We start from the raw sequence: 57041 nt of genomic DNA, 5'->3' as shown, positions 1-57041 counted from the left end.
CGCCGATCAGGCGGCGGACATCGTGGATCGCGTCGTTTTCTTCCGCCGTGGCGGCGTCGGGCAGGCTGCGCGAGACCGAGCGGCTGACGTCGATGGCGGGATAGCGGCCGCGTTCGGCAATCTCTCGGTTCAAAACGATATGACCGTCCAGCACCCCGCGCAGGATGTCAGCCACCGGTTCGTCCATATCGGAGCCCGCCACCAGAACGCTGAACACGGCCGTGATGTCGCCCTGTGTGTGCGTGCCCGGACCCGCGCGTTCGCACAGGCCAGTGATCAGAGGCGTCACCGACGGGGGGTAGCCACGCAGGGCAGGGGCCTCGCCCTGTGAGACCGAAATTTCGCGGTGGGCTTCGGCGAAACGGGTGATCGAATCGGCCAGAAACAGCACATTCATCCCCTCATCCCGCAGGGTTTCGGCCACGCTCATCGCGGCCCAGGCGCAGCGGCGGCGCACCAGGGCAGATTGGTCCGATGTGGCGGCGATCACCACCGCGCGGTCCATCCCTTCGGCCCCAAGTGTTTTTTCAACAAATTCATTCACTTCGCGCCCCCGTTCGCCGATGAGCGCAACCACCACAGCGTCGGCTTGCATCGACTTGGCCAGCTGTGCGAGCAGGCTGGATTTGCCCACGCCAGAGCCTGCAAAAAGCCCGATCCGTTGCCCCTGCACGATGGGAAGAACAGTGTTGAGCACCGACATCCCTGTCGACATGCGCGCACCCAAAGGTTTGCGTTCGACGGCAGGCGGTGGCGAGGCCATCAGGTCGCGCTTGCCCTCTCCGCGTAACAGGGGGCGACCATCCAGCGGGCGGCCAAAGGGGTCGACCACGCGGCCGATCCAGGACGCGCTGGGCGCGAACTCGGGCATCTGTTGCAGGATCACCCGATTGCCCAGGGCCACGCCGTCGGGCGCGGCGTCGGGCAGCATGTTGATGGCGTCGGCGTCGACTTGCAAAACCTCGCCATGCAGGGGCGAGCCGGTGTTGCGTTTCAATTCCAGCCGGTCGCCGATCCGGGCCACGTTTGCCAGACCCTGAATCCGGATCACGCCCCCCTGCACCCCCATCACGCGCCCGACGTGCCGCGACAGTCTGAGGGCTTGGAATTGTGCTTTTAGGTGGGCCGGGTTTGGGGCGGACATAAGGATTCTCCGTTTTGTTCCTGAAAACGGTTTCTAAAGGAATCGGGGTTAAGCCTTGATTGAAATTGATCGAGGGAGAAGCCCCGATGTTCTCTGACTTGAACGTCTTTAAGATGGCGTACGCCATGGCAACACATGCGGGTAAACGACAGGCCATCGTGTCGCAGAACATGGCCAATGCCGACACGCCCGGATACCAGGCCCGCGACATCGAATCCTTTTCCAATGCCTATGTGAAAAACGGCGCGCGCATTGAAATGCAGGCCAGCCGTGCGGGGCATTTGAATGGTGTGGAACGGGGTGCGCCCGATTGGGCGGTGTTCCATCCTGACCTGCCCAAAGATCCCAATCAGAACAATGTCGCCATCGAAGAAGAGATGCTGAAGGCCGTTGAGGTCAAGCGCCAGCACGATCGGGCGATCGCCATCTACAGATCGTCCATGTCCGTGCTGCGTGGCACGCTTGGCCGGTCGTAAAGGAGTGTTGTCATGAGTGAATTTTCCAATTCCCTTTCGGTTACCGCCAGCGCATTGCGGGCTCAGGCCACGCGCCTGCGTCACGTGTCCGAAAACATCTCGAACGCGGATACGCCAGGGTATCGACGCAAGGTCGTCCCGTTCGAGGTCAATCGGGCAGAAAACGCGGGCGTCGATATGGTCAAGGTCGGGCGTGTCAATCTGGATCGTTCTGATCTGAACGAGGTCTATGATCCGGCGCATCCGCTGGCCAATGAGGCCGGCAATTTTAAGGGCTCGAACGTTGATCTGATGATCGAGATCGCCGACGCGCGCGAAGCGCAGCGCAGTTACGAGGCCAACCTCAAGATGTTCGAACAGGTGCGGCAGATGTCGTCGTCCCTGATGGAGCTTCTCCGCAAATAACTCTTCCCCAAAACAAGGACAGCCAGAATGGATATCCGCTCACTTTCCGCCGCCAGCAACTATGCTTCGGCCCGGCCTGCGACGCAGGCAGACCCCAACCACCAGGGCGCGGCGCAGGGCTTGCGCCAGACATTTGCCGATTTTGCTGCGACGTTGCAGCACAGCGAACAGACCGCCCAGGCGGCGATGGTTGGCCAGGCCGATCCGCATGCTCTGGTGCAGGCGCTGGCGCAAACTGAACTGGCGGTCGAGACGGCCGTGACCGTCCGAAACAAGGTGGTCGAGGCCTATCAGGAAATCCTGAGAATGCCGGTCTGACATGCTGAGTGAGGGTCTTTTCTTTGACGTCGTGCGACAGGCGTTGTGGATTTCGGTGATCGTTTCGGTTCCGATCCTGACCGTGGCGCTGATCACCGGCCTGGCCGTGGGCCTGTTCCAGGCGCTGACGTCGATCCAGGAAATGACCCTGACCTTTGTCCCCAAGCTGGCCGCCATTGTCGTCGTGTTCTGGATCTCGATGGGGTTCATGACCAAGACATTGGTGTCCTTTTTCACCGCAACCATCATTCCGCTGATCGCCGGAGGTCTCTAATGGAAACAGCAGGTTACGCCACGCTATCGCGCCAATCCGGGCTGATGAACGAAATCCGGGTCATCGCGAACAACATCGCCAATGCCGCCACCACCGGGTACCGGCAAGAGGGGTTGGTGTTTTCCGAATTCATCAAGGACGGCCCCAACCAGCCTTCGCTGTCGATGGCACGGGCACAGGTGCGCAACACGTCGTTTGCGCAAGGCACCCTGACGCAGACCAACGGCAAGTTTGACGTGGCCATCGAGGGCGATGGTTTTTTCAAGGTCGAGACAGGCCAGGGCGAGCGTTTGACTCGCGCTGGCAGTTTCACCCCCAATGCTGAAGGGGATCTGGTGAATATGGATGGCCATCGGGTGATGGATGTCAGCGGCACCTCGATCTTTATCCCCCCCGACGCGCAGACGATCAAGATTGCCGCCGATGGAACCATCAGCGGCGATGGCCAACTGCTCGGGCAGGTGGGGGTGTTCAGCCCGACAAACCCCAGGGGCCTGGTTCGCGAAGGCGGGGTGCTGTTTCGGGCCGACGACGGCTCAGAGCCCACCGAGGACGCCAAGGTGATGCAAGGGTTCCTTGAGGGGTCGAACGTCAATGCCATCGCCCAGGTGGCGCGGCTGGTCGAGATTCAGCGCGGCTATGAGTTGGGCCAGAGCTTTTTGGAAACCGAAGATCAGCGCATTCGCAACGCGGTCAAAGCGTTGTCGCGATAACCTTTCAGACAGGAGAACATCATGCGTGCCTTGAAAATTGCGGCAACGGGGATGACGGCTCAGCAGCTGCGGGTCGAGACGATTTCAAACAACCTCGCCAACATGAACACCACCGGCTACAACGCCCGCCGGGCTGAGTTTGCGGACCTGCATTATCAGCAGGTCTCGCGCGCGGGGACGGTCAACGCATCCGACGGGACCGTTTTGCCAACTGGCGTGCAGCTGGGCTTGGGTGTGCGGCCTGCCGCTGTGTCGATCCACTTGGCGCAGGGCGCATTGTCGGAAACGGGCAATGACCTGGACGTGGCGATCGAGGGGCGTGGCTATCTTGAGGTGACATTGCCTTCGGGTCAGTCGGCATACACGCGCGACGGTAGCCTGAAACGCTCGGCCGAGGGGCTGATCGTAACCTCGGATGGCTACTCCGTGACGCCCGAGATCACCATTCCCACCGATGCGCGCAGTATCTCGATCAACGCGTCGGGCGAGGTATTCGCCTATTTCGACAACGCCGCCGAAGGGCAGCTGTTGGGGCAATTCACGCTGGCCAGTTTCGCCAATGCCAAGGGGCTCGAGGCGATCGGCAGCAACATGTTCAAGGAAACTGAAGCGTCCGGAGCACCAGTGGTGGCCGAGCCGGGGGTCGATGGGTTGGGCACGATGCGGCAGGGGTATCTTGAAGATAGCTCGGTCGATGCGGTGCGCGAAGTGACCGAACTGATCGAGGCGCAGCGCGGCTATGAAATGAATGCCAAGGTCATCTCGGCGGTCGATCAGATGATGAGCGCGACCACACAGGTGCGTTGATGCGGATTTTGTCTGTCGCCCTATTCTTGGCGTGTGCGACGCCTGCTTTGGCCGAGATTTTGGTGCCGGCCCGCACTATCCGGCCCAAAGAGATCATCGGTGCGCAGGATCTGGTGCCGAAATCGGCCGATGTGCCGGGGGCCGTGTCCCATCCGGACGAGGTTGTCGGGCAAGAGGCGCGCGTGGCGCTGTATCCGGGCCGACCGATCCGGTTTTCCGACGTCGGCCCGCCCGCCATTGTCGATCGCAACGATGTGGTGCCACTGATTTTTACCTATGGCGGTCTGACGATCATGACCGAGGGGCGCGCGATGGGGCGGGGTGCCACCGGCGAAATCATTCGCGTGATGAATCTGTCATCACGCTCTACAGTCACCGGCCGCATTCGGCCTGACGGTTCTATCGAGGTTCACTGATGCATTTTGTTACGAAGAATTCCCTGCTTGTTGGTCTGATTGCCCTTGGGGCCTGCGGCCGCATGGATCACTTGGGCAAACCGCCAAGTTTCACCGAGAGCTCGCAGACGCCTGAACATGTGGCCATGCTGTGGCCGGGGCTGCCGTTGAACACCGTTCCGCAGCGCAGTGTGGATCAATCCTCGCTCTGGAGCGGGGGGCGCGCGTCCTTGTTGGGGGATCGGCGGGCGATGCAAAAGGGCGATATCATGACTGTGGTCATCGAGATCGACGAGAAGGCCGAGATTTCGAACGACACCAAACGCTCGCGCACGGGGTCCGAGGATCTGGGTATTCCCAACCTCTTTGGTCTGCCGCAGCGGATTGATCAGAAGCTGCCCGAGGGGGCCAATTTGGCCAATGCAGTTGGCGTCACCTCGTCCAGTAAGACGGACGGCAAGGGCTCGGTCAAACGCAAGGAAAAGCTGACATTGCGGGTTGCGGCGACGGTGGTTGATGTACTGCCGAACGGGGTTTTGGCCATTTCCGGCACCCAAGAGCTGCGGGTGAATTTCGAACTGCGCGAGCTGCTGGTGACCGGCTATGTGCGGCCCGAAGACATCTCGCGCCAGAATGAGATCACCTATGACAAGATCGCCTCGGCCCGGGTGAGCTATGGCGGACGTGGACAGATCACGGATGTGCAGCAGCCACGCTATGGTCAGCAGATCCTTGATACTGTTTTGCCATTCTAAGGAGGCCGCGACGTGAAGAAACTGTTACCCGTCCTGTTCCTGATCGTCGGGCTTGGAGCCGGAGCCGGAGCCGGGGTGTTCCTCGGGCCGGGAGAGAAGGCCGAAGAGAAGGCCGAGGCCAAGGACAGTGAATATTCCGAAGACGCTGCAGAAAAGAAAGAGGCCAAGGCAAAGCCGGAAAAAAGCGAAGAAGAAACACCCTCGGGCAGTGAGTATGTCAAATTTCCCAAGCAGTTTGTCATCCCCATCGTGACCAAGGATCACATCTCGGCCTTGGCCACGGTGTCGTTGAGCCTGGAGGCGGTCGAGGGCAGCACGGAAGCGGTTTATTCAAAAGAACCCAAGTTGCGCGACCTTTTTCTGCAGGTGCTGTTCGATCACGCCAATATGGGTGGCTTCGATGGGGCGTTCACGCGACCTGACAATCTGGCACCTCTGCGCAAGGCTTTGAATGACGTGGCCCGAAATGAACTGGGCGACATCGTCAAGGATGTGTTGATCGTGGATATTGCGCGCCAGGACACCTGATCGAGCCGCAACGCGCGAGAAGAAGCCACGCAATTGCGTGGCTTTTTTCTTGTTCAAGGCTTGGTCAGGATGCTGTCGAGCAAGTTGTCCTGGCGGCGGGTCTGACGGCGTCGGATCAGGTTTGCCTGTTCCATTTTTTGCAATTTTTCCATCGCGTCTTTGCGTCCAAACGCTCTGCGAAGCTGTTCCATGGCACCCAGTTTGCGGGCCTGAACCTGGGCCAATTGGGTGTGTATTTGGCGACGTGTCTTGGATTCCCAACCCCGCCACAGGATATCTGCCCCGACCATGCGCACCGAGTGAGTTTGCTGCGGCCTTGCCGCTGCCTGAGCGACCTGAGCGTCAAGCCGCGCCAATTGCGCGCGGATCTCGGCCTCTTGGGCCAGGATCTCTTTGATCGCCTCATGTTCCCGCAAATAGAGCGCTTTGGTCACTTGTACGGTTTGTTCGAGCTTTTCCGGTTTCATCAGACCCCCGCTTTGGCTTTTTTGCGCATGGCCTCGGCAAATCGGATGGCGGCGGCCACGGGTTTGTAGTGTTCTTCCAGAATTTCTTCGCCGATCTCGACTGTTGCGTGGATGGCCCGCGCAGTAGGGGGATCCGATTGGATGGGCACGCCGGATTCATTGGCGATCTGGCGGATGGTTGCGGCGACTTCGTCCACCCCCTTGGCCACACAGACGGGGGCGGCGCCGGGCAGACGGGACCATTTCAACACCACCGCGAAGTGCGTTGGGTTCACGATCACCACATCGGCGGTCGGCACGTCAGCCATCATTTGGTTCATCGCGATCTGCTGACCCTTTTGGCGGCGCTGTTGTTTCATGTGCGGGTCACCTTCGGCATCCTTGGTCTCGTCGGTGATTTCCTTACGGCTCATGCGGTTCTTGCGGAGGTGTTCGAAATACTGCCAGATGTAATCGACCGAGCCGATCATCAGAGCGATAGCCAACACGATGAACATGAACTGAAACACCAGGTCCATCATCATCGGCACAACGATACGCGGAGCAACGCCGGTGCTTGAGACGATGTCGCTCATATTGGCGTGCAGGAACACGCCCAAACAGATCGAGTAGAGCGTGAGCTTGGTGAAGCTTTTGGCAAATTCGAACAGGCCCGTGCGTCCAAATTTGTTCTTGGCGTTTGATATTAGAGAGATTCTTGAAAGCTTGGGCTTGAGCTTGCTGGGGGTCACCAGAAAGGCGCGCTGGGCGATCACGGATAGGATGATGGCCGCCATTGGAACCAGAAACCACGGAGCGATGGCCAGAGCAACGGATCCGATCATTCCACCTGCCGGACCTGCGGATGGGCCTTTGACGAGAAGGTTCGACAGCTCCTCAGGCTGATCGAGGAAAACCATGAGCGTGGTGCCAAGCGAGGTGATCGAGGTGTGGCCGATGGCCAGAAAGACCAGCACCAGACCGGCATAGGCTGCGACGACCGACAAGTCGGCGGATTTTGCGACCTCACCCTTTTCTCGCGCCTTCTGGAGTTTCTGGGGCGTTGGCTCAAAGGATTTTTCGGTATCGTCGTCTCCGGCGCTCATCTGGGACCGCCAAGAGGGTTCATCAGGAAGTCATTGAGCGCATCGACCCAGATCGTCAGCAGCAGCGGAGTTGCGGCAAATAGAATGAAGAGCCCCCCAAAGGTGATCACCGGGGCGCCAACAAAGGCGACCATCAGCTGTGGCATCGCGCGGTTGATGGCCCCCATCGCCAGATTGTAGATCAGCGAGGCAATGACAAAGGGCGCAGCCAGAGAAAACGCCAGGGCAAAGACAGTTGCGACTTGACCGACGCCCCAGCGGGTCAGGTCGGGGGCACTGGGCAATGAGCCTGCGGGAAAAAGCGTGTAGCTCAGGATCGCGTATTCGGCTGCGCGCACGTGCAGTCCGGTCATCACTGCCAGGGTCAACCCGGCCATGACCAGCAAAAATCCCATCGCTGGGACGGGCTCGACCGCCGCGCCGCCCAGGATCTGCGACAGTGATGTGGCCTGAGCCGCAATGGATCCGGCGGTTTGCAGGCCCAGAACAAACAACCGGATCATCAGACCCAGGATCAGGCCGACCATGATCTCGGTTATCGCGAGCTGCGCAAATTGAGCAAAATCTATAGGCGAAAACCGTTGATCCAGAGCGGGTGCTACGATGGCGGTAAAGGCGATGGCGAGGGCCATCTTTACCCGAACGGGCACAGTGCGTTCACCAAAAGCAGGCATCACCGAAACAAAGGCCGAGATGCGCAGAAGAACGGTGAAAAAGTGCCAGAATTCATCGCTCAGATATTGGGCCAATGGCTCGCTCATGGAATTAGGCTGCCACCAACCCAACCAGCGCTGGACGCGCTTCGAGGCCGATTTCCTCGAATGAAAGAACGGGGTTTGAGATGCCGCGCGCGCGCATGACGGTACGCAAGAAGCGCCTGCGCCGGGTCGAGGTGACGACCGCCGGGTAAATGCCGTTTTCAGCCGTTTGTCCAACCTGTTCCGAGACGCCGTCTGCCAGGCGATTGAACAGATCGGGTGGCAGCGCGATGTCCAGGCCACTGACCCCGCCGTCAACTTGATAGGTGACAAATGCGTCTTCCCATTCTGGGGCCAATTGCACCAATGGGATAGACCCGTCTGGGCGTTTCATTTCGGCCACCAGTTGGAACCCCAAACGGTGCCGCACATGTTCGCAGATGGCTTCGGGCTGGGTGGTGAGCAGGCGGGCCTCGGCGATGGTTTCCAGGATAAGGGGCATGTTTCGGATCGATACCCGCTCATCCAGCAACAGACGTAGAACACTGTGCAGCGTGTCCATCGGCACCTTGTCTGGGATCAGCTCGTCCAGCAATTTGCGGTTCGCTTCGGCCCGGGCCGGGTCGCTGAGCCGCTTCATTTCATCCAGTAGGCGGCGCAGGGATTTCAGGGTCAGCAGACGGGCAAAGTTCTGTTTGATCACTTCGAGCAGATGGGTGGCCAGAATCTCGGGCGGTGAAACGATGGTGGCCCCGGAAATGGCGGCGCCATCCTGATCCTTTGGCGAGATCCAACGCGCCGGGGCGCCATAGACGGGTTCGGTCACGTCCTTGCCGTCAGGCAGGGCGGCAAAGCTGTCTGGCACCAGCGCCAACACCAGATCGGGATGCAACACGCCGCGCACCTGTTCGACACCCTGGACCCGAATGATGTAGGTGCCTGGAGTCAATTCGGCCTGATCGGTCAGGCGGATGTCCGGCAGGATCAACCCGAACTCGGACGCGACATGGGTGCGCATGTTGGCGATGCGCGCGTCCAATCCGGTACCGGGGTCCAAAACCATACCAACCAGATCAGGGGCAAATTCCAGATGAACATCGTCCAGATCCAGAATGTCGCCCAGGCCGCGGTTCTGCGTGGGCTCGTCTGGCAATGCCTTGCTGGCTTCCGTTTCTTCCGCCTGTTTCCGCTGCTGCTGTACCATCCAGTATGCTGCTGCGCCCAACGCGCCGCTGCCCAGAATGAACGGCAGAAATGGCAGGCCAGGCACAAGCGCAAACACGCCCATTAGAACCGCCACGGTGGCCAGGGCAGCAGGGTGTTTCCCCAATTGATCCAGCAGTGCCAGATCTGTTGCGCCCTGCATTCCGCCGCGCGCCAGCAACAGGGCCGAGGCGATCGAGATAATGACGGCCGGGATTTGCGAGACCAGCCCGTCCCCGACGGTCAGAATGGCGTATGTTTCAAAGGCGGAGGAGATGGGCATCTGATGGACCACCACACCCATCACAAGCCCCATGACAAGGTTCAACAGCGTTATCAGAAGACCGGCAATCGCATCGCCTTTGACAAATTTCGACGCACCATCGAGCGAGCCGAAAAAGGTGGTCTCTTGTTGCTCCCGCTCCCGCCGTTCCTTGGCCTGGGCATGGTCAATGGCACCCGCGGACATGTCGCTGTCGATGGCCAGCTGTTTGCCAGGCATCCCGTCCAGGGCAAAGCGCGCGCCAACTTCGGCCATGCGGGCAGCGCCCTTGGTGATCACCATGAAGTTCACGATCAGCAGAACACCGAACACCACAAGACCCAGGAACACGCTGCCACCCATGATGAACTGGGCAAACCCTTCGATCACGTCACCAGCTGCATTGGGACCGGTATGCCCCTGACCGATGATGAGTTTCGTGGATGAGATATTCAGCGACAATCGCAGCATCAGAGACGCCAACAGGATTGTCGGAAAGGCCGAGAAATCCAGCGGGCGTTCGATGAAAAGCGTGATCGTGAAGATCAGGATTGCCAGGCCAAAGGAAGCGGCAAGACCAACATCCAGAACCCAGGCAGGCACTGGCAGGATCATCATGATGATGATGGTCATCAACGCAATCGCCAACAGGACGGTCGGGCTGAAGAGAGAGTTTATCTGAACTTTGGGCATGTCAGTTGAAAGCAATGAGAGAGGAAGAGTTTGCCGCTGCGCCAGTGGGAACCAAAGAACCCAGCCCACCAGACCCGGATCCGATCAGCGGTTGGCGTAAGGTGCGGCCCAGAATCGGCAGAGGACCGGTGTCGATCGATGGAGAGGGGGCGGTCAGGTCCGCGCGCGTGGCGTCGAACCGGGCGATGTAGATATCGGCGTATTGGCGCGTTCGCGAGTGATAGGCGCCAGCGGCCTTGGACCAGTCGCCGAATTCATCGTGCAATGTTCTGAGGAACCGGGCGGCATAGGCGGCGTTCAGGTCCGGGTCGAACATCTCGTCAATGGATTTGAAGCCGCTGCTGTGCCATTTGTAGTTGATCTGAAAACAGCCCACATCAAAGCTGCGCGCGCCGTCCTTGAACCGCGAAAAGACAAAGGATCGTGCGTCGTCTTCGGTAGAGAACCAATGACCGGCTCCTTCCATGTTGACGGTCCAGGGCCAGGGTGATGTTTCGCCTTTCGATGTGCGCCCCGTTTCAATCCGGGTGATGGCAAGCATCACATCCTCGGGGACGGCGTGGGTGCGCGCGGCCCTTAGGGCCGCCCGATCGCATAGGTTGCCCGTGGTTCGAAACTGGGTCAGGGCATGGGGCAGTGATGGAGTAAAACTGACCAAAATGAAGGTCAGGAAAAGGGCAGGTCGCCCTTGGTTTGATCTGGCCGATCTGAGCCAGCTCCAGAGCCTGGAATGAAAGGGTCGGGGCATTCTGCCTATCCACATTATGCGTCAAGCAGAGGCTAGGATCCGAGTATTTATAATTGGTTAGCCGAACTCAATTGTTTGCGTTCGGCGTTCATGGATCAATTGATGGCGTCCAGCAGTTCGCCGATCGCGGCCCGTGCGTTTTCGCTTTCCGAGATCAGATTTCGCGCCTCAGACAGACGGCTTGGGATCTCGATGGTTTCAGGGGGCTGGAGATTGATCGAGAGCTCGGCCGCGCGGGTATAGGCGCTGTCTACCTCTGGCATCTGTTCCCAATTTTCGGTCAACCAAAGGGCACGAGCAGCGTCGTCCAATTGACCTGATTCGACCAATTGTTCGGCTGCCGCGGTCAACTCGCCCTTCTGTTCAAGCGCCTTTGCTCGCAGTCTTGCGGCCTCGGGCCCCTTTGTTCCCAACAGCTCCAACTGAGCCCGGTGTGGCAGGTTCATACCCAATGCCGCGCGCGCCAAAAGGAACTTGCGGTTCTTGGCCACACGGCCTTTGAGCGGGTCATCCAAAAGGTCCATTGCTTGCTTGTAGAATCCCAGGTCGATCAGACGCTCGGCCAGCAAATCGACGGTTTCACGTGCCAGAATGCCCGGGCGCTGATCGCTGTGTTCCAGCGCAAGTTTTAGAAAGGAGACATCATCGGCGCGTTCTGCCAATAGTGTGAGGATACGGTTGAGCGAAGCGGGGCGTTGATCTGTCCCCAATTCACCCAATTCCGAAAACCCCTCGTCGAATTGCCCGTTCAGCCCCAACGCCAGCACATAAGCGCGTTGCAGATCGGTGCCGAGTTCGGATTTGCGGAACTCATGCGCGTGCGCGGCCAGCAGTTCCGTGTTGGCCTCGGAGAACCCTTGGCGCAACTCCCAGCGGTCTTCGAGCAAGGCGATCAAGGCGCGCGGCGCTTGTTCGGAATCGCTTGTGTCCTCGACCACGGTTTCAAGCTTTTCTTGGTATTCTTCGTGATCACCTTCCAGGCGGGCGACTTCGGCTTCAACCAGAGACACTTCAGGCTGGGGGCTGGGTCGGCTGCGGTTCAGAATACGCAACACCGCACGCGTTGAAACCTTGTCGCCGGCACGCGTCAGGATCATTCCCAGTTTGGGACCAAGTTGAAACTGCAGATGCTCAGGCAATTTGGCAAAAGCGTTGGTAATGGCCTGTGTGTTTGCGTCCTGGGCTAGGTTGTCCTGTGCCAAGACTGACCACAGAGAGATCGGGCCGTCGCAATGCTGCAAGCCTGTGAGTTCAAATGCCGCGGGCGTAGACCCGTTGTCCAAGAGCCCAGCCAGAATTGGCAGTTCCCACGTGATCTGTGAAGGGTTTGGATGTAACGACAGGGTGTTCAATGCTTCGGTGCCGAAGCCGAAGTATATGTATTGTTTGACCAATTCCACAACCACATCTGGATCGATGTCTCCTGCTTCGGTCACCACACGATTTCGTAGATCGCCAATGTGATCGCCAAAGCCACCGGGTTCGCCCCACTGGGACAACTCCAGATCATCGATCGCCGAGCAGGTTCGTTTGGTTGTGCCGTTCGACATGTGATCAGACAGACCATAGAGGTCCCTGTCGATTACGGTAGCAATGCGAATGTTTTCGTTGAAACTTACCGCATCTGGGACATCAGGGTTTTCCAGATGTTCTGTACCCTCGATATCAATAGCGACAACATTTGGTGCAATATCGAGAACATCTTGATCGACCGCGCGCGTGATCTGCGTCAGCAGGCGAAACTCTGTCTGTCGTTGATTGGGCAGAAGATGGGATAAGTCGTTTTGCGATCTGGGCGATGGCGGGTCGAGAGGCAGAGACAGGGGGGGTGCGTCGCTGATTTCGATTTCAGGTGAGTCTTCCGGATCTGCTGTTTGGGCAGTGGCTGGCAAAACGATTGGCAACTTCAAGGCAATAGGTCTGGATGCTGTCGATTTCCGGATATCCACAACAAGGTAGTTTCCAGCCTCAACAAAAGCTTTGGCTTCGCAAAAGCATCCAAAGGATAGGCGCAGCGGGCCACCGGTGGTCTCTTGTTTAAGGGCTGTTAGACGGGCGCGCGGAATGCGTGCGAATACGCCTGTTGTATCAAACTCAACATCCGGCAGTTCCATGCTGAGTTCCGCTTCGCTGGTTCCGGTTCTGAGCGACCATTCAATGCCTTGCGGTAGTTTCATGACCAACCGCGTGAAATTCGGATGCTCACCCGATCGCACGATCAGACGCTCGGCGAGGGCCGATGTTGCACTGAGGGTCGAAAGGACGAGGAACAGAATTAGCCGGGTCATGCGGCGTCCTGTTTGATGGCTTTTAGCGCCTCTTCCAGATCTGCGAATTTGGGCCGGATGTGCGAGGGTGTGTTCTGACGTCCAACCTCGATACAGATGGCGGCGGCATGATTGTGCAGGTTGGCGACCAAAACCTCGCGGATCAGTTGATAGAAATGTGCATCCTCTTCAACCACGGCTTTGACTTTGGAGGCAAAGGGACCGACCAGGCCATAGGCCAGGAAAACGCCCAGGAATGTCCCGACCAGAGCGCCGCCGATCAGCTTGCCCAGAACCTCGGGCGGCTGGTCGATCGAACCCATTGTTTTGATCACACCCAGAACCGCCGCAACAATCCCCAAGGCGGGCAGGCCGTCGGCGACGGTTTGCAAGGCGTGGCTGGAATGCAGCGCGTGATGCAGGTTTGCGTCCATGCGTTTTTCCAGTACCTCTTCGACCTGGTGTGGGTCGTCATAGTTCATCGAAGCCGAGCGCATGGTGTCGCAGATCAGATCAACCGCCTCTTTATCCGCCTGAATCTTGGGGTATTTGGAAAACAGGCTGGAATTTTCGGGATCTTCGATGTGCTGTTCGACCTCAACCGGGTTTTGACGCGCGATGCGGATCAGGGCAAACAGCAGACACAGCAGATCGCGATAGTCGTCGGGTTTCCATTTGGCCCCCTTGAACACCTTGGCCATGTCTTTGGCTGTGTGTTTGACGCCACCCATGTCGTTGCTGATCAAAAAGGCGCCAACGGCTGCGCCGCCAATCATCATCATCTCAAACGGCAGAGATTTCAAAATGATGGCCATTTTACCGCCAGCGGCCAGGTAGCCGCCAAAAACCATCGCGAAGATGCATACAATCCCGATGATTCCGATCATGTCAGTACTCCGAATTCAGCTGTTGGGTTGAAAGGATCAAACAGGCGGTCATGAGGGTCAGTCGCCTGGAACGTTGGCGTTGCGTCCAGCCAGAACCACGCTGATGGTGTAGGCTGCTGTCGGGCTGAGACCGGCCATGATTCCGGCAGCGGCTTCGGGCCGCATGCGGGCCAGGAAACCGGCGGCAAAGTCAGGGTCCATCTCTTCGAACAGGGCGGCCGATTCCTTGGGCTTCATCTGCTCATAGACATTTGTGAGCCGTGTCAGGTCGTCTTCGGCCGCGACATCGGCTAAGGCGATGGTCTCACGCAGCGTCTCTTCGGCTTCGGTCAAGGCTGCGAGTTTCTGTTCGATGGCCTGATCTGCAACGGCCAGGGCCTTGGATCGCTCTTCGATCTGCGATTCGCGGCGGGAAAGTTCCTGCTCGCGTTCTTGAAGGGCCGCCAATAGTTTTTGGTACTCGACAGCTGTTTCGCTTACCTTGGGCGCCATCCCGTCTTTGGGCACCTCGGGTGTTTCAGAATTGATTTCTCGGGCAATGGCTGGTCCAGCCTCGAACCCCACCCGAAGCACTGCCGAGCCGAGCATGAGGACGGCAATAACAGTCAGAGCACCGTTGCGTGCTGTTGCCGGCTTGCTCATGTGTTTGCCTTCGCTGCGCTGCGGTCACGGCGCATGAACATCAGCCCAGGTGCTGGTGCTTCGGTTTTGCACTCTGCCTCAGTGGTGCCCGGCTTGGTGATTTCGTCGGGGTTTTGTGCTGTCCGTGCTAGGGACACATCCGGTTCTGGAATGTCGTTGATCGGTACGTCATGCATCGAGGCCATCAATAATTCGAGCCGCTGTGCTGCCGCCTCGGCCTTGGTTGTCAGATCGCTCAAAGCTTCGTTCGAGCTGTCCGAGGCGGCACGCGCTGATTGCAGGGTTTTGTTTAGATCATCCACCTGCGCGGACAAAACCGCGACGGCGCCACCCACCCCCTTTTCCAGATCGTTGAACCGGTTCAGGCGCCGGGCCAGAACAAAACAGTATAGGCCTGCACCCAAAGCGCCGGCGACAAGAAGAATATCTGCCACGAGTTCCAATTTATTCTCCTAGTTCAGTACAAATTCGATCACCAGCAGGTCGCGCACGCGACCTTTGCCAGCAACTATGCCAATGCGGCGCAGCATCTGGCCGCGCAGCCGGGTCAGGGCGAGAGGATCGCGAAGATCCGACAGTTCCAGAGCTCGGAGGTAGCCGTTGAGTACATCCAGAACCCGAGGACGTATCTTTTCGACATCCGCGTGGTATTTCGATTCGACCTCAAGCTGGGCATGAAACCGAAGCTGATGGATCGTCTCTCCACCGCTGAGCGTGATCATGATTGGTGTCAGATCCACATACTCGATATCCGGCAAAGCAGCAGGGTGTTCACCAGTGTCATCTGCCTGCGCTTTCTCCGCATGCTCTTCGGATTTCGAACCGATGGGAATCAACCCCGAGGTGGTCGCATAGAATCCCGCGCCCGCTCCAACCAGCCCCAGAACGAGCCCAATAATCAGCGGGAGTTTGCCGCCTTTTTTCTCTGGTTCCAGTTCATCTGCCGTCACATCGGACATGCCGTACCCTCTTCAACTTCGAGGACATTCATAACCGGTCAGGAACTAACCGATTGTTAAGGCCAATCGACCAAAACAGGGATGTGCCGAACAGAATGTCGGCGAGACGGAGGTTAGCGTGCAGCAGATTAGAACTGTCTGGGCAAGTTTAGACAAAAGAAAACAGATTATCGTTGTGGGGGCTGCGGTTGCGGTGTTCCTTGCGGTTCTGGCGATGTCGCGAATCGCGGCAAACCCAAGCATGCAATTGCTTTATGCGGGGTTGGAAAGCGGCTCGGCCGGCGATGTGGTCCGCTCACTGGAGCAGCGTGGCATTCCCTATGACGTGCGGGGCGGTTCGATATACGTTCCCGCGGCGCAGCGGGACGAGCTGCGCCTGACATTGGCGAGCGAAGGGCTACCGGCAAACGGCGGGCGTGGCTACGAACTCCTCGATTCGCTAAGCGGATTTGGCACCACCTCGCAAATGTTCGATGCCGCTTATTGGCGCGCGAAAGAGGGGGAATTGGCGCGCACGATCGTGGCGTCACCCTTTATCAGCCAAGCGCGGGTTCACATCGCCAACAGCGCGTCCTCGCCCTTTCAGCGCAGTGCGGAACCCACCGCCTCGGTCTCGGTCATTCCGACCGGCAGCCCGATCACGCCGACCCAGGCCAATGCGATTCGCTTTCTGGTGTCCAGCGCAATCAGCGGGTTGTCTGTGGACAATGTGGCGATCATCGATGCCAACGGCACGCTGATCGGCTCGCCCGAGGCCACGGCGGCAGCCAGCACGGCTGATGATCGGGCGCAACAGATGCGCGACCGGGTGTTGCGTCTGGTCGAAGCACGCGTTGGCAAGGGCAATGCGGTGGTCGAAATCAGTGTCGACACCGTGACTGAAACCGAATCTATCCGCGAGCGCCGCTTTGACCCCAACGGGCGGGTGGCGATCAGCACGGATGTTGAGGAGCGTTCGGACAATTCCAAGAACCAGTCCGGCGATGTGACTGTGGCGTCGAACCTGCCGGATGGGGATGGCGCGACGGGTGACGAATCGAATTCGTCCACCAGCGCGACACGTGAGCGGGTGAATTATGAAGTGTCCGAAACCGAGATGGAGATCCTGCGCGTTCCAGGTGCAGTAAAACGCCTGAGCGTCGCAGTTCTGGTCAACGGAACGCCGACCGAGGTCGCTGGCGGTGCCTTTGTCCCGCGCCCCGAGGAAGAGCTGGATGCATTGCGTGAGTTGGTGTCGTCGGCCGTGGGGTATGACGCAGACCGCGGGGATGTCATCACAATTAAATCCATGGAGTTGCCGACCATCGAGCCCCTGGGCACGGCGGCAGGTCCCTCGCTGTTTCAGGGTATGCACCTGGATGCAATGTCGCTGATTCAGGTGGCGACCCTGGCAATTGTGGCGCTTGGGCTTGGCCTGTTTGTCGTCCGTCCGATCCTGAGTAACACCGCTCAGATTGGCGCGCCATCGTTGGCTCTGCCGCCCGGTGCTCCAACAAATAGAAATTCGTCTGCACTCGGACAGCCAGCCCTAACTGGTGAAATCGCGACAGGAGAGGGTGAAGGGTATGAGCCGCTTCAAGCGCCGAATTCGTCAGTTCGACAGATTGCAGGTGTGGGTACATCCGAAGATCCGGTGGATCGCTTACGCGCGATGATCGGGGACAAGCAGGAAGAGTCAGTAGAAATCCTGCGCAGCTGGCTGCAGGAAAGTGAGGAGAAGGTCTGATGTCGATCGCACATTTGCTGGAAGACTTTGAAAAAAACATCTTTCAAGTCGGGCGTGTTCAGATGATGAACGAAGATGCGCTCGAAGAATATCGGTTAACGGCCTTTGAACAGGGCTATGCCGCGGGCTGGGATGATGCAGTTTCGGCCCAAACCGAAGATCACGCGCGCGTGTCCGAGGCTTTGGGCAAATCTCTTGAAGACCTGTCGTTCACCTATCACGAAGCGTTGTCGCAGATGACCTTGTCGCTTGAGCCGATGTTCGGCAGCCTGGTGGATACGGTTTTACCTGACACGATCGAGAGGACTTATAGTCAACACATCGTGGACGAGTTGAAGGAGATGGCGCGGGATCAGGCGGCGCAGCCGGTTCTGCTGGTGGTTCCATCTGGGGTGAGCGCGGCGCTCAAGCCTGCCTTGGATCGTGAGTTTTCGGTTCCGGTTCAGATGGTTGAGGAATCAAGCCTGCCACCCGGACAGGCTTATCTGCGAGTCGGTACGGCCGAACGCGAAGTAGATTGCACTGCGTTGATGGCATCGATTTCCGAAGCTGTCGATGCATTCCTGTACCAGGCAAAAGAGGACGTTCAACATGGATAACGAGGCCCCAAAGAATCCCGAGCAAGGAAACCCGTTTACCTCGGTTCCGATCGAAATCATGGTCTCGGTTGGGCATGCGCGGCCGTTGATCAAAGATCTGGTTGGTCTGGGCGAAAACGCTGTTCTGACATTGGACAAACGGGTGGAAGATCCTGTCGAGCTGTATGTCGGAGGAACGCTGGTTGCCAGGGGCCAACTTGAAGAGATGAATGGCGATCAGTCTGGGCAGTTGGCTGTACGCTTGACGGAAATTACCGACCTGCAAAGTGGTTTGGGATGACATTAGTGTTTCGTTTGCCTTGTGCCGCGATGCTCTTGTGTCTGTTTGCGGCCTGGGCTGGGCCTGCCGACGCGCAGGAGCTGTCGCTGTCGCTGGGTGAAGGTGGCTCATTGTCGGGGCGCACGATCCAGCTGATCTTGCTGATCACGATTCTAAGCTTGGCGCCGGGCTTGGCCATCATGATCACGTGCTTTCCGTTCCTGGTAACCGTCTTGTCGATCCTGCGCCAAGGAATTGGTTTACAGCAATCGCCGCCGAACATGTTGATTGTCAGCCTGGCTCTGTTTCTGACGTACTTCATCATGGAGCCTGTTTTTACCGAAGCTTGGACGAGCGGTATTCAGCCCCTTGTCCAGGAAACCCTGGAGGTTGAACCGGCGCTGCAGCAGGCGATTGTTCCGTTCAAAGAGTTCATGGCAGCGCGCGTTGACCCAGATACCTTTGAGGCGATGGCCTCCTTGAGGCCACACACACAGGACGTAAGCCCGTCCCCCGAGGCGCCGATATCCGTACTGATTCCATCCTTTTTGCTCTCGGAAATTTCTCGAGCATTTCAGATTGGGTTCTTGGTCTTTTTGCCGTTCCTGGTGATCGATCTGGTCGTTGCGGCGGTTTTGATGTCGATGGGGATGATGATGGTTCCACCGGCGACGGTTTCATTGCCGTTTAAACTGGCATTTTTCGTAATCGCCGATGGCTGGTCCCTCGTCGCTGGTGCGCTGGTTCGGAGCTATAGTCCTTAAGCCCAGTTCAAAAAGAGTTTCCCGTGTCGGATTGCCAACAAAACCGTGCCCGGCTCTTTCATGGAAGAGCCGGGTTTTTTGCGGGATATCACCGAAGCTAAATTGTCGTACCGATGGCTGGTGCGCTTGAGGGCGCCTCAGCTGGTGCCCGGTCGTTTCAATGGAGGCCGCGATGCTGTCCAAAGAGGGGGTCGCCCGAGGATAGATGGGTCAAGCGGTGAGCACAGCACAGGCCATGCTTTGGGGGCGTGACATACCGGGTAGATCCCGGCGCGGTCGCTGATCACAACATAACGGCTGGGAACTTGTCCAGGCCGTTGTGTTTTCTTCATGCACACATTCATCGAACGATGAATTCGGCGTGCAGGGCACCTGCGGCTTTGATCGTTTTCAGGATGTCGATCATGTCACGTGGAGAAACGCCCAGGGCATTGAGACCTGCAACCACCTGTGACAAAGACGTGCCTTCTGGTACTTCAGCCAGAGCGATGCCCTCGTCCTCTTCGATCGCGGCGTTTGTTCTGGGAACGACCACCGTTCGCCCATCCGCAAAGGGGTTGGGCTGCACGGCAAGGGGGGCCTCTTCGACGCGTAGGGTCAAGTTGCCCTGAGATACGGCCACGCGCGAAATCCGAACGTCGTCTCCCATCACGATGGTGCCCGAACGTTGATCCACTACGACGCGGGCCTTGCGTTCGGGTTCGACCAAGATGTTTTCCATTCGGCCGATTGCGTGGGCTGTAGAAGCTGAGCGAGTTGATGGAATGTCGACCTCGACGGTGCCAGAATCCCGCATGATTGCCACCCGGGAATTGAAGGTCCGATTGATCGCGGTTTCGATCCGGCCGGCAGTGGTGAAATCAGGCTCACGCAGGGCAAGGCGGATCTGGGTCAGGTCACTGAGTGTAAAGTCGATCTCGCGCTCGACCCGAGCGCCTGATGGGATCACACCGGATGTCGGCACGCCGCGGACCACGGATGCGGCCTCCCCTTCGGCGACGGCACCACCTGCCAAAACTGTGCCTTGGGCGACCGCATAAATCTGACCATCGGCGGCGTTGAGTGGTGTCATGACCAATGTTCCGCCCAGCAGGCTTTTGGAATCGCCGATGGCCGACACGGTCACATCGATCTGGCTGCCGACGCGCGAAAACGGTGGCAGGCTCGCAGTGACAAAGACAGCCGCCACGTTTTTGGGGCGGAATTGCTCGCCAGTTACGTTCACGCCAAGCCGTTCCAGAATGTTGGACATGATTTCTTCGGTGAAGGGTGCGTTTCTGAGGCCATCGCCAGTTCCGTTTAGTCCGACCACCAGACCGTATCCTACCAAGTCGTTGCCCCGCACCCCGTCAAAATCGACCAGGTCCTTAAGTCGGACAGCGCCGGCGGATGCCATGGAAGGGAGCAGCAGGCATAAGAGAAGACAAATCAGTTTTTTCATCTCAGAAAATTCACCAAATTCAGGGAAGAGGTTCGTGCCGTGACCGTATAAAGGCTTTGCAGTTGCACCTGGACACTTTGCAGGCGAGTTGTGACCTCGAATGGATCGGCCCCGATCAGTTTGTTGCGCGCAAACTCGAGACTGGTTTTTGTGGCAGAGTTGCGCGATTTTGCTTGATCAATCCTGGCTTCGGCATGGCCTACATCTGCGCGAAGACCAACGATGTCGTCCCTGGCATTCACCAGGCCAGAGCCCGTTTTCTTGAGCAGATCTGTCTGTTCAGCATCGCTGAGCCCCACGGCAGCATCGGTCGCCAGGGCTGCCAGGGTTGTATTCAAAAGAACTGTGCGGATCGTGGCGTTATCGGCCCTGAGATCCAAAGTGACGTCGTTGTTTTCTCCGACGGAAATCGGTGCGAGCGATTGGGTCGAGCCACGGTAGATCACTGTTTCGAACCCTGCAGGGTCATTGAACCAGTTGCGTGCGGCGGTGATGGCGTCATCGGCAGTTGCGCTGCCTGCGATAACGGTGCGCACCTCTTGCAGCAGCCTGTCGGAAGATTCCAGAGGAACCTGATCGGTCGCAATCCCAGCAAACAAGCTGCGACCTGCCACGGCTTGGTTCAACGACCCGATCATTGCGCCCAGTTCGGATTTGGCCTGGTTGCTGGCCTGGGTCCGATTGATGTCTTGGCCAAAGTTGCCGATCGCGGTCAGAGAGTTCGCCAGGTCGCCCGTCCGATTGTCCAAGTTTTCCAGACTGCGCTGCACTGTGGTGGCGAACAATCCGGTTTCGGCTGCGGTATTTGACAGGGTCCCCAAACGTTCCAGAGAGCGTTCGACGTCAGCCAGATGTGAAAAATCCCCTTTCAAGTGATCTGACACATCGGCCACACGCCCGCTGGCAAGCTCCTGCGTCAGCTTGGAAATTTCGTTTCTGATTTCGGTGCTTCTGTTTTGAAACATCAAAGTTCGGGCGAGATCGCCGATCGAAGACATGCTCATGATTTACAACCTCAACAAAGTGTCCATTAGTTCATCCACCACCTGGATGACCCGCGCGTTTGCGGCATAGGCTTTCTCGACAAGGATCAGGTTCTGAACCTCGGCATCCGTGTCCACGCCGTTTTCCTTTTCAACGCGCGTCATCTCGGCCTTGTTGGCCGACGCAAAGCTGAGCGCTTTGGAGGATGTGCTGTTATCGGATGCGATTTTTGACAACAGCGCCGCACTGACGCCCGCGGCGGTCAGATCACCCGTGCCAAAGCGGTCATCGGGTTGTGTTCGCTTGGCCGTCAGAGCGGCTTCGAACGCCTTGAGTTGGCGTGCATCGCCCTGTTCCCCCGGAGTTGCCGCTCCCAATCCGGTGCGCAGTTTCCAAGTGTCGCCGCCGCGTTCGGGATCAACGATGGCGTTAACTTGAATCCGGCCCGCAAGCCCGGCAGGCGCGGTGGCCGAAAAGCGGCTTCCGTCGTCAGTGAAAAGGCCAGGCTGCCCCGCTGCGACCGTCGTGTCCAAACCGCTGGCTTCGAACCGTTCGATCAAATCGCGGGCCACAGCATCCAGATCCTCTTGTGCATGTATGGACAGGACATCACGCACTTCGAACTGGGCGGCGAGCGTCCCGCCCCGAATGGCCGAGGTTGGCCCGGTGGTCGCCACGGCGATGCCGTTGATCTCCAGCCCGGACAGCAGATTGTTTTGCACTGTCATATGGGGTTTTGTTTCGCCGGTCAGGTTGAAACTGAGCGTTGCGGCCTTGCCATCGACCAGAATGGCGCCACCGTCCGTGAACAGGGCGATCTGACCATGGCTGCGCTGCGCGATGTTGACCGGCACAATCTCGTTGATTTCGTCGACTGCCTGCTGGCGTTGATCCAGCAAAGCGTTCACGTTGCCACCCGATCCCGAAACATCCTGAATTTTCTGGTTCAGATCCTCGACGTTCTTGAGCTGCGCGTTCAGGCGGTCCACCTGGTTGGCAATGCTCCGGTCCGCAGCAGATCGCGTTTGGCGCAGCTCTTCGGACGCGTTCGAGATGGAGGCCGCCAGATCCTTGGCGCCTGACACAGCAAGACCCAATCGTGTGGCCGATTCAGGTAGGCTGGCAGCTTGTAGCAGAGCGCTTTCGAAATCAGCCAGTCGGGATGTGATTGAAGAGGCATCGTCGGTCGTGCCGATTGCCTTTTCCAAAGTGGCGTGAAAGTTGGCGATCGTGTTGGTATGCCCGTGCGCTGCATCGGCGGCGCGCCGGTTTGACAGCAGTACGGGATCCGAATGTCGGGTGACCCCAACCACCCGCACCCCGTTGCCGCTGTACCCGTTCGAGGCGACTTCTAACGACCGGCGGGCATATCCGGGCGTCAGCGCGTTTGCGATGTTGTCCGACACAACGCCAGTCGCGCGACCCGCGGCCGATAGGCCGCTGAGCGCGTTGTTGAAAGCCGAAGAAATGGTCATGATCAACGTCCCCTGAACAGGTTGACCAAGCGCCGGTTAGCGCTTGATGTTGGTGGTTTCCTGCAGCATTTCGTCCACGGTCGTTATGACTTTTGCGCTGGAAGAATATGACCGCTGGGTTTGGATCATCGCAGTCAGTTCACCGGCAATGTCGGTGGTCGACTCCTCGCGTGAGAAGCCCGCGATGTTGCCTGTTGGACCTTCACCTGCGTTCCACAGGAAAAAGGTGCCGCTTTCGCGGGATGGCTCATAGGTTTGGCTGTCGAGCGCGACCAGACCGTTGGGGTTTGGCAGATTCACCAGCGGAATCTGAAAGACCTTACGGCTGGCACCAGAGTCAAAGAAGGCGTGGACAAACCCGTTTTCATCAACCTCGACCCGGGTCATTGTGCCGACGGCAGACCCGTCTTTGGTGATTGATACCGGGGCAAATGTGTCAGACAGCTGAGTGATCCCATTGGGGTCATTGGGGCGACCGATATTGATCTCCATCGGGCCACCTGCAACGTTGACGATCATTGTGCCGGTTGTTGCGTCATAAGCGCCGCCAGTGGTGGCCGTGACGCTGGCCAATGTGCCGCCATCGGTTCGACTGTCGTTAAAGTTCAGCGTGTATTCGCCAACGATCGTGCCGCCCGACGCGGTGTCGCGCATGATCATTGTCCATTGATTGCTTTCACCCGTGGCTGGAACAACCGGGCGCAATTCGACTTGCAGGTTCTCGGACTTGCCCAGGTTGTCGAAATACTCCACTGACAGTGGTTGAGAGTCTCCGGCCGATCCGGCTTCGGTCGCTGTTGCGGGCAGGTTCATGCGCAGGTTCATTTGCGTGGTTGGCGAGCCTGACAACTGATTGACGCTGAGCTGAACGGGTGTGAGGCCGTCGGCTGTATCACGCGGAAGATTGGGGATGGTGCCGTCCGGGTTGGCACGCCAACCCATCAGAACCAGACCCGATTCGGTTACCAGATAGCCGTCTGCATTGGTTCGGAACGAGCCGGTTGTTGTCAGCAACATATTGGGGTTGCTGTTGCCGCCTGCGATCTCGGATGTTTTGGCCACAGGAAGCATACCGCCACCGCGCACCGACAAATCCGTGGCGTTCGACGTGGTGACCAGCGAGCCGCGCTGATCGATCATGCGTTGCGTTGTCGAGCGCACGCCGCCGGCCGAGTAATTGCCGCCAGCCGCCGAGTTCACCAGAGAATGAAAATCGGTTTCAACGCGCTTGTACCCAAAGGTCGAAGAGTTCGCGATGTTGTCTGAAATCGACGCCAATCGGCTGGCATTTGCGGTGAGCGCCGCAATGCCCGCATTCAGCGAGGAGGAAATCGTCATGGATACGCCTTTCTGCTGCATCAAGAAAAATCTCGATGCAACAGCTAGCGCATCAGCACTTAACGCCCTGCTAACAGGTAAAAACCTATCTATCTTGTTCTACTGATCGCGCAGATAGATGATTTCGATCCGGTCGTTTCTGGCGCCCATTGGGTTCTTGGCGGTCAATTTGCGATCAGCGTGTCCTGTGACCCGCTTGATGCGTTCCTCGTCCAGTCCAAGCCCTTCGAACAACGTCCGGGTGCGCGCAGCGCGCGCTGTCGATAGCTCCCATACGGGGCTGTCAGCCAGAACCACCGGATGGGCCCGGATATGCCCACCGATTGCGATGCCGTTGGACACCAGACCGGAATGACGCACAACCAATCGTGCCAGCTCTTTCATGAGCGGGGTTGGCCGGTCGGTGTGCTCTTCGAAGAGGGGATCGCCTTCGGTTGAGAACAGTTCGACAATCAGCCCCTCATCGGTCACCCGCGTGACGATGTGTTTGAGCGTCTCTTTGCTGACCAGACTTTCCCCACCGCGCCCCATCAGGGCAGCTTCGAGCGTCGTGAATTGCTCGTTGGGGGCGTTGTCGCCGCCCTGTTTGTCGACGCCGGTGGACCCGCGCGCCTTGTTCCCATCTGACCGAAACCGATTGCTGGCACCCGTGCCATTCATCGCCATGGTCTGCTCGGAAAACATGTTATCCCCACCGAAGGCGCCATTGCCGCCCCCGGACACAGGATTCAAAGGAACCGACGGCGAAAAGTAATCGGCCAGACCCTTTCGCTGTTTTTCAGTTGTTGCATTCAGCAGCCACATCAACATGAAAAAGGCCATCATCGCCGTCACAAAGTCCGCATACGCGACCTTCCAGGCTCCGCCATGGTGGCCATCGCCACCAACTACCTTTTTCCGTTTGATGATGACTGGCGCCGCATTGGTTTGCGCACCCATCTCCACCACCTATTTTAATCACCCAGGGTCAGGGATATCAGGGCAGGCGTTAAGAGATGTCTAACAGGTAAAACTGTTGGTAATTTCGAGCCCCCAACCGGTTCGGCAGGGGCCCGGTGTCGATCAGTCGACGTCCAGTAGAACCTCACCGAATTGATCTCGCAGTTTGTTTTTCAACACTTTCCCGGTGCCGCCAAGGGGTAGCTCGTCAACAAAGATCACCTTGTCGGGGATCTGCCAGGAGGCGACCTTGCCCGTATAGTGCGCCAGCAGCGCGGCCTCGTCCAATGCGGCACCCTCGTGTTTGATCGCGATGATCACGGGGCGTTCGTCCCATTTGGCGTGTTTGGCCGCGATGGCGGCGGCGTTGGCCACAGCGTCGTGCGAGATGGCGATGTCTTCCAACTCAACAGTTGAAATCCATTCACCACCCGACTTGATGATGTCCTTTGACCGGTCACGGATGATCATGTAGCCGTCACTGTCGATCGTTGCGACGTCGCCGGTGTCGAACCAGCCGTCCTCGGTCAGCGCCGTACCGTCCGCCTTGAAGTAGGTGTCGACGATCCAATGGCCGCGGATTTGCAGGTTGCCCTGGGTTTCACCATCCTCGGCCAGGCGCGTACCCTCGTCATCGATCAGACGCAGTTCAACACCATAAGGCGGGCGTCCCTGACCCTCGCGGATCTTGCCTTTTTCAGCGTCCGAAAGCCCATCGTGCTTTTGCAGCAGTTGGTTGAGTGTCCCCAGCGGGCTGGTTTCGGTCATGCCCCAGGCGTGGATCAGCTCCACGCCATAGCGGTCGCGGAAGGTGGGGATCATCACCGTGGGCAGGGCCGAGCCGCCAACGACCGTGCGCTGCAGGCTTTCGGCCTTGGACCCGGTAGATTCCAGCGCCGCCAGCAGACCCATCCAGATGGTCGGCACGCCAAGCGCCACAGTAACCTGTTCGCCGTCGATCAACTTGACCAGGCTTTCGCCATCCAGGTTCGGCCCCGGCAGCACGATTTTGCAGCCGATTGCGGCAGCGATATAGGGCACGCCCCAGGCGTTGGCGTGGAACATCGGCACTACGGCCATCACCGTATCCTTGGCGGACAGCGCCATGCCGTCCGGCTGATTGCCCGCGATCGAATGCAACACGGTGGTGCGGTGGGTGTACTGCACGCCCTTTGGGTTGCCGGTGGTGCCGGATGTGTAACACAGGCTCGAGGGCAGGTTTTCGTCCAGCTCGGGCCATGTGGCGTCGTCGGATTCGCCCTCGATCAGTTCATCATAGAACAGCAGCCCGTCGACCATGGCCGCAGCCTCTTCATCCCGCGGCCCCATCAGCACCACGTGCTTGAGCGTCTTCAGATGCTCGCCCAGCTTTGCCGCCACAGGCAAGAAGGTCTGATCCAGGAACAGGATCTGATCTTCGGCGTGGTTGATGATATAGATCAGCTGTTCCGGGAACAGGCGCGGGTTGATCGTGTGGCAAACCATACCGGCACCTGCAACGCCGAAGTAGATCTCCAGATGCCGACGGTTGTTCCAGGCGATCGTGGCACAGCGATCGCCGGTTTTCAGACCCAGACGCGCCAGAGCGGCGGCCAGTTTGCGGGCGTTGGCCTCGACCTCTCCCCAACTGCTGTGGATCACCTCGCCAGAGGTTTCCACCGAAACCACCGTCGTGTCACCATGGTATCGACCAGCGTGTTCGATCAGCGAGCTGATGGTCAGCGGCTGATGCATCATTTTGCCAAGCATTATGTCTCTCTCTTTACTCTGCAGCTTGTGAGGCAGCCTGCGCCGCGCGGATCATGTCGGCGGCTCTTTCTGCAATCATGATTGTGGGGGCGTTGGTGTTGCCACCGATCAGCCGCGGCATGATCGAAGCATCGACAACGCGCAGCCCAGTCAGCCCGTGAACGCGCAACTCCGGGTCTACCACGGCCATGTCATCAACACCCATCTTGCAGGTGCCCACCGGGTGATAGATCGTGTCCGCACGCGAGCGGATGTGATCTTCGAGTTCGGCGTCCGAGGGCTCGTTGTTGATAAACATCTCGGACTTGATGTACCCCTTGAGCGGCGGTGTATGCATCAGGTCTCGGGTCATCCGCGTGCCTTTCATCAGCACCGCCAGATCTTCGTCGTTGCTCAGGAACTTGGGGTCGATCCGTGGGGCATCCATCGGGTCGGGTGAGTTCAGTGTAACCTCGCCCCGCGACTTGGGCCGCAGCACGCAGACGTGGCAGCTGAAGCCGTGACCCAGGTGCAGTTTGCGGGCATGATCATCGACAACCGAGATCACGAAATGCAATTGCACGTCGGGCCGGTCGAGGTTGGGGTCGGTCTTGAAGAAGGCGCCCCCTTCGGCAAAAGGCGTTGCCAACATGCCCGAGCCATCCTTGCGCCAGGCCGCCATGTGTTTGAGCAGGCTGACCGAAGCTGACAGCCCGATCCCGAAGTTATCCTTGTCCGCTGTTTTGTAGCCCAAGACAAAATCCAGGTGGTCTTGCAGGTTCTGACCCACGCCGGGCAGTTCATGCACCATCTGGATGCCATGGGGAGTGATGTCCTGCGGTCGACCAACCCCCGACAGCTGCAGCAGCTGCGGCGAGTTAAAGGCGCCGCCGCACAGGATCACCTCTTTGTCTGCGCGCACCTCGCGATCGGCCTTGCCACTGCGATAGGTGACACCAACGGCGCGCTTACCTTCGAACAGGATGCGTGTGGCATGGGCGTCGGTGATGACCGTCAGGTTGGGGCGATCCATGACCGGGTGCAGATAAGCCGCCGCCGCTGAACAGCGCTCTCCCGCCTTGGCGGGATCGTGGAACTGCGTCACCTGATAGAGGCCGATGCCTTCGTTGTCGCCGGTGTTGAAATCCTCGACCCGGCGGATTTGCATCGCCTCACCCGCCTCGACAAAGGCCTCCGAGATCGGGCGGGGTGATTGCTGGTCCGAGACTTGCAGGGGGCCACCGCCACCGTGCATGTCGCTGGCGCCATGCTGGTTGTTCTCGGCTTTCAGGAAATAGGGCAGCACGTCATCCCATGACCAACCGTCACAGCCCAGTTCAGCCCATTCGTCATAGTCTTTGGAATGCCCGCGCACATAAAGCATGGCGTTGATCGCGCTGGACCCGCCAAGCGCCTTGCCGCGCGGCTGATAGCCCTGACGCCCTTTGAGGCCCTCTTGGGGAACCGTCTCAAACGCCCAGTTGTTGATCTTGGGCCTGCCGGGCAGCATCGCCACCACGGCCGCAGGCGCACGCACCAAAATGCTGTCGCCTTTGCCGCCGGCCTCAAGCAGGCACACGTTGGTGTTCGGGTCTTCGCTCAGGCGTGCGGCCAGCGTCGATCCGCCGGATCCTCCTCCGACGATCACATAGTCATACGACATAGGTCTCTCCCCCCTGTTGTCGTTGTCTGGCGTCATGAAGCCCTGCATGGGGCGGGAATGTCCACTTTAACCCGGCGTCAGATCGTGGGACCGGCAGGTCTTGGCCGACGTTCCGTCGCGGGGTCTGTTTGTGTATCAACAGTTGAAGCAAGGGCGCGTTTCGGCAAGGGTTGCGAGAGTATCCGTAGCCGAGCCGAGAGTTGACCTTGTCCCATTCGCCTATCTGCATCACCGCGCCACAGTCCGAAGACATTGCGTTTCTGGATTTCGGAACCGCCTTTGTCCGGCATGCAGAGGAGCGCCCGGATCAGATCGCGGTTGTGGATGAGGCGGTGTCCCTGACATGGCGCAGCTTCGATCGTCACGCGCGCTGTGTGGCGGCAAGGTTGCGGGCCGATGGTGTCGGCCCCGGCACACCTGTTGCGGCCTTGGCGGACAACTCGGCAGCTTATCTCGCCTTCTATGCAGGGGTGATCCTGGCCGGTGGCGCGATGGTGCCGTTGCCCACCAGCGCCACAGTGGACGTGTTGACCAAGATGCTGACTGATTGCGGTGCACGGCTACGGTTTGCCTCGGATCGGCACAGCGAAATGGCGGCGACACTTGGTTTTTCCGACGCGGTGCTGGAGCGCGATCTGTTCGATTGGGCGGAGGGTGAACCCTTGGAGCATCCCGTCTCTGTCCCGTCCGACAGCATGTTCGATCTGATCTACAGCTCAGGCACAACCGGCACGCCCAAGGGGATTATTCATGATCACCTGTTTCGCGGACGTCAGTTGATGCGGATGCCAGTGTTTGGGCTGGATCAGGACGCGCGCCTTTTGATGTCGACACCGCTTTATTCCAACACAACTCAGGTCGCGGTGCTGCCCGTTCTGGCGCGCGGTGGAACGGTGGTGAGCATGGCGAAATTCGACACCGTGCGGTTTCTGGAGTTGTCGCAACAGCACGCGATCACCCACGCCATACTGGTGCCGGTGCAATACATGCGCCTGATGCGCGAGCCGTCGTTTGATGACCATGACCTGTCGAGCTACCGCACAAAACTCTCGACCTCGGCCCCGCTACCGGGACCATTGATCCGGGACATTCTGGACCGCTGGCCCGGCAAACTGTTTGAACTTTACGGCATGACCGAAGGTGGGATCAGCACCGTGCTGGATTGCGTCAGCTTTCCCGACAAGCTGGATACCGTGGGGCGTCCTGTTCAGGGCTGCGATGCGCGGATCATCGACGAGGATGGGATTGAACTCCCTCCCGGAGAGTTCGGCGAAGTTGTCGGGCGCGCGGGTGCCATGATGCAGGGTTATTTGAACGCCGACGCCAAGACACAAGAGGCTACGTGGTGCAGTCCCGAAGGCGAGGATTTCATCCGCACCGGCGACATGGGCCGGTTTGATGCAGACGGCTTCCTGACGCTGATGGATCGGAAAAAGGACATGATCTTGTCAGGTGGGTTCAACATCTACGCCGCCGATCTGGAGCGGGTGCTGCGCGATCATCCGGATGTGGCGGACGTGGCCGTGATCGCGATCCCGTCCGAGGCCTGGGGCGAGACGCCATTGGGACTGGTGGTGCGAAGACCTAAGGGGCAGGCAACGGGAGCGGAAATCATGGACTGGGCCAACGCGCGCCTTGGCAAGACGCAGCGGTTGTCACGGGTCGAGCTGCGCGATGACTTGCCGCGCAGCTCGATCGGCAAGATCCTGAAACGCGAGTTGCGCGCGCCCTTTTGGGACCAGTCCTGATTTCTTCGGCGCATGTCGTTTTCAGCAAAGACTTGGACCATAACGACGCCATGATATCCTCATGACAGGGATCATTCCAAAACGCATGGATCGTCGCGCAACAGGCGCGAACCTGGTGCCGCACTGACGGGGCCTACATCCCGTTTGCGACCCCATCCCTGCTTTTTGGAAGACTTCATGACAGCAACAGACATGCTGCGCCTTGCCATTGATATTGGCGGCACATTTACCGACACGGTTCTGGTGGAGGGCGAGGATACGATCCTGTCCTCGACCAAAACCCTTACCACCCACGGAAACCCGGCAGACGGCGCGATGGAAGGTGCCGCGCGGGTGATGGTCCAATCAGGGCGCTCCTTGGATCAGTTAACCGGCTTTATCCATGGGACCACTCTGGCCACCAACGCGCTGATTGAACGGCGCGGAGCCACGGTTGCAACCGTTACCACCGAGGGCTTCAGGGATATTCTGGAGATCGCCTATGAGCGGCGGTATTCACAGTATGACATCAACCTGGAAAAGCCCGATCTGCTGGTGCCCCGCGAACGTGCCCTGACCGTGCGTGAACGCATGTCAGCCGACGGCGCGGTGCTGATCCAGATGCAGGATACGGCAATCAACGCGCTGCTGGATGACATCGATGCCAGCGGGGCCGAGGCTGTCGCAATCTGCCTGATGCATTCTTACGCCAACCCCACGCATGAACGCCGGTTGCGTGATGTTCTGACCTCGCAGCGCCCGAACTTGACAGTGTCGATTTCGTCTGATGTGAGCCCCGAGGCCCGCGAATTCGACCGGCTCTGCACCACTGTTGCCAACGCTTACATTCAGCCGCTGATGGAAAGCTATCTCAATCGGTTTGTGGAGCAGTTTGCGGCCGAAGGCGTGACCTGTCCGATCCTGATGATGACCGCAGGGGGTGGCATGTGCACGGTTGAAACTGCTGCGCGTTTTCCGATCCGCCTGGTTGAAAGCGGGCCTGCTGGCGGTGCGATCCTGGCCGCACGGATCGCGGCCCGCGCCGGGATTGATCAGGTGTTGTCGTTTGATGTGGGCGGCACCACGGCCAAGCTTTGTCTGATCGACAACGCCCGCCCCCAGACCTCTCGCCAATTTGAAATTGCCCGCGCGGCGCGATTCATCAAAGGCTCGGGCATGCCGGTGCGCATTCCGGTGATCGAGATGATCGAGATCGGTGCGGGTGGAGGCTCCATCGCGGGGGTCGATCGTTTGGGCCGTCTGACTGTGGGGCCAAAGTCTGCAGGATCAGAACCCGGACCGGTGGCCTTTGGTCGGGGCGGGAGTGAACCCACCGTGACCGACAGCGACATCACGCTTGGCTACATCGTGCCCGACACCTTTGCCGAAGGGCACATCAGCATCGACCCAGAGGCATCAAAAGCGGCTCTAACAAAGGTGATTGGGACCAAATTGGACACCGACGCCATGGGGGCGGCGGATGGCGTCAGCCGCATCGTGGATGAAAGCATGGCCAGCGCCGGACGCATGCATGCCGTGGAATCGGGCAAGGACCTTGGCCCACGCACCATGATTGCCTTCGGTGGCAACGGCCCGCTGCACGCCACCCGCGTCGCGCGTTCTGCCGGGGTCAGCCGCATTGTGATCCCGCCCAATCCGGGTGTTGGATCGGCTGTTGGTTTCCTGTTTGCGCCGGTTAGTTTTGAAATCGTGCGCTCACGCTACTCGTTGCTCAATACTTTGGACTTGGTCGGTGTGAATGCCCTGTTTGACGAGATGATCGCCGAGGCTAAGGCAGTGGTTGCCCAAGGTGCCGGAGACCGCAACACGGAAACGCGCCGCAGCGCCTTTATGCGGTACAATGGTCAAGGGCACGAAATCGAGATTGCCTTGCCGGATCGTGCGCTTGAGAAAGGCGATCTTCAGCCTCTAACAAGGGCATTTGAAGAAGAGTACCGCAAACAGTTCTCGCGCCCGGTGCCGGGAATGCAGATCGAAATCCTCAATTGGGCGGTGCAGGTGGCGACCCCGGATGAGGCAGTTCCGCCGACGCTTCTGATGCCGGATTTGCGCACTGTGGAACCGGGCGAAACCCGCCTGATCCTGTGTGATGTAGAGGGTACGATGAAGCAGGCCGGTTTCGTGCCTCGGAATAGCCTGTCGCCCGGGCAGCGCATCGCTGGCCCTGCGCTCATCACCGAACCGCAGACCACCACACTCGTATCGGCTGACTTCTCGGCCCATGTGGATGCCATCGGCAACCTTGTCTTGATCAAAAACCCCGCAAGTAGCGAAGCGGTAGGGGAATCTAAAGCTGACCAGAAAGGAGGTGCGGCATGACCCAGACCTCTGCTGCCCGTTTACAAGTGATGTGGAACCGCCTGCTGGCCGTGGTCGAAGAACAGGGCCAAACCCTGATCCGCGCCGCGTTCAGCCCGATTGTGCGCGAATGCGGCGACATTTCCGCCGGGATATTCGACGCGCAGGGCCGGATGCTGGCGCAGGCTGTGACCGGCACGCCGGGGCATATCAACACCATGGCCGAGGCGGTGCTGCATCTGCGCGATCGGTTCCCGGTTCAAGACATGAAGCCCGGTGACATCTACATGACCAACGATCCCTGGCTGGCGTCGGGGCATTTGAACGATTTCCTGCTGATGATGCCTGCGTTCAAGGATGGTCAGGTTGTGGGCTTTACCTCGTGCACGTCTCACTTGGTCGATCTGGGGGGGCTTGGTATGGGCCCCGAAGGGTCTGACATCTTTGATGAGGGGCTGTTGATCCCGCCCTGCAAGCTGGTCGATCAAGGCGAGTTGAACGCGCTGCTGATGGACATTGTCCGCGCCAGTTCGCGCGAGCCCATCGCCAACGAAGGTGACATTTATGCGCTGGTCGCCTGTTGCGAGGCTGGGGTGAACCGGTTGGTTTCGATGATGGAGGAGTTCGGGATCGACGATCTGGACGAGCTTGGTAGCTACATCATCGACACCTCGCGCCGCGGCACGCTGGAGGCAATCGCCGAAGTGCCCGAAGGCGTCTACAAAAACGCCTTGCGGATGGATGGCTACGAGACCGAGCTGGAGCTGCACGCTACGCTAACCGTCTCTAAATCAGGGCTTCACGTGGATTTCACCGGCACCTCGGGCTGTTCGTCCAAGGGTATCAACGTGCCGCTGAACTATGCCACCGCGTACACCGTCTTTGCCCTGCGCTGCATCGTCGGGCCGGATATTCCCAACAACGCAGGTTCGCTAGAGCCGTTCACGGTGGACGGACCAAAGGGGTGCATCCTGAACGCGCAACGCCCGGTGCCGGTCGCAATGCGCCACACGCTGGGGCAGGTGACGCCGGACCTGGTGTTGGGCTGCCTGCATCAGGCTTTGCCGGATCAGGTGCCCGCCGAGGGCGCGTCGTGTATGTTCGACCTGCCCATGCGCCATGCGCCTGAGGTGGCAGCCAACGGTGGGCGCGAGTTCGCCATCGAGCCGGTCCACAACGGAGGCACGGGCGCGCGGCCCCATGCGGATGGCCTGTCGGCGACGGCCTATCCATCCGGCGTCTTTGGATCGCAGGTTGAGATCACCGAAGCGGTTGCGCCAGTCATCATGTGGCGACGCGAGTTGCGGCCAGACTCTGGCGGGGCAGGCAAGTATCGTGGCGGCCTGGGACAGCGGATCGAGATGACGTCATCTAACGGCGCACCGTTCATCGTGTTCCTGTCGGTTGAACGGCTCAAGTTCCCGGCCCTGGGTCGCATGGGCGGACGGCCCGGTGCGCCTGGGCGTATTCGGTTCCGCGAGGGCGACAGCGACATTCCGGGGAAGGGAGAGCTGCGGGTCGAAGGTGACGATTACCTGATCTTTGAAACCCCCGGAGGTGGCGGGTTTGGCGATGTCTCCGAACGCGATCCCGACGCGCTGGCGCTGGACCTTAAACGCGGGTTGGTGAGCGAAGAGGGTGCCAAGGTCTATGGGGGTGCATCATGATCAAACCTGTTCCACATGTGAGCGCGATGGCCGCTTACGCTCTGGCCGATTTGGGCGGGGCCCATACGATCTCTATGGCCCAAAACGAAAGCACCTTTCCGGCCAGCCCAGCGGCGATTGCGGCGGGGCAGGCGGCGATGGCGGAGCTACCATTGTACCCAAACCCTGAATGGCCTGATCTGAGGGCTGCTATTGCAGAAACCTACATGTTAGAGCCCAATTTGATCTTGTGCGGTGCCGGGTCGATGGAGTTGATCGGCTGTCTGATCCGCGCCTATGCCGGGCCGGGCGACAGGGTGCTGGGGACGGATTATGGTTATGCCTTTGTCTCGTCCGCATCCGCGCAGGTGCAGGCAGACTACGTCAAGGCGCGGGAAGTTGATCTGACGGTCTCTATGGACGAGATCCTGGCTGCGGTGACGCCTGAAACCCGGATCGTCTTTGTCTGCAACCCAGGCAATCCCACGGGCACCTTGATCAGCAACGCCGAGATCATCGACCTGCGCAATGCGCTGCCCGCGGATGTGATGTTGGTGGTGGATCAGGCCTATGCCGAGTTCTCGGACGCAGGCAATGACCCAGCCGAGATTTTCGCGCTGGTTGAACGCGGCGATACGGTTGTGATGCGAACGCTGTCCAAGGCCTATGGCCTTGCGGGCGCGCGGGTCGGTTGGGGCTATTTCCCGGCCAAGATTGGGGCCGAGGTGCGAAAGCTTCTGAACCCCAACAACGTCTCGATCCCGTCACAAGCTGCGGCTGCTGCCGCGGTGCGCGATCAGGTGCATATGCGTGACGTGGTCGCCCGAACTGCAGAAATCCGGGATCGTTTTGCGGATGACTGCCGAGCGATGGGTCTGCATTTGCCCCAGAGCCACACAAATTTTGTGTTGTTGCGCTTTGCCTCGCCGGAGCAGGCGCAAGCAGCAGATCAGGCGTTGCGGGCCGAGAACCTGTTGATGCGCGGCATGGGGGGCTATGGCCTGTCCGATTGCCTGCGCGCCACCATTTGTGCGCCCGAGGTCATGGACCGGGCACGCGACGTTCTAAAGGGAGCGCTGAAATGACTGAAACCCGAACTGCGGCAAAGATTGGGGTGCTTGTGCCTTTCACAAACACCAATTTAGAGCCTGATATGGAGCTGATGCGGCCACCAAACACCACAGTGCATTTTCAGCGTATGGGCGGTTATGACGTCGATGAAATCCCCGGCTCGGATCAGATGGCCGGGCTGGGGGCTTCCGACATCAGTCATGACCTGCGGATGATCTCGGGCGTTCGGCCTGACGTGGTTCTCTATGGTTGCACCTCGGCCACTTTGACGCACGGGCCGTCATTCGATGCCGACCTTGCGGGACAGATCAAGGCAGGCTCTGGCGCGGCGTCTCTCACCGCTGCTGGGTCGCTGATAGCCGGGATCAAGGCTCTTGGCGCGACCAAAGTAGGGTTCTCGTCACCCTACCTGGGCGAAGTCAACGAACAGGCGATGGCGTTCATGACAGAGAATGGCATCGAGACGGTCAAATGCGCGAATGTTGGTCGCGAGCTGGGCAATTATGGCCAGGGAGAGCTGACCCCGGACGAGGTGTTCGACCTGGCTTGTCGGGCGGATCACCCAGAGGCTCAGGCCATCGTACTCAGCTGCACCGACATGCGCTCGGTCGAGGCGATTGAACGCATTGAGGCGGCGTTGGGCAAACCGGTGGTGACATCGAACCAGGCAATGACTTTCTGCCTGATGCAGGCGTTGAATCTACCGCGCCATGACCGGTTGCCGGGGCGGCTCTTTGACCGCCTGTGAAACACCATTGAACCGATCTTGTCGGCAGGACTAGGCTGACACCATGCGCAGCTTTCTTGCCATCGCTCTCTCCCCTCAGACAAGATCGGTTCTGACCGGCCTGCAGCGCAATCTGCGGGCCGGTCGCCTTGTTGACCCTGACAATTTGCACGTGACGCTAACCTTTCTGGATGACCAGCCCGAGGAGACGTTGGAGGCGCTGCACGAAGAACTGTCTTTGCTCAAACCCCCGGCCTTTGAGTTGTACCTACGGGGCGTCGGGTGCTTTGGGGGGCAAACCCCACGGACCGTTCATGCCGAGGTCGAACCCTCGGACGCGCTGACTGCCCTGCATCGGGCCATCGCAAAGGCCACGCGGCGTGTCGGCATCGTGTTGCAGCGGAGAAAGTTTCACCCGCATGTGACGCTGGCCAGGCTGAGGCCCCATGACGCAAGCGCGGTCGGGCCATTCCTGAGCGGTGAGGCCGGATTTTCACACGAGGCGGGTCTTGTGGCCCGTTTTGGCCTCTACGAGTCAATCTTGCGTCCCGAAGGGCCGACCTATCACCTGTTGGCCGAATACGAGCTGAGCGAAACCTAAGGTTCACCTCCGCCAATCTCTTCCTTGCGTTTGGCGACATAGGCGTCCAGCTCTTCGCGGATGGCCGGGTCCATTGCGGGCTCTTGATAGTCGCGCAAGGCTTGTTGCCAGACCTCCGTTGCGCGTTCGGCCGCGTCCTTGGCGCCTGCGGCCTCCCAGTTTTCGTAGTTTTGCCAATCCGACAGGATTGGACGGTAGAAGGCAGTCTCATACCGTTCCATCGTGTGTTCTGCGCCGAAGAAGTGCCCGCCCGTCGGCACCGATTGGATGGCGTCAAAGCCCAACTCGGCCTCGTCAAACTTCATCGGTTTCAGGAATTCGATCATGTTCTGGATGATCTCTACATCCATGATGAATTTCTCGTAAGACGCAGTCAGCCCACCCTCTAACCAGCCCGCCGCGTGATAGACGATGTTTGCCCCACCCAGAACCGCGCCCCAGGTGGCCATCATCGTTTCATAGGCTGCTTGCAGATCGACGGCATTTGAAGCGTTGGCGTTTGAGGTGCGGTAGGGGATGCCATAGCGCCGCGCCAGTTGCCCGCCGACGATGTTGGCCTTGGCATTCTCGGGCGTCCCAAACGCGGGCGCGCCCGAGCGCATGTCGACATTTGACGTGAACGAGCCATACATGACCGGCGTGCCGGGTTGCACCAGCTGAGTCAGTACCACGCCAAACAACGCTTCGGCGTTCTGCTGAGCCAAAGCGGCGGGCAGGGTCACCGGGGTCATCGCGCCCATGAGGGTAAAAGGCGTCACCGTCACCGGCTGGCCGTATTCGGCCATGGCGATTAGCCCGTCCCCCATGGCGTCATCAAACAGGCGCGGAGAGTTGACCGAAATAATAGTGATCACGCCGGGGTCATCCCGCATTTCTTCAGGGCTCTGCCCGCGCGTGATGGCCATCATGTTGATCCCGTCCATCGCACGACCCCGGCCAATTGCGGTGCAGTGGAATGACAGATCGGAATAAGCCAGGTTGGCCAGATAGGTGTCCAGATGTCGGTTGTTGGCAGGCATTTCAATGGGCGCCATCACCTGATTGCCGATCAGGTTCACCGCGTTGAAATGATGCGCCAATTTGATGAAATTGCAGTAGTCCGTGTAGTTCCCCTGCCGCCGTCCGTTGATACGGTCGTGGACGTTGGGGGGACCAGCCACCAGGCCAAAGTTGACGTGGTTTCCACCCATGATGATCCGCTTGGCGCGGTTGCGGGCGGTCAAGGTGAACTGTGACGGTACGGTTTTCAGTGCCTCAGTCACGATGCTTTCGTCCATGCGGATCGTCTTTGACTCGCGGTCGACAATGGCACCGGCGCGCTCAAAGATGTCCATCACGTTGTCGCCCATCACGCGAATGCCCGCCTCGGACAGGATGCGCATGGACGTGGCGTGCAGCTGGTCCATCTGGTCCGGGTTCAGCAGCTCGAACGGTGGATAGTGGTTCTGTACCTGCTGCCAGGGCAACTGATCAATGCTGCCGCCTGTACGCGTGGATTTCCCGCGGCGACCGCCGCTTCTTCGGTCTCGTGCCATTATATGTTTACGCCTCCGGGGCGTCGTAGAGGTGTTGTGTCAGATCCGAAAGCTTGCTTTCGGGTCGGGTCAGGCCCAAGGCCGCATCGCGGATCGCGGCGGCGCGGGTCTCACCCAGCGAGGGGGTGGCGAATTCCATGAACTTGGCTATGACCTCGTCGCGGCTCATGGGGGCCTCGGGCCCGCCACGGGCATGGATGTCTCCGGAGTCCAGAACTCGGCCGTCAGTGGTGGTGATCTGAACGTCGGCCCAACGGCCCACGGGGAAGCGGGTGCTGTGTTTGTCGGTCTCGGCCACCGAGATGCGCGACATCACGTCGATGACGGTTGCGTCGCTAAGACCCGTGCCAGAGATCTGCTCGACCCCAATCCGGCCATGAACGATTTGCGCCGCGACCGCGAAGGGAAGCGAATATTGCGCTTTTGAGGTGTTGTCGGGCACGTCACGGAACAAGCAAGCGGCCTGGTAGAAGCTGTTGACCTGCACATGTTTGATGTCTGTGTGAGACAGGTCATGTTCGAGCATGATCGCCCGCGCCCCGTCGATGGCCGCATGGGCCCATCGGCAGATCGGATAGGGTTTCACGTATTGATGCTCCATCTGCCAGAAGTGGCCCAGATCCTCCCAGTGCTTCAGAACCTCATCGGCCTCGATGGTGATGGCAGGGGCTCCGGTAAACCCTTGCTCGGCCAGCACGACCGCTGACAAGCCGACCATCGCGCCCCAGCCCGAACCGTCATGCAGCATCGTTGGGTTTGCAATCTCGCGCATCATCTGACTGCGGGGGCCGTGGTATTCCGCGATGCCAAGGGCTTGCCGCATCTGTTCACGGTTCATGCCTTTCATGCGCGCGGCCATTGCGACGACACCAAGCGCGTTCCAAGCACCGGAAGTGTGATAGTCGCTGACGGTGTTATGCAGCGATAAGCCAGCGCGGCCGGCAATTTCGTAGCCGATGGTCACGGCGGCCAGCGCCTCTGGTCCTGAGATATCGGGGGTCACCTCGGCCAAAGCGGCCAGCGTCGGAACAACAACGACGCCGATGTGACCCTTGGTTGGGTTGTATCCGTCGTGCCCATCTAGGTTGTCGGTTTGGGTGGCAGAGGCATAGGCGGCGCCTGCGATGCTGACGGGTCGTCCGTCGAACATCATCCGGGCTGTGACCATTGGATCGCTTGAGCCATAGAGCAGCGCGGCGGTGTCGCGGGCGATCACGCCTGCCTCCATCGGGCCGGATCCAATGGTTATGCCCAACGTGTCGAGCAGCATCAGCGCGGCTGCGTCCCGTGTGGTCTCAGCCAGATCGCCGGGAACCAAGTCAAATGTAAAGTCGGCGATGCGATCAAATGTTGCGGTCATGGGCGATCCTGCATGTTGGCAATCTGGCGCGCGGATTGGGTTGGATCAAAGCTAGTGGGGGATGCGCCCGGCAACACGCAAAGAAGCGTGGGGCATTGGGGTGGATAATTTCGCGCATCGCAACCGGCGCTATGTCGCGTTTTTGCGACATTTTGCGGCGCAGACAGGACAGTCGCGCGCAGCTCCTTTGCGCGATAGGGTGGGCACCATGAAAAACCTGCCCCATCTTACCTTTCTGCGCTCGTTCGAGGCCGCAGCCCGGCACCTGAGTTTCACCAGCGCGTCAGAAGAGCTGAACTGCACCCAATCGGCGGTCAGCAATCACGTTCGCTCGTTGGAGGAATTCATCGGGCGACCGTTGTTTGTCCGTCTGCCCCGATCGTTGTCTCTGACAGAGGTTGGCGAAGCCTATTTGCCATCGGTGCGCCACGCATTGCTCGAGATTGATACGGCGACCGAGAGCCTGATTTCGCAGAAACGCAAGCGCGAGGTGGTGGTCTCCTGCCCCACCAGCCTGGCGTCGATGTGGCTTGCCGGGGTGCTCAGGGATTTCACGGCCGCGCATCCGGATGTGCAGGTCAAGGTGCATGGCACGGTCTGGTCTGACGTGGACGAGGATGTCTCGGACATCTCGATCACGATGAATTACGCCGAAGACATTCCGCATGGGGCGGTGCAGTTATGGGCAGAGCGACTGGTGCTGGTCTGTGCGCCGGGGTTCGAAGTTGATGGCGAGCTGCTGTCGCGGCCCGAGCAGCTGAGCCAAGCGCAGCGCATTCAGGTGCTGGGTCGACCGGTCTATTGGGAGCTGGTGGCGAAACATTTCGATCTGCCGCCATTGGTGTCGGCCGGACAGCATCAGACGGATGTGTCCACGCTGGCGCTGGAACTGGCCGCCGAAGGGATGGGCTGCGTTGCCCTGCCTCGCGCGGTTGTTCTACCCTATCTGAAGCGCGGATTGGTGGTGGAGCCCATGGTGACCGACATCATCAATCCTTGGGTCTATTGCGCCAAGTTCAAGGATCGCACGCCTGCGCCGGCAGTGAAGCTGTTCAAGTCCTGGCTATTGAACGCGGCAACGCAGTTGGAGGGTTAGAGAACCATCCGGTAGCACTCCCGCCCGTCGTCGATGTTTCTGGCGAAACACCTCCTCCCCTTGGGCCGGGCCTCGCTTCGCTCGGCGGTTGGTACCCGGATGCACCCGGCACCGCACTGCAATCAATGATCAGCCGAAGGTTGTACCTATTGCGAGCGACTGGCCACGAACGCAACTGCGCCGGGCGAAAGCCCGGCGCCCGGCCCAAGGCCGTTCGGGGTGCTGACGCAGTCAGGGCCGCGCGGGGGCGGGAGCACCCCCTGGTCGGGTCTAGCCCCGCAGACGTTCGCCTTTGGGGTCAAACGGCGGCTCGGCCAGAAATATCGCTTTGTGAGGCTTGCCCAGAATGAACACCTCCAACTCGTCGCCCGGCTGAGCCACAGACGGGTCGGCATAGCCGATGGCCAACGATTTTCCGACCGAATAGCCATAGGCACCCGAGGTCACGCGACCCACCGACTTGCCGTCCTTGGTAAAGATCGGCTCGCCACCCGAGGCATCGGCGTCATGCACGGCATCCACTTCGAACACCGACAGAACCTCGCGCGACGGGTTGTCCTTGACTGCCAGATAGGCGTCCTTGTTCAGGAAATCCTTGTCGAGCTTGATCAGTCGCTCCAGCGCCACCTCTTGCGGCCAGTACTCGGGGCTGTACTCGCGACCCCACGAGCCATAGCCCTTTTCGATCCGCAAGCTGCCAAGCGCGCGACCACCCACCGGGCCGCCGTCGAACTCGCGGGCGCGTTCGATCAGGGCCGTGTACAGGCGCACCTGGTCCGCTTCGGCGCAATGCAGTTCCCAGCCCAGATCGCCTGTGAAGGACACGCGGATTGCAAGGCATGTCACGCCAGCCACCTCGATCGTGGCCGAGCGCATGAAGCGGAATGCCTCGTTCGACAGATCCGTGTTGGTCATCCGCTGCAGCATGTCGCGCGCCTTGGGGCCAGCCACATTGAAGCCCGCGATGCGGTTGGTGGCGACCTCGAACGTGGTGCCTTCGGGCAGGTCGATCATGTTGAAGAAGCGTTGGTGATAGCGCTCGGCCATGCCCGAGCCGACCATCATGTATTCGCCGTCCGCCACCTTGGTAATGGTGAAATCGCCAGCGATGCCGCCGCGCACGCCGATGAGTGGGGTGAGGCAGGAGCGTCCCACTTCGGATGGCACCCGGTTGGCGACCAGCTTGTCCAGCCACTCTTGCGCACCGGGCCCTTTGATCACGTAGTTGGCGAAATTCGAGATGTCGATGACACCCACATTCTCGCGCAGCATCCGAACCTCTTCCCCCACCGGCGCCCACCAGTTCTGGCGGGTGAAGCTGTTGGTGTCGACAACGCCGGGCTTGTCAGCGAACCACAGCGGATGTTCCCAGCCGCAGTTCATGCCAAACACTGCGCCCATCTCTTTCTGCATCTCGTAAGCCGGGCGCACACGGGCCGGGCGACCGGCGCTGCGTTCCTCGTTCGGGAAGTGGATGGCGAAACGGTGGGTGTACTGATCTTCGACACGCGCCTTGGTGAATTTCTTGTCGGCCCAATCGCCAAAGCGCGCCAGATCCCAGGCGAACATGTCGTACTGCGGCTCGCCTTCGATCATCCACTGCGCGGCCAACAGGCCCAGACCACCCGATTGCGAGAAGCCGGGGATGATCCCACCGCACATGAAATAATTCTTCAACTCAGGCACGGGACCCCACAGCGCGTTCGAATCCGGCGACCAGATCATCGGGCCGTTGATCACCCGTTTCACACCGGCTGTGGCCGCAACTGGCACACGTTCGGTGGCTCGGATCACGTTTTCCATGATCCGGTCCAGATCGTCGGGGAACAGGTCATGGGCAAAATCCAGCGGCGTACCGTTTTCGGCCCAGAACTTCATGTCCTTTTCATAGGCTCCGATAAGCAGCCCGTTGCCTTCCTGGCGGAAGTAATACTCTCCATCCCGGTCAGCGATCGAAGGCAGGCGACGGCTCAGGTTGGCGACCTCGTCGATGGTTTCGGTTACGAAATATTGGTGCTCGGTGGGCTGCAGCGGCAGTTCCAACCCTGCAAGCGCCGCAACTTCGCGGCCCCAAAGACCGGACGCATTCACCACCCATTGCGTGTGAATGTCGCCCTTTTCGGTCCGCACGATCCAAGAGCCGTCGTCTTGCTGTTCGGTCCCGATCACCGGACAGAAGCGTTCGATGGTGGCGCCCATCTTGCGCGCGCCCGCAGCATAGGCGTGGGTCACGCCCGAAGGGTCGACGTTGCCGCCATCGGGTTCATACATGATGCAGCGGATGTCATCGAATTGCGCCAGCGGATGCAGTTCCTTGGCTTGTTCGCGGCTGACCTCGTGAAAGTTCAAGCCGTAGAACCGCGCCTTGGCCTCTTGTAGGCGCAGCTGATGCTCGCGCTCTTCGGTCTGCGCCAGATAGAGCGAGCCGGGTTGGAACACGCCGCACCCCTGACCGGTTTCCTGCTCCAACTCTTTGTACAGGTTCATCGTGTAATGCTGGATGCGGGTGATGTTGTTGTTGTCGTGCAGCCCGTGGATGTTGGCCGCCGCGTGCCACGTGGAACCAGAGGTCAGCTCGTCCCGTTCCAGTAGGATGCTGTCGGTCCATCCGAGCTTGGCCAAGTGGTAGAGGATGGAACAACCGGCAAGGCCGCCCCCGATAACAACGGCCTGGGCGTGGGTTTTCATCGGCTTTTGTCTCCGTCAATGCGCTGCAGCAGACGCTAGCCGGGTCTGTGGCTCAACACCCGTCAAAAAATTGGGGGGCGAGCCACGGATTTTGTTGTGCGAGCTGTCCCGCTTTGTTTGGGGGATAGCGGATTTGGGTGATTGAACGACGGTCGAGATTGACAACTACAGTCGTAGACTGACGCAGCTACCCGAAGTAAGAAAAAATGTTCGGGGCGGTTAAGGTCCGCCTTGAGCCCTCAGCGACTGTTCGATGTGCTTTAGATGAATTTGGTTTCTGGTTTCATTTGGTCTGATGGATATCCGGTGAAATCTGAAATGATTGCAGTCATGGTTTGCCAGACATCGGCGTCTTTCCATTTGCCTCCCAACAAAACCAACTCGCCAATATTTGCGTCTGAAGCTCGGCGGGACAAGTCGCCAATAGTTCCTTCAAAAATCCAGACCCGCTTGTCTGAACGCTCCGCAATTCTCCATATTGCATGGGATATTGCAAAGATCGAAAGGGAGGCTGCGACGGCACTGGAACCAGAGAATATGAGCGGGCCGACGATCCAAGTCACAAACTGTAAGAAGGTCAAGATAGTGACCCAAGAACTCGTTCCAGTGAGAAACTCGAGATGGAGATGGCTTCGATCCTCCAGTTGTTTTTGAAAGTCTTTCGGGGTCATTGCAGAAGGAACTTCAATGCAAACTGATGGATGAATTTTTCCATTTTCACATAATGCGCGGTTCAAACGATAGTAGGCCATCGCCGTCAGGCATCTTTTTCGTTGTTCCGAATTCGGTGGCAGCTTCGAGCAGATGGTCTTGTAAGCTTCGCCAAGTGTGCTGATGTTCTCTGCTTCTTTGTTGGAAAAGGTGATTGCGAATACTTCTTCAAAATACTCAATCAGCTCTACGTCATCACTGTCGCCGACAATCCCAACTGAACTGGATTTCCGGTTTGCGTTAAGATTACCCATTGTTCACCCCAAACGCGGTAGCATTGTTGCAGCTGTTCCATCGAAGCTAGCTAATGTGATGAAAAATGAAAAGGTCAGTATTGTCCCGCATCTCCATCATTTGTTCAAGAATGTTTGACGTTTTGGTTCGGAGTAGCATGATGTAACGTGCTGAAAATGTCAGAAAACTTGCAACCGCAAGAGGCGTTCCACTTGGAAAAGTGGGGAGGGGGCGCTGCCCCCGTCGCTGTGCGACTCCCCCGCCGTATTTTTCAACAAGAAGAAATAGGGACTTAGGCAGCGATGGATTTCATTGCGGCCAGGAATTGGGCCACTTCGTGCTCTGAATTGTAGTGGCACATCGACACACGCACGCAGCCATCCAGGCCCAGGGGCGTCAGGATGTTGCCCGAGTAATGATCCGCCTTGCGCAGGTGGGTGCGGATGCCCTGTTCGTTGAGCATTTTGACCACATCGACGGAGGGGACGCCTTTCACGGTCAGGGACACGAGCCCCTCGCGCGCGGGGTTGTCGATGCCGCCGATGATCTGCACCTTTCCCATGTCCTTGAGGCCCGCCAAGTTGCCGGTGCCGTGGATCATCGCGTCGGTCAGGGCTTTTTCCTGAGCGTGGATCGCCTCACCTGCGGCGACGAATTTGGCGCGTCGGTCTTTGGGGTTAGAGGTGGCGGCGTCGCTCACCTGTTCGCCTAGCCATTCGAAGTACGACACCACATTGGACATGGTGGCATAAGAGCCTGTGTCGCGCGTGCCCATTTCCCAGTTGTCTTCCGGGCCGTCGATCAGCGAGTTGTGCGGCAGATGGGTCAGCCGGTCCGAGATCCAGGCGACGCCATAGCCGTGGCGCGAGAACACTTTGTAGGGCGAGATCACATAGCCATCGACGTCATAGGCGGTCAGGTCGATCCGCCCGTGGGCGGCGTGCTGGATGCCGTCGACGATGATGAAACACTCGGGCGCAACGGCGCGGATGGCTTTTACGACGCTTTCGACATCGACCCCCATGCCGGTCACGGGCGACGTATGGACGATGGTGGCGACCTTGGTGTCGGGGGTTACCTTGGCGGCATAAGCATCCGCCGTGACTGTGCCGGTGTCGTCGTCATGCGCGACCAATACATGGCTTTGCCCAGCCACACGGGCCCAACGGTCGCAGGCGCTACGGGTCGCGGGGTGTTCAAGGGTGGTGCCCAGAACCTGACCCGCACCTGTGCCCAGGCAGGCGTTCATGATCAGGCGGAACAGCAACTCGGTGCCGCTTTCACCAACAAAGAACTGACCCCCCGGCGCGTTCATGAAGACGGCCATGTCTTCCTTGGCTTTGGTGATCACACGCACCAACTCGTGACTGCCCGGGTTGTCGCGGCCCTGGTTGTCGGGGATCGCGGCGTAGGCCTGCGATGTATCCACCACCGAGTTCAACGTTAGCGCGCCGCCTGCGTTTTCAAAGAAGATACGCTCGCCCTGCTGCGGGCAATGGTCGATCTGGGCAAACCGGTCACGGATATCGGTCAGCAACTCGGGGGTGATGTGTGTCATGAGGGCTCCGTCAGGTTGGCGCAGATGGTCGAGCGCAAGCTACGGTCAGAGTTATGCAATGACACGCAAAACTTTCTAGCCCTAAAGGTGCGAATTGATATTGAATATCGTGCGTGATCATTCGTCAGTTTGTGATGGGTCCTGCCCCTGAGAGCTATAAGCGCCCGAGGAATAGGTTAGCTCATAGGAATGACTGTAGAGCTCGAACACGATCCCGAACGGGTCCTCAACATAGACCATTCGGTAGGGTTTTTCACCGGGATAGTAGTATCGGATTGGCATACGCTGTTTGCCACCCGCCGCCACGATTTTTTCAACCAATCCTTCGACGTCTGGATCCTGAATGCAGAAGTGAAAGGTCCCGTTGCGGCGAAAATCCATGTTGTTTTCGGGGGGATAATTCCCGTCAAACTCGAACAGCTCGATGCCCACGCGGTCACCGGTCGCCATGTGGGCGATGCGCAGCTTGCGCCATTCTGGCCCGAACACATCCGTGCACATGACGCCGATGTCACTGTCATCTTCTGTGACGTCCGTGGGTGGCATGATCACATAAAAGCCCATGACCTTGGAATAGAACTCGACTGCTGCGTCGACGTTTGGAACAGACAGGCCGATGTGGGAAAAGGTGCGGGGATATTGTGACATGGGACCTCCGAATGCGTTGGGCTGAAAAATGGGCTTGCACAAAACCTAGCACAGCGCGCCCCGATACCCAGCCGGTGGAGATGGATTGGCCCGGCAGAGGTTTGCCGGGCCTTTTGATCAATAGGGCGCTTCGACGTCGTTCATCGAGACATAGACGGTCTTCATCTCGCTGAAGTGGTTGATTGCCAGTTTTGAATTCTCACGCCCGACACCTGACATCTTGGAACCGCCAAAGGGTGCTTCGACTGGAGCGAGGTTGTAGGTGTTGATATAGCAGGTGCCTGCCTCAAACCCGGCCACGATCCGATGCCCGCGGGTCAGGTCGTTGGTGAACACACCAGCGGCCAGGCCGAACTCGGTGTCGTTTGCGCGGGCCAGGACCTCATCTTCGGTGTCGAAATCCAGAACGGACATGACCGGGCCAAAGATCTCTTCGCGCGCGATGGTCATGTCATCGGTGACATCGGCAAAAACGGTTGGCTGCATGTAGAAACCGTCGCCTTCGATCCGCGCGCCGCCAAAGACCAGGCGCGCGCCCTCGGCTTTGCCCTTTTCGATGTAGCCAAGCGCGATGTTCATCTGGTTTTCGCTGACCATTGGGCCAAAGTTCACATCCTCGTCCAGCGGATCGCCGATCTTGGCGGTGGCAAGGCGTTCGGACAGGCGGTTCAGGAAAGCTTCCTTGATGCCTTTTTGCACGAACACGCGGGTGCCGTTCGAACAGACTTGGCCCGAGGAATAGAAGTTGCCCAGGATCGCGCCTGACACGGCGTTTTCCATGTCGGCGTCATCGAACACGATCATGGGGGACTTGCCGCCCAGTTCCATCGTCACGTGTTTCATGCCATCCGCAGCGGCGGCATAGACTTTGCGTCCGGTGGGCACCGAGCCGGTCAGCGAAACCTTGGCAACGCGGTCGTCGGTGATCAGTGAGGCGCCGACGTTGCCGTAGCCTTGGACGACGTTGTAGACACCTTTGGGTGCGCCCGCCTCGATCAGGATCTCGGCGACTTTTAGGGCCGACAGGGGCGTTGTTTCCGAGGGTTTGAACACCATCGTATTGCCGCAGGTCAGCGCCGGGGCACCTTTCCAGCAGGCGATCTGCGTGGGATAGTTCCAGGCACCGATTCCGACGCAGACGCCCAATGCCTCGCGGATGGTGTAGACGAAATCACCGCCACCCAGCGGGATGTGCTCGCCGGTGAGCGAGGCGGCCAGTCCACCGAAATACTCCAGCGCATCCGCGCCGCTGGTTGCATCAGCCACCAGGGTTTCTTGCAACGGCTTGCCGGTGTCGTGGGTTTCCAGGATCGACAGCTCGCGGTTGCGATCGCGCATTATGTCGGCGGCCCGGCGCAGGACGCGGCCGCGTTCGGTGCCCGACATGGCCGCCCATTCGGCCTGTGCGGCCTGTGCGGCGTTCAGCGCCTGATCAATGATTGCGGGCGTGGCGGAATGCAGCTTGGCAATCACTTCGCCTGTGGCTGGATAGATCACGTCAATTTGTTCGCCTGCGGTATCCTCGACGTACTCACCATTGATGAAGTGACTGGCCGTGGGTTGAAATTTCATGCCGTGATTCCTTGATTCTGAGTAAGCGTGAAAAACGCAGGTCGGTTACGCCCGACTTATGGTCGCATGACGACGGGACAGGCTGCTTCAGAAACGGCGCTCAAGGCGCCTTGAACGGCGCAAACCTTGAAAAAGTTCCATGAATGTTCTATATTTGTTCCATCTGGAGCGGAGGATCATAATCATGGCCCACCTGCCTAAGGCCACATCGCTGGAGAGCCCCAGCAACGACTATCATATTCTGCCGGTGACGCAGAAACAGCTGCAATATGCCCTTGCAATTGCTGAAAAATCCTCGGTCGATTTGCCACCCGAGGCGCGTGTAGATCGCCGCGCCATGTCTGCCTGGATCGAGGCGCACCGCCCGCGTCGTGCCCCGTCGCGATTCGACAACTACCCGTCGTCCAAGCAGGTTGCATTTGCCGAGCGGATTGCCCGCAAGAAACGGCGCGAAGTTCCGCGCGAATGTTTCCGCGACCGGATGATGATGTCGCGCTGGATCGACAGCAACCTGTAGGCTCAGTTCTCTTGTAGCGGCGGGTTGAAATAGCCCAGAAACGTCGTCAGTCCCGTGATACTGCCAATGACCTGCATGTCGCCAGCGATAAGCACTTTGGCTGGGTTCCGGCGTTGGACGGCGATGGCCCGGAACACGTCTGTTGTGGTGGTCAAGCGACCCACATTATCGTCGGCCAGCCCGTCCTCCAGATAGGCTACGCCGCGATTGATGCGGATGGTGTAATCTTGCGCATCAGTGAACTCGAACCCGTACGACAGGCTTTTGTCCTGAACCGCAGAGGCGTCCACATTGGTCGTCAGGATGCCAAGAAAGCGATCAATGGGAATGCCGTTTAACATGCGGTCAGGTGTCGCCGAAATCGAAGCAACTGGCATCGTGAAGCCGTCTGCCTCGGCCGCGCTGGTCAGAAAGTAGTTGCGCACGGATGACGCTGTTTCACGCGCCGCCAGTTCGCGTAGGGCTGTGGCGCGTAATTCAGCGGCTCTATCGTCTCCAAGGCGCTGCAGCTGAGTGCCCAAGATTAGTGCCCAGGACGCGTCTCCTTTGGCAAGCGATGCCTGCCCTGCCGCCAACAGCGCGTCGTTGCCACCCGCGAGTTCGGCCATCAGTCGCGCGTGTTGATCTGGAGACGGCGGACGCAAATCGACAGGATCACCCGAGAACCACCCGAGCGTACCTGAAAACACTGCGCGCGCTGCGAAATCGACCCGACCATACAGTTCCTTCAGGTAAGGCGCGTTCGCCAGATGCGGCGGCAGTTCGATCTGTTCGGCGATTTCGTCAGGGGTTAGGCCGGCGTTGATCATACGGATCGTCTCGTCATAGACAAATTGGATTGCATCACGGTAATCCGTCAGTCGTTTGTGGATCTCTGCTGCGCCCAGAACGGGTTGAGAGTGCTGCGGGATCATCGTCTCGGCGTTCAACTTCGACATTATGTCCAAGCTTTGCGCCCATTTTCGGGGGTCACGATAAGGCGTGCCGCGTACAGTATAGATGTTGGGAAACGCATGGTAATAGTTGTCTGCAGGCAAGAGCAGAGACCGATCCGGCAGGTAGACAGCGAGTTGATCATCCGTTTCGCCCGGGGCGTGGATCAGAACCACTTTTTCGCCCGCCATCGTGACTTCGGCATAATCCCCGACTGTGTCCGTGGGCGGAACAAAGTCGAAGCCGTCGGAATGAGTACTGAGCAGGCGGGGGCCAATACCGTTGTTCTCGAAATTCTCGTTCGGCAGATATGTCCCAAACATCCGCATGGCGCGCTTGAAGGTTATCGGTGACAGGATGCCCACCACCTCGTTCACGCGGGCCTGCGTCTGTTCCTGGGCCCAAATGCGGGGCTTATTGTCTTGATCTGCCAACAGCACGCCTGCGCCAAAGGCGTGATCGGCGTGGTTGTGAGTATAGATCACGTCTGTGATCTGCTTGCCTGTTGATTGGCGCAGTTCGTTCAGCCAGGGGACAAGACCTTGGGCTGCGCGGATCGATTCCAGGGTATCGACTAGGATCAACCCATCGGGGGCGTCAATGACAATGACATTTGCCAATCCATATCCAATGGCCACGTGGGCTCCTGGAACGGGCTCTTCGATCCGTTTCTCGAAAAGCTTTGTATGCGCCTTCACGTCTGGAAGCGCGACAGTACGGGTGACGGTGGCAAACGTTGTCTCAGACGCAGTGCTTGACCGATTTTCATCGCTTGTGAGCCAGATGTATCCCCCCAATCCGATCAATATCACAATTGTTGCTGTGGCAGTGGCTGCACCTGCTAGAAAAGCTCGCATGAAAAGGGTCCTTTCATCATCACGTCAGCGGGCCACAGCGCCCCAGTGGATTAAGTGCATCCGATTGGCCACGACTGTTTGGGTCAGGCGCCAACCTGCGGATCAGAGCAACGCCCGTTTCGTCGCTCAAGCGGACAACGGGCATGTTTGAGTTGGCAGGTGTCGACTGATCCTTGGTCGCGACGATCACACCGTGCATGGCCCCGTCTCCTCGCAGCGTAGATGCATGAACATTTCGTGTGTCGTGGTCAAAGATCGACAACGATCCGTAGCCAGACCAGGTGGCCGCGGACACCAAGAGGGGGCCATCTGAAAGATCTAGCAGGCATATCGTATAGGCCAGATCGGGGGACGCGCGCACGACAGGCTGGTTATCGGGCGTGATCGGTTCGGACGGTAGCCATTGATTGAAGGTACTGCCGTCCCCGCGCAGCAGGGCAATGGCCTTGTCCATGATGAATGTGGGCAGGTTGAACAAGACATACAGATGCACGGCGATTGCGGCGATGAGCGTGGTGGTCAAAAACAGCAGGTTCTTCGACATCATGCGTCGCCCCTACAGGTCAGCCTTTGCACCTTTGGCGGTGCCAAATGGGACGTTGGGGCGTCCAGAAACACCGGCTCTGGTTCGTAAATTCGCAGGGTCAGGTCAAACAATCCTGCATGTTTGCTCGAAACCCAGTTTTGGCCGGGGTCGGACGGTTTGGTCCCCGCAATGTCAAAGCTCCAGTTTTCAGCCCCTTCAACATCTGTTGCATCAAATGACAGGTGCATGCCCTCATTCAACGGCAGATATCCATCGGCGTCGTAAAGCGTCACGGACCACCAGAAACCGGGCATTGCACCTCCACTCACTCGATAGGTGCAGGCGTCAGCCAAAGGGTTGCCGTCGCTGTCGGTGTCGGCAATGAAATATACGGCTTCGGTTTTTCGGAGCGCCAGAAGACCGTAACGGGCGACCCAAGCGCGTAAGTATGGGTCCGATGCATCGGACCCGATGGTCCAATCGCTTTCCCAACCTTCGATTTGGACAGGTTTCGCACGCGTGATCGGCCCCGATATCAAACCGGCACCGATCAGGGCGCTCACGCCCCCGATAAAGCCGCCAACAAGAATGCCAGCGACAACAATCAGACTTCTCCCCATGGGTACAGGGAACCCTACAGAAAGGTGGTCTGTAAATCCTGCCGTGGCGGAAGGTGTGGGTTTGCATATTAGTCGATTAAAAAACTCAGGATTGACTTATATAAGTGATTTTGTCAGTTAAATGCAGGCACCTCGCCCCCAAAATCCTTGCGAAGGGCGTCTGGTAAAATTCAAACAAGGAAACACACCGATGAAATCCATTTTCTTCGCGGCGACTGCGCTTGGCCTGTCTATGGGCACCGCCGCTCTGGCCGCGGACAAGACTGACGTATTGATCAATTATGCCAACATCGCCGAAGCCAAGTATCAAGATAGCCTGTTCACCGCGCAGCGTTTGCAGGCCGCAGTGAATGAGTTGATCACCAACCCCTCTGCCGAAAATTTGCAAGCCGCCAAAGACGCATGGTTGGCGGCCCGTGTGCCCTATCAGCAGACCGAGGTTTATCGCTTTGGCAATGCAATTGTTGATGAGTGGGAGGGTAAGGTGAATGCTTGGCCGCTGGACGAGGGTTTGATCGATTATGTCGATGCCAGCTATGGTGGTCCATCGGACGAAAACGAGTATGCAGCGCTGAACATCGTGGCGAACCCGGCATTCACCCTTTCGGGTGAAACGGTGGATGCGGCCCAGATCACGCCGGAATTGCTGTCTGAAACCTTGCACGAGGCAGATGGAATCGAAGCGAACGTCGCGACCGGATATCACGCCATCGAGTTTCTGCTGTGGGGGCAGGATCTGAATGGCCATGGGGCTGGAGCGGGCGGTCGGTCCTGGACCGATTATGCCAAGGGTGATGATTGCACGGGCGGTAACTGTGATCGCCGTGGGGGCTACCTTGAGGCGGCGACCGACCTGCTTGTCAGCGACCTGGAATGGATGGCCGCGCAGTGGGCAGATGGCGGCGCGGCACGTGATGCAGTTCTGGAAGACGAAAACGCAGGTATCGTGACCATTGTGACAGGCATGGGCAGCCTGTCTTATGGCGAACAAGCGGGTGAACGGATGCGCCTTGGTCTGATGCTGAACGACCCCGAAGAAGAGCACGATTGCTTCTCGGACAACACGCACAACAGCCATTACTACGATGGCTTGGGTGTGCAAAACGTTTACCTGGGTGAATACGTCCGTGTGAACGGCGAGCTGGTTTCAGGGGCTGCATTGGCTGATCTGGTAGCTGCTGCAGACGCGGATCTGGATGCTGAAATGCGCACCAAACTGGCCACCACGATGATGGCCTTGGGGCGGATCAAATCGGCAGCGGAAAGTGGCTTTGCTTATGACCAGATGTTGGAACGTGGCAATGCGGCCGGTGAGGCCCTGATCATGGGCGGGGTTGATGGTCTGGTCGATCAGACGCGCAGCATTCAGCGTATCGTTGCGTCCCTCAAGCTCGACAATATCGACTTTGAAGGATCGGACTCATTGGACAACCCAGACGCGGTTTTCCACTAAATACATCTAAACAGAACGGATAGGCGGCGCCTTGGGGCGCCGCTAATTTTGAGCATCGCTTATTGTGGGAGAAGCGAAGCGCCGAAAGGTGTTCAGGTCTTCTTTCCGTCATCAATCAGCCACGTGGGTGATTTGGAGCGGTGCCGACCAAGCGCCGATTTTCGCAGCGTTTCCAGTTCAAGTTTTCTGATCCACCGCATCCGCAAGGTCCAGCAGGATTTGCTCTCTCCGCTCCGCCCACTCAATCTGGGATGTGCCTTCAACGGTTTGCAAAAGACGGGTCAATTCCACTTTCCCCAATACGGCCGCTGTGCCTGCCAGTTTGTGGGCAGTTTGCCGGATTTCAGCAGATGGTTCCTTGGCTGTGGCCAGGTGTTGAGCCAACTCGGAAACCTGGGTTCCCAAGTCTTGCGCATGGCGCATATAGACCTTGTGCCCGAACCTTTCGATAAAATCTAACCTGGCGTTGTTCTCTTCCCCAGATTCGTCTTGTGGAGCGTCTTGAATCAAGATGCCTTTCAGTGCGGTTTTGAGGTGAAGGGGATCGACTGGTTTTACAAGAAGGTCTGAAAAATCGGCCTGCATAATCGTGTCATGATCTTGTTTGGCGGCATGTGCGGTCACAGCAATTGCCGGGCAACGGTTCCATTGGGTGTCTTGTAACCGGATCTGATCCAACGTTTCTGTGCCATCGATGCCCGGCATGCTGATATCCAGCAACAAGATGTCAAATGGATGCTGCGCGACCAGGTCGATCGCCTCATACCCGTCAGCTGCCTGCATCACGACAAACTGCATGTCTTGCAGCATGTCTACCAGAATCATGCGGTTGATCTCGTTGTCGTCAACAACGAGCGCTCGCAGTCCCGGTGGCAAAGACGTTATCGCGGTCGAGAGCTTTGGTGTGTCGGGATCGTGCCCGGTATCCAGGTCTTCCAGGGGAATGCGCAGGGTGAACAGGCTTCCCTCTCCCAGGACACTGTCAACTTCGATTTCGCCCCTCATCGCTTCGACCAGCCGCTTTGTGATCGCCAAACCCAACCCTGTGCCAGTGTTCTCGCGTGCAAATGCGGTGTCGATTGTAACGAACTCTTCAAAAATCCTGGGTAAATTTTGGGGCGCGATGCCCACGCCTGTGTCCGAGACACGGATCTCATACCGGTCATCAGGCAATTTTTCGATCTCTACTATCACGGTTCCGTCGGTCGTGAACTTGATAGCGTTACCCACCAAATTGACCAAACACTGCTGGAGCGAGGTTTTGTGCCCTCGAACCAGGCGTGGAAGACCCGACAGGGCATTGACGTGCAAAACACAGTTGCGGGCCTGTGCATTGGCGCGAAGGCTGTCGGCAACGTCATCGATGACGTCTTGCAGATTGAACGAACTTTGTTCGGGCAAGGAGTTCTCGGCCGTCAGGCTGGACAGATGTAAAACGTCATTGACATGAGACAACAGCAAATCACCAGAGACCGCGATGGAATTCAAATGTCGCTTTTGCCGATCAGTCAGGTTGTCCTGATCAATCAAGGACAGTGACCCTAAGATGCCATTCAACGGGGTGCGCATCTCGTGGCTCATGACGGTCAACAGATCAGATTTCGCCTTTTCGCTTTCCTGGGCCTTGTCACGCGCCGTGCGCAGATCTTCTTCGGCTTTCAACTCTTGTGTAATGTCGCGCAAGAACGAGACAAAAACCCGCTCACCTTCTGTTTCTGCCAACGAAATGGAAAGTTCGACGGGGAAGATCTCGCCGGATTTTCGCAGCCCTTCCAGCCGAAGGCGGCCTGCGCCAATGACCTTCTGTTCGTTTGTGGCCAAGAATCTCTGCATACCTTTTCGATGCATGTCGCGCATGTGCTCTGGAACAATCAAATCGGCCATATCGCCGCCGATCGCCTCTTTGCGGGAATAGCCGAACACACTTTCGGCTGAACCATTGAATTCGATAATTTGACCCTTGGTGTTGACCACCAATACAGCATCCAGGGAAGAGTTCACTGCAGCTTCGAAGCGCGACCGCATCACTGCGTTCTCATGAGAATACCGCTCACCCGTCCGAAAGAGCTTGAGCAGGACAAACGCTGTAACGGCCAAAGCAAGAATAAGGACCAAAATTGCAGCGGCCAGCCGGATCAGTGTTTGTGAAAGCTTGTCTCGGCGCATGGCTTCGTTTTGGGCATAATGTTCGACCCCACCCAAAGCCAAATTGCGGATGAGCGGGCTAAGTTCGATCATGTCGCTGCGAATGTCAGCCAGAGCAAAGCGCAAAGCATTATCGGGCCCGTCGACCACAGGGGTGTTCATTTCAAGAAAGCTGTTGGCTGCACGCAAGGCAGCTTGAACGTCTTGTCTCTCTCTGAGTGAGTGAAACAGCCTGCCTTGCGACAGGTTCGATAACCGACTGTAAAAGATGTCATATCGCTTTCGGAAACTGGCCAAATCGGTGTCCGGATCCTGCATCACCTCAAGCGTAACGTTCTGCAATTTCAGCAGCTCAACCTCTAACTGAGAGATATTCCAGCTGATATCGTCGTTTTGAGCGGTGGACAGCGCATCGAGGTCAGAGACCACAGCCCGACCGAGCACGACAACAAAAACGCCGCTGATCATCAGAAGCGCGGCGATGACTGCAAGGCGCCAACCGCTGATGCTCTGAGGTTTCACCGCCCTATCTATTGCTGTCCTGCCTTATTCCTGTGCGACAACCTTAATCCGGTCGAGCTGCCAAATGCTGCGTGAGTAGTATTCTTCTGACTTATAAGTTTCGTTTTCATCAAAGGGGTAGATGATCCACAATGGCCCCCGATCACGTACCGACATTTCGCTGCCATTCAGGCTATAGGCGACGACCGGTCCGTCCTCGATGGCGTCCGTGGTTGGAATTTTAACCGCATAATCGTTTAAGGCAACGGCCTGAATCGTTCCTTTGGCTGCACCGACATGTTCCAGAAGGATGGCCAGTGAAACGCCTGTGAACGACTGCTCTCCTTCGGTCCAGATGGTGGTCGTCTTCACTGTGGTCGCAGGTAGGGCGCGCAGTGCATCCATATCAAACGTCCAATCTTGGGATTGCTCCGCGCGGGTCACGTCCCCTGAAACGGTCAACACGACCTCACCTGCCGAGGCGACCTTTGCCAAGTGCAGTAAAAGGAACAGTGCAACGATTTTCGTAAATGATGTCATGACCAACCACCCTTTGATGCGAATTAGGACGCCTGATTATTACACTCGGATTGGTCGAAACTCAGAGCGGGCATCGGATCAGGAATCTATCCTTTAGTATAGTTCACATGACCGTTGTGGTGCGCTGTTTACACTGAATGATGTCAGGAACGTGTGAATTTTCGTGTCACGTTCAAAACAGGGTGAGGGCATCTGATCAGATGTCGCAACAGATTTGTTAGGGAAGGCAAGCATAGAATGGAATCCATCAGTGGCCCAACAATAGCTGGCTCAACCTATCCGAGCGCGCTACAACAAGGTCAGCTCGTTAAACCAAGGTCTTTGTTTGCCATGCGTATTCTTCTTGCCGACGACCATGAAATGGTTCGTGATACTATCTCAGCATATCTGGAATCCGAAGGGCGCGCTGCTGTTGTGACTGAGCCCGACTACGTCAGCGCAATGAAGACGTTGTCAGCCAAAGGCCCTTTTGATCTGGTGCTTTTGGATTTCAACATGCCCGGGATGAATGGGCTGGATGGCTTGACCGAGGCGGTCGCGCGTTTCCCCGACCAGGCGTTTGCTATCCTAAGCGGAACCGCGCCCAACCGGGTTGCGCCGCAGGCCGTGGAAAGCGGCGCGATTGGTTTCATTCCCAAAACCATGGGGGCAAAATCTCTGGTCAATGCGGTGCGGTTTATGGTGGCGGGTGAAACATATGTTCCTGCCAGTGTCATGGTCGACCAGGGCGAGATGGCAGAGACCGAATTCACCAAGCAGCTGAGCCTGCGAGAGCGTCAAGTTCTGAGCGGGTTGTGCCGTGGACGATCCAATA

53 protein-coding genes (2 of these 53 running past the window's edge) are annotated in these 57041 nt (G+C 58.5%); 23 read left to right on the top strand and 30 right to left on the bottom strand.

Annotation, left to right across the window (positions count from 1 at the left end; genetic code table 11):
- On the bottom strand, window positions 1–1144 hold the 5' portion of the coding sequence (locus TRL7639_RS17930) for a FliI/YscN family ATPase (protein WP_085797237.1). Its footprint begins 197 nt before the window's first position; the window shows 1144 of its 1341 coding nt (coding positions 1–1144); its start codon is at window positions 1142–1144; its stop codon lies off the left edge, out of view.
- An 86-nt stretch (window positions 1145–1230) separates the two neighbouring features.
- Between TRL7639_RS17930 and TRL7639_RS17925 the strand changes: the two genes are divergently transcribed.
- From TRL7639_RS17925 to TRL7639_RS17885, 9 genes are read left to right on the top strand one after another with little or no spacing between them, the layout of a single operon-like run.
- Window positions 1231–1620 carry a FlgB family protein gene (locus tag TRL7639_RS17925; RefSeq protein WP_085797286.1) on the top strand — a complete coding sequence of 130 codons (390 nt, stop codon included), beginning with the start codon at window positions 1231–1233 and terminating at the stop codon, window positions 1618–1620.
- A gap of 12 nt (window positions 1621–1632) precedes the next feature.
- Window positions 1633–2025 (top strand): flagellar basal body rod protein FlgC, encoded by a 393-nt coding sequence (gene flgC / locus TRL7639_RS17920; RefSeq protein ID WP_085797236.1) that lies wholly within the window; start codon window positions 1633–1635, stop codon window positions 2023–2025.
- A 27-nt stretch (window positions 2026–2052) separates the two neighbouring features.
- Window positions 2053–2343, top strand: a complete 291-nt coding sequence (gene fliE, locus TRL7639_RS17915; RefSeq protein ID WP_085797235.1) for a flagellar hook-basal body complex protein FliE — start codon at window positions 2053–2055, stop codon at window positions 2341–2343.
- A gap of 1 nt (window position 2344) precedes the next feature.
- Complete coding sequence (locus TRL7639_RS17910; RefSeq protein ID WP_085797234.1) at window positions 2345–2617, top strand: flagellar biosynthetic protein FliQ; 273 nt, start codon at window positions 2345–2347, stop codon at window positions 2615–2617.
- Window positions 2617–3330: a flagellar hook-basal body complex protein gene (locus TRL7639_RS17905; protein ID WP_085797233.1), complete on the top strand. Its 714-nt coding sequence runs from the start codon at window positions 2617–2619 to the stop codon at window positions 3328–3330. The genes TRL7639_RS17910 and TRL7639_RS17905 overlap by 1 nt, the downstream gene beginning before the upstream one ends.
- A 21-nt stretch (window positions 3331–3351) precedes the next feature.
- On the top strand, window positions 3352–4137 hold the full coding sequence (flgG, locus tag TRL7639_RS17900; RefSeq protein WP_085797232.1) for a flagellar basal-body rod protein FlgG: 786 nt from the start codon (window positions 3352–3354) through the stop codon (window positions 4135–4137).
- Complete coding sequence (flgA, locus tag TRL7639_RS17895; RefSeq protein WP_085797231.1) at window positions 4137–4553, top strand: flagellar basal body P-ring formation chaperone FlgA; 417 nt, start codon at window positions 4137–4139, stop codon at window positions 4551–4553. The genes flgG and flgA overlap by 1 nt, the downstream gene beginning before the upstream one ends.
- Window positions 4553–5287, top strand: coding sequence for a flagellar basal body L-ring protein FlgH (gene flgH, locus TRL7639_RS17890; RefSeq protein ID WP_085797230.1), 735 nt, complete (start codon window positions 4553–4555; stop codon window positions 5285–5287). The genes flgA and flgH overlap by 1 nt, the downstream gene beginning before the upstream one ends.
- 12 nt (window positions 5288–5299) lie before the next feature.
- Window positions 5300–5815 (top strand): flagellar basal body-associated protein FliL, encoded by a 516-nt coding sequence (locus tag TRL7639_RS17885; protein WP_085797229.1) that lies wholly within the window; start codon window positions 5300–5302, stop codon window positions 5813–5815.
- Between the two features lie 53 nt (window positions 5816–5868).
- Here TRL7639_RS17885 and TRL7639_RS17880 read toward each other — a convergent pair whose 3' ends face one another.
- The 10 genes from TRL7639_RS17880 to TRL7639_RS17835 all read right to left on the bottom strand — a co-directional run bounded on the left by TRL7639_RS17880 (window position 5869) and on the right by TRL7639_RS17835 (window position 15726).
- Window positions 5869–6282, bottom strand: a complete 414-nt coding sequence (locus TRL7639_RS17880) for a hypothetical protein (RefSeq protein WP_085797228.1) — start codon at window positions 6280–6282, stop codon at window positions 5869–5871.
- On the bottom strand, window positions 6282–7367 hold the full coding sequence (flhB, locus tag TRL7639_RS17875; RefSeq protein ID WP_085797227.1) for a flagellar type III secretion system protein FlhB: 1086 nt from the start codon (window positions 7365–7367) through the stop codon (window positions 6282–6284). The genes TRL7639_RS17880 and flhB overlap by 1 nt, the downstream gene beginning before the upstream one ends.
- Window positions 7364–8128, bottom strand: coding sequence for a flagellar biosynthetic protein FliR (locus tag TRL7639_RS17870; protein WP_085797226.1), 765 nt, complete (start codon window positions 8126–8128; stop codon window positions 7364–7366). Before TRL7639_RS17870 ends, flhB begins: the two co-directional genes overlap by 4 nt.
- Before the next feature lie 4 nt (window positions 8129–8132).
- Window positions 8133–10223 (bottom strand): flagellar biosynthesis protein FlhA, encoded by a 2091-nt coding sequence (gene flhA / locus TRL7639_RS17865; protein WP_085797225.1) that lies wholly within the window; start codon window positions 10221–10223, stop codon window positions 8133–8135.
- Window position 10224: 1 nt separating this feature from the next.
- Window positions 10225–10971, bottom strand: coding sequence for a transglycosylase SLT domain-containing protein (locus TRL7639_RS17860; RefSeq protein ID WP_085797224.1), 747 nt, complete (start codon window positions 10969–10971; stop codon window positions 10225–10227).
- 95 nt (window positions 10972–11066) lie between these two features.
- The gene (locus TRL7639_RS17855; protein WP_085797223.1) at window positions 11067–13259 is read right to left on the bottom strand and encodes a hypothetical protein; all 2193 of its coding nucleotides are present in this window, start codon (window positions 13257–13259) and stop codon (window positions 11067–11069) included.
- Window positions 13256–14125, bottom strand: coding sequence for a flagellar motor stator protein MotA (motA, locus tag TRL7639_RS17850; RefSeq protein ID WP_085797222.1), 870 nt, complete (start codon window positions 14123–14125; stop codon window positions 13256–13258). The genes TRL7639_RS17855 and motA overlap by 4 nt, the downstream gene beginning before the upstream one ends.
- 57 nt (window positions 14126–14182) lie before the next feature.
- Entirely contained in the window at window positions 14183–14767 is a 585-nt protein-coding gene (locus tag TRL7639_RS17845) for a MotE family protein (RefSeq protein ID WP_085797221.1), read from the bottom strand.
- Window positions 14764–15210, bottom strand: coding sequence for a hypothetical protein (locus TRL7639_RS17840; RefSeq protein ID WP_085797220.1), 447 nt, complete (start codon window positions 15208–15210; stop codon window positions 14764–14766). Before TRL7639_RS17840 ends, TRL7639_RS17845 begins: the two co-directional genes overlap by 4 nt.
- 9 nt (window positions 15211–15219) lie before the next feature.
- Entirely contained in the window at window positions 15220–15726 is a 507-nt protein-coding gene (locus TRL7639_RS17835; RefSeq protein WP_085797219.1) for a flagellar basal body-associated FliL family protein, read from the bottom strand.
- A 118-nt stretch (window positions 15727–15844) separates the two neighbouring features.
- Here TRL7639_RS17835 and fliF point away from each other — a divergent pair, with 118 nt between their 5' ends.
- The 4 genes from fliF to fliP are packed head-to-tail and all read left to right on the top strand — an operon-like array spanning window position 15845 to window position 19074.
- Window positions 15845–17452, top strand: coding sequence for a flagellar basal-body MS-ring/collar protein FliF (fliF, locus tag TRL7639_RS17830; RefSeq protein ID WP_085797218.1), 1608 nt, complete (start codon window positions 15845–15847; stop codon window positions 17450–17452).
- The gene (locus tag TRL7639_RS17825) at window positions 17452–18051 is read left to right on the top strand and encodes a FliH/SctL family protein (RefSeq protein WP_085797217.1); all 600 of its coding nucleotides are present in this window, start codon (window positions 17452–17454) and stop codon (window positions 18049–18051) included. Before fliF ends, TRL7639_RS17825 begins: the two co-directional genes overlap by 1 nt.
- Entirely contained in the window at window positions 18044–18331 is a 288-nt protein-coding gene (locus tag TRL7639_RS17820; RefSeq protein WP_085797216.1) for a FliM/FliN family flagellar motor switch protein, read from the top strand. Before TRL7639_RS17825 ends, TRL7639_RS17820 begins: the two co-directional genes overlap by 8 nt.
- A gap of 29 nt (window positions 18332–18360) precedes the next feature.
- Window positions 18361–19074 carry a flagellar type III secretion system pore protein FliP gene (fliP, locus tag TRL7639_RS17815; RefSeq protein ID WP_085797285.1) on the top strand — a complete coding sequence of 238 codons (714 nt, stop codon included), beginning with the start codon at window positions 18361–18363 and terminating at the stop codon, window positions 19072–19074.
- A 340-nt stretch (window positions 19075–19414) separates the two neighbouring features.
- On the opposite strand, the gene TRL7639_RS17810 is transcribed toward fliP, so the two are convergent.
- The 7 genes from TRL7639_RS17810 to TRL7639_RS17780 form a co-directional block, all read right to left on the bottom strand.
- The gene (locus tag TRL7639_RS17810) at window positions 19415–20515 is read right to left on the bottom strand and encodes a flagellar basal body P-ring protein FlgI (protein ID WP_085797215.1); all 1101 of its coding nucleotides are present in this window, start codon (window positions 20513–20515) and stop codon (window positions 19415–19417) included.
- Window positions 20512–21519: a flagellin gene (locus TRL7639_RS17805; protein ID WP_085797214.1), complete on the bottom strand. Its 1008-nt coding sequence runs from the start codon at window positions 21517–21519 to the stop codon at window positions 20512–20514. Before TRL7639_RS17805 ends, TRL7639_RS17810 begins: the two co-directional genes overlap by 4 nt.
- Window positions 21520–21522: 3 nt before the next feature.
- A complete protein-coding gene (gene flgK / locus TRL7639_RS17800; RefSeq protein WP_085797213.1) occupies window positions 21523–22974 on the bottom strand; it encodes a flagellar hook-associated protein FlgK in 1452 nt (483 codons plus the stop codon).
- A gap of 36 nt (window positions 22975–23010) precedes the next feature.
- Entirely contained in the window at window positions 23011–24312 is a 1302-nt protein-coding gene (locus TRL7639_RS17795) for a flagellar hook protein FlgE (protein WP_165759842.1), read from the bottom strand.
- A gap of 99 nt (window positions 24313–24411) precedes the next feature.
- Window positions 24412–25251 carry a flagellar motor protein MotB gene (locus tag TRL7639_RS17790; protein WP_085797211.1) on the bottom strand — a complete coding sequence of 280 codons (840 nt, stop codon included), beginning with the start codon at window positions 25249–25251 and terminating at the stop codon, window positions 24412–24414.
- A gap of 123 nt (window positions 25252–25374) precedes the next feature.
- On the bottom strand, window positions 25375–27000 hold the full coding sequence (locus tag TRL7639_RS17785) for a long-chain-fatty-acid--CoA ligase (protein WP_085797210.1): 1626 nt from the start codon (window positions 26998–27000) through the stop codon (window positions 25375–25377).
- Window positions 27001–27013: 13 nt separating this feature from the next.
- Window positions 27014–28642, bottom strand: coding sequence for a GMC family oxidoreductase (locus tag TRL7639_RS17780; RefSeq protein WP_085797209.1), 1629 nt, complete (start codon window positions 28640–28642; stop codon window positions 27014–27016).
- Window positions 28643–28848: 206 nt separating this feature from the next.
- On the opposite strand from TRL7639_RS17780, the gene TRL7639_RS17775 reads away from it, so the two are divergent.
- The 6 genes from TRL7639_RS17775 to thpR all read left to right on the top strand — a co-directional run bounded on the left by TRL7639_RS17775 (window position 28849) and on the right by thpR (window position 36733).
- Window positions 28849–30390 carry a class I adenylate-forming enzyme family protein gene (locus tag TRL7639_RS17775; protein ID WP_085797284.1) on the top strand — a complete coding sequence of 514 codons (1542 nt, stop codon included), beginning with the start codon at window positions 28849–28851 and terminating at the stop codon, window positions 30388–30390.
- 177 nt (window positions 30391–30567) lie between these two features.
- Window positions 30568–32709: a hydantoinase/oxoprolinase family protein gene (locus TRL7639_RS17770; protein ID WP_085797208.1), complete on the top strand. Its 2142-nt coding sequence runs from the start codon at window positions 30568–30570 to the stop codon at window positions 32707–32709.
- A complete protein-coding gene (locus TRL7639_RS17765) occupies window positions 32706–34355 on the top strand; it encodes a hydantoinase B/oxoprolinase family protein (protein WP_085797207.1) in 1650 nt (549 codons plus the stop codon). Before TRL7639_RS17770 ends, TRL7639_RS17765 begins: the two co-directional genes overlap by 4 nt.
- Complete coding sequence (locus TRL7639_RS17760; RefSeq protein WP_085797206.1) at window positions 34352–35419, top strand: pyridoxal phosphate-dependent aminotransferase; 1068 nt, start codon at window positions 34352–34354, stop codon at window positions 35417–35419. Before TRL7639_RS17765 ends, TRL7639_RS17760 begins: the two co-directional genes overlap by 4 nt.
- Window positions 35416–36153, top strand: a complete 738-nt coding sequence (locus tag TRL7639_RS17755; protein ID WP_085797205.1) for a maleate cis-trans isomerase family protein — start codon at window positions 35416–35418, stop codon at window positions 36151–36153. The genes TRL7639_RS17760 and TRL7639_RS17755 overlap by 4 nt, the downstream gene beginning before the upstream one ends.
- Before the next feature lie 43 nt (window positions 36154–36196).
- Window positions 36197–36733: an RNA 2',3'-cyclic phosphodiesterase gene (gene thpR / locus TRL7639_RS17750; RefSeq protein ID WP_085797204.1), complete on the top strand. Its 537-nt coding sequence runs from the start codon at window positions 36197–36199 to the stop codon at window positions 36731–36733.
- On the opposite strand, the gene TRL7639_RS17745 is transcribed toward thpR, so the two are convergent.
- Window positions 36730–38268 carry a trimethylamine methyltransferase family protein gene (locus tag TRL7639_RS17745; protein WP_085797203.1) on the bottom strand — a complete coding sequence of 513 codons (1539 nt, stop codon included), beginning with the start codon at window positions 38266–38268 and terminating at the stop codon, window positions 36730–36732. The two genes, thpR and TRL7639_RS17745, sit on opposite strands and share 4 nt — an antisense overlap.
- Before the next feature lie 7 nt (window positions 38269–38275).
- Window positions 38276–39628: an MmgE/PrpD family protein gene (locus tag TRL7639_RS17740; RefSeq protein ID WP_085797202.1), complete on the bottom strand. Its 1353-nt coding sequence runs from the start codon at window positions 39626–39628 to the stop codon at window positions 38276–38278.
- 208 nt (window positions 39629–39836) lie between these two features.
- Here TRL7639_RS17740 and TRL7639_RS17735 point away from each other — a divergent pair, with 208 nt between their 5' ends.
- Window positions 39837–40724: a LysR substrate-binding domain-containing protein gene (locus TRL7639_RS17735; RefSeq protein ID WP_085797283.1), complete on the top strand. Its 888-nt coding sequence runs from the start codon at window positions 39837–39839 to the stop codon at window positions 40722–40724.
- A gap of 270 nt (window positions 40725–40994) precedes the next feature.
- Here the strand turns inward: TRL7639_RS17735 and TRL7639_RS17730 are convergent, their stop codons facing one another.
- From TRL7639_RS17730 to betB, 5 genes are all read right to left on the bottom strand, one after another.
- On the bottom strand, window positions 40995–43412 hold the full coding sequence (locus tag TRL7639_RS17730) for a GcvT family protein (RefSeq protein ID WP_085797201.1): 2418 nt from the start codon (window positions 43410–43412) through the stop codon (window positions 40995–40997).
- Between the two features lie 260 nt (window positions 43413–43672).
- On the bottom strand, window positions 43673–44377 hold the full coding sequence (locus TRL7639_RS17725) for an acyl carrier protein (RefSeq protein WP_085797200.1): 705 nt from the start codon (window positions 44375–44377) through the stop codon (window positions 43673–43675).
- Between the two features lie 272 nt (window positions 44378–44649).
- On the bottom strand, window positions 44650–45915 hold the full coding sequence (locus TRL7639_RS17720) for an aminotransferase class V-fold PLP-dependent enzyme (RefSeq protein ID WP_085797199.1): 1266 nt from the start codon (window positions 45913–45915) through the stop codon (window positions 44650–44652).
- Window positions 45916–46032: 117 nt separating this feature from the next.
- Complete coding sequence (locus tag TRL7639_RS17715; RefSeq protein ID WP_085797198.1) at window positions 46033–46563, bottom strand: lactoylglutathione lyase family protein; 531 nt, start codon at window positions 46561–46563, stop codon at window positions 46033–46035.
- A 117-nt stretch (window positions 46564–46680) separates the two neighbouring features.
- Window positions 46681–48135 (bottom strand): betaine-aldehyde dehydrogenase, encoded by a 1455-nt coding sequence (gene betB / locus TRL7639_RS17710; protein ID WP_085797197.1) that lies wholly within the window; start codon window positions 48133–48135, stop codon window positions 46681–46683.
- A gap of 184 nt (window positions 48136–48319) precedes the next feature.
- On the opposite strand from betB, the gene TRL7639_RS17705 reads away from it, so the two are divergent.
- Window positions 48320–48652, top strand: a complete 333-nt coding sequence (locus TRL7639_RS17705) for a hypothetical protein (RefSeq protein WP_085797282.1) — start codon at window positions 48320–48322, stop codon at window positions 48650–48652.
- A gap of 2 nt (window positions 48653–48654) precedes the next feature.
- On the opposite strand, the gene TRL7639_RS17700 is transcribed toward TRL7639_RS17705, so the two are convergent.
- The 3 genes from TRL7639_RS17700 to TRL7639_RS17690 form a co-directional block, all read right to left on the bottom strand.
- On the bottom strand, window positions 48655–50283 hold the full coding sequence (locus TRL7639_RS17700) for an alkyl sulfatase dimerization domain-containing protein (protein WP_165759841.1): 1629 nt from the start codon (window positions 50281–50283) through the stop codon (window positions 48655–48657).
- A 178-nt stretch (window positions 50284–50461) separates the two neighbouring features.
- Window positions 50462–50986, bottom strand: a complete 525-nt coding sequence (locus TRL7639_RS17695) for a DUF1254 domain-containing protein (RefSeq protein WP_207559691.1) — start codon at window positions 50984–50986, stop codon at window positions 50462–50464.
- On the bottom strand, window positions 50986–51588 hold the full coding sequence (locus tag TRL7639_RS17690; RefSeq protein ID WP_085797194.1) for a DUF1214 domain-containing protein: 603 nt from the start codon (window positions 51586–51588) through the stop codon (window positions 50986–50988). Before TRL7639_RS17690 ends, TRL7639_RS17695 begins: the two co-directional genes overlap by 1 nt.
- A 190-nt stretch (window positions 51589–51778) precedes the next feature.
- Here TRL7639_RS17690 and TRL7639_RS17685 point away from each other — a divergent pair, with 190 nt between their 5' ends.
- Entirely contained in the window at window positions 51779–53041 is a 1263-nt protein-coding gene (locus tag TRL7639_RS17685; RefSeq protein ID WP_085797193.1) for an imelysin family protein, read from the top strand.
- Window positions 53042–53218: 177 nt separating this feature from the next.
- On the opposite strand, the gene TRL7639_RS17680 is transcribed toward TRL7639_RS17685, so the two are convergent.
- Together TRL7639_RS17680 and TRL7639_RS17675 are read right to left on the bottom strand one after the other, a co-directional pair.
- Window positions 53219–55708: a hybrid sensor histidine kinase/response regulator gene (locus TRL7639_RS17680; RefSeq protein ID WP_085797192.1), complete on the bottom strand. Its 2490-nt coding sequence runs from the start codon at window positions 55706–55708 to the stop codon at window positions 53219–53221.
- Between the two features lie 24 nt (window positions 55709–55732).
- Window positions 55733–56227 (bottom strand): putative pterin-binding protein, encoded by a 495-nt coding sequence (locus tag TRL7639_RS17675; protein ID WP_085797191.1) that lies wholly within the window; start codon window positions 56225–56227, stop codon window positions 55733–55735.
- A gap of 330 nt (window positions 56228–56557) precedes the next feature.
- On the opposite strand from TRL7639_RS17675, the gene TRL7639_RS17670 reads away from it, so the two are divergent.
- Window positions 56558–57041, top strand: the 5' portion of a protein-coding gene (locus TRL7639_RS17670; RefSeq protein WP_085797190.1) for a response regulator transcription factor. It continues 137 nt past the right edge of the window; only the first 484 of its 621 coding nucleotides appear in the window; its start codon is at window positions 56558–56560; the stop codon falls past the right edge of the window.

Source organism: Falsiruegeria litorea R37 (assembly GCF_900172225.1).
GTDB classification, from domain to species: Bacteria; Pseudomonadota; Alphaproteobacteria; order Rhodobacterales; family Rhodobacteraceae; genus Falsiruegeria; species Falsiruegeria litorea.
The sequence above is the reverse complement of the archived record's forward strand: the minus strand, read 5'-3'. Positions and strand labels throughout refer to the sequence as shown.

Bases quoted from the DNA above. Each gene is read 5' to 3' on its own strand.
- TRL7639_RS17925 (WP_085797286.1), top strand. From the start codon at position 1,231: ATGTTCTCTGACTTGAACGTCTTTAAGATGGCGTACGCCATGGCAACA.
- flgC (WP_085797236.1), top strand. From the start codon at position 1,633: ATGAGTGAATTTTCCAATTCCCTTTCGGTTACCGCCAGCGCATTGCGG.
- fliE (WP_085797235.1), top strand. From the start codon at position 2,053: ATGGATATCCGCTCACTTTCCGCCGCCAGCAACTATGCTTCGGCCCGG.
- TRL7639_RS17910 (WP_085797234.1), top strand. From the start codon at position 2,345: ATGCTGAGTGAGGGTCTTTTCTTTGACGTCGTGCGACAGGCGTTGTGG.
- TRL7639_RS17905 (WP_085797233.1), top strand. From the start codon at position 2,617: ATGGAAACAGCAGGTTACGCCACGCTATCGCGCCAATCCGGGCTGATG.
- flgG (WP_085797232.1), top strand. From the start codon at position 3,352: ATGCGTGCCTTGAAAATTGCGGCAACGGGGATGACGGCTCAGCAGCTG.
- flgA (WP_085797231.1), top strand. From the start codon at position 4,137: ATGCGGATTTTGTCTGTCGCCCTATTCTTGGCGTGTGCGACGCCTGCT.
- flgH (WP_085797230.1), top strand. From the start codon at position 4,553: ATGCATTTTGTTACGAAGAATTCCCTGCTTGTTGGTCTGATTGCCCTT.
- TRL7639_RS17880 (WP_085797228.1), bottom strand. From the start codon at position 6,282: ATGAAACCGGAAAAGCTCGAACAAACCGTACAAGTGACCAAAGCGCTC.
- flhB (WP_085797227.1), bottom strand. From the start codon at position 7,367: ATGAGCGCCGGAGACGACGATACCGAAAAATCCTTTGAGCCAACGCCC.
- TRL7639_RS17870 (WP_085797226.1), bottom strand. From the start codon at position 8,128: ATGAGCGAGCCATTGGCCCAATATCTGAGCGATGAATTCTGGCACTTT.
- flhA (WP_085797225.1), bottom strand. From the start codon at position 10,223: ATGCCCAAAGTTCAGATAAACTCTCTCTTCAGCCCGACCGTCCTGTTG.
- TRL7639_RS17860 (WP_085797224.1), bottom strand. From the start codon at position 10,971: ATGCCCCGACCCTTTCATTCCAGGCTCTGGAGCTGGCTCAGATCGGCC.
- TRL7639_RS17855 (WP_085797223.1), bottom strand. From the start codon at position 13,259: ATGACCCGGCTAATTCTGTTCCTCGTCCTTTCGACCCTCAGTGCAACA.
- motA (WP_085797222.1), bottom strand. From the start codon at position 14,125: ATGATCGGAATCATCGGGATTGTATGCATCTTCGCGATGGTTTTTGGC.
- TRL7639_RS17845 (WP_085797221.1), bottom strand. From the start codon at position 14,767: ATGAGCAAGCCGGCAACAGCACGCAACGGTGCTCTGACTGTTATTGCC.
- TRL7639_RS17835 (WP_085797219.1), bottom strand. From the start codon at position 15,726: ATGTCCGATGTGACGGCAGATGAACTGGAACCAGAGAAAAAAGGCGGC.
- TRL7639_RS17825 (WP_085797217.1), top strand. From the start codon at position 17,452: ATGTCGATCGCACATTTGCTGGAAGACTTTGAAAAAAACATCTTTCAA.
- TRL7639_RS17820 (WP_085797216.1), top strand. From the start codon at position 18,044: ATGGATAACGAGGCCCCAAAGAATCCCGAGCAAGGAAACCCGTTTACC.
- fliP (WP_085797285.1), top strand. From the start codon at position 18,361: ATGCTCTTGTGTCTGTTTGCGGCCTGGGCTGGGCCTGCCGACGCGCAG.
- TRL7639_RS17810 (WP_085797215.1), bottom strand. From the start codon at position 20,515: ATGAAAAAACTGATTTGTCTTCTCTTATGCCTGCTGCTCCCTTCCATG.
- TRL7639_RS17805 (WP_085797214.1), bottom strand. From the start codon at position 21,519: ATGAGCATGTCTTCGATCGGCGATCTCGCCCGAACTTTGATGTTTCAA.
- flgK (WP_085797213.1), bottom strand. From the start codon at position 22,974: ATGACCATTTCTTCGGCTTTCAACAACGCGCTCAGCGGCCTATCGGCC.
- TRL7639_RS17795 (WP_165759842.1), bottom strand. From the start codon at position 24,312: ATGACGATTTCCTCCTCGCTGAATGCGGGCATTGCGGCGCTCACCGCA.
- TRL7639_RS17790 (WP_085797211.1), bottom strand. From the start codon at position 25,251: ATGGGTGCGCAAACCAATGCGGCGCCAGTCATCATCAAACGGAAAAAG.
- TRL7639_RS17785 (WP_085797210.1), bottom strand. From the start codon at position 27,000: ATGCTTGGCAAAATGATGCATCAGCCGCTGACCATCAGCTCGCTGATC.
- TRL7639_RS17780 (WP_085797209.1), bottom strand. From the start codon at position 28,642: ATGTCGTATGACTATGTGATCGTCGGAGGAGGATCCGGCGGATCGACG.
- TRL7639_RS17770 (WP_085797208.1), top strand. From the start codon at position 30,568: ATGACAGCAACAGACATGCTGCGCCTTGCCATTGATATTGGCGGCACA.
- TRL7639_RS17765 (WP_085797207.1), top strand. From the start codon at position 32,706: ATGACCCAGACCTCTGCTGCCCGTTTACAAGTGATGTGGAACCGCCTG.
- TRL7639_RS17760 (WP_085797206.1), top strand. From the start codon at position 34,352: ATGATCAAACCTGTTCCACATGTGAGCGCGATGGCCGCTTACGCTCTG.
- TRL7639_RS17755 (WP_085797205.1), top strand. From the start codon at position 35,416: ATGACTGAAACCCGAACTGCGGCAAAGATTGGGGTGCTTGTGCCTTTC.
- thpR (WP_085797204.1), top strand. From the start codon at position 36,197: ATGCGCAGCTTTCTTGCCATCGCTCTCTCCCCTCAGACAAGATCGGTT.
- TRL7639_RS17745 (WP_085797203.1), bottom strand. From the start codon at position 38,268: ATGGCACGAGACCGAAGAAGCGGCGGTCGCCGCGGGAAATCCACGCGT.
- TRL7639_RS17740 (WP_085797202.1), bottom strand. From the start codon at position 39,628: ATGACCGCAACATTTGATCGCATCGCCGACTTTACATTTGACTTGGTT.
- TRL7639_RS17735 (WP_085797283.1), top strand. From the start codon at position 39,837: ATGAAAAACCTGCCCCATCTTACCTTTCTGCGCTCGTTCGAGGCCGCA.
- TRL7639_RS17730 (WP_085797201.1), bottom strand. From the start codon at position 43,412: ATGAAAACCCACGCCCAGGCCGTTGTTATCGGGGGCGGCCTTGCCGGT.
- TRL7639_RS17725 (WP_085797200.1), bottom strand. From the start codon at position 44,377: ATGGGTAATCTTAACGCAAACCGGAAATCCAGTTCAGTTGGGATTGTC.
- TRL7639_RS17720 (WP_085797199.1), bottom strand. From the start codon at position 45,915: ATGACACACATCACCCCCGAGTTGCTGACCGATATCCGTGACCGGTTT.
- TRL7639_RS17715 (WP_085797198.1), bottom strand. From the start codon at position 46,563: ATGTCACAATATCCCCGCACCTTTTCCCACATCGGCCTGTCTGTTCCA.
- betB (WP_085797197.1), bottom strand. From the start codon at position 48,135: ATGAAATTTCAACCCACGGCCAGTCACTTCATCAATGGTGAGTACGTC.
- TRL7639_RS17705 (WP_085797282.1), top strand. From the start codon at position 48,320: ATGGCCCACCTGCCTAAGGCCACATCGCTGGAGAGCCCCAGCAACGAC.
- TRL7639_RS17695 (WP_207559691.1), bottom strand. From the start codon at position 50,986: ATGTCGAAGAACCTGCTGTTTTTGACCACCACGCTCATCGCCGCAATC.
- TRL7639_RS17690 (WP_085797194.1), bottom strand. From the start codon at position 51,588: ATGGGGAGAAGTCTGATTGTTGTCGCTGGCATTCTTGTTGGCGGCTTT.
- TRL7639_RS17685 (WP_085797193.1), top strand. From the start codon at position 51,779: ATGAAATCCATTTTCTTCGCGGCGACTGCGCTTGGCCTGTCTATGGGC.
- TRL7639_RS17675 (WP_085797191.1), bottom strand. From the start codon at position 56,227: ATGACATCATTTACGAAAATCGTTGCACTGTTCCTTTTACTGCACTTG.